The following is a 55,469-nucleotide window of genomic DNA, read 5'->3' as shown; positions in this document are numbered from 1 at the left end:
CTCGACAAAGTGTCCGATGTGAGCTGCCCGTCGGGCAAGAAGGCCAAGACCGGCGAGACCTTCACCTGCCAGGTGAAGGTCGACGACAAGAACATGCGCGTGACGGTCACGGTGACCGACGACGACGGCACCTACGAGGTCTCCGAGCCGTCGGAATAGTCAGGCGCCCGGAATAGTCAGGCGCCCGGGGTAGTCCTCAACCGGGGGTAGTCACCAGCCGAGGGCGGTGCGCAGCCGCCCGACGGTGGCGTCGAGGCCGAGTTCGGCGACGAGGGCGTCCAGGCCGGCCGCGTCGTCGGGAGCCGCTGGCAGCGCGTCGCTGCCGCGGCTGAACTCGATCGGCGCGTCGGTGCGCACGGCCACCACGGTCCGGGCGGCCTGGAGGTAGTCGGCGGCCTGCTCCAGCGCGGCGCCGATGCGCGGCGCGATCGGCGACTTCTCTTGCCGCGCAACGGCTTCTACCTCGTCGAGGGTGCCGTAGGTGGTGATCAGCTTGGCCGCGGTCTTGTCGCCGATGCCCTTGACGCCGGGCAGCCCGTCGGACGGGTCGCCGCGCATCATGGACATCTCGGCGTAGGCCAGCCCCGCCCGTTCGACGGGCAGCGCGTACTTTGCGGCGACCTCGGCCGGGCCCATCAGTTCGGCCTTCGCCAGCCCGCGGCCCACGTACAGGACGCGCACGTCGACGGGTGCGTCGTCGACCAGCTGCAGCAGGTCGCGGTCCCCGGTCACCACCAGGACGTCGTCCACGGCCTCATCGAAGGCGAGGGTGCCGATCACGTCGTCGGCTTCGCAGTCGTCGGCGGCCGCGGTCTCCAGGCCGAGGCAGCGCAGGAGCTCGAGAATCATGTCGACCTGCGGGGTCAAGGTCTCCGGAACCTCTTCGGCGAGACCGTCGCCGCCCTCGGCGACGCGGTGCTGCTTGTAGGAGGGGATCAGCGCCGTCCGGAAGGCGGGGCGCCAGTTGCGGTCCAGGCACACCACCAGGCGGGTGGGTTCGTGCGTGGTGACCAGCGCGGCGATGGTGTCGCCGAAGCCGCGGACGGCGTTCACCGGGCGCCCGTCCGGCGCGGTCATCTTCTCCGGCAGCGCGAAGAAGGAGCGGAACCAGAGACTGGCGCCGTCGAGCAGCATCACCTTTCCCATGCGCTCACTGTTCCACATCGGGGGCGTCGTCGGTCGCTAGGCTGGCGGGCATGGCTGCCCATTCCGCGTCCTCGGCCCGCTTCGATTCCTCCGTCTACGCCGCGCGCCTGGCGCGCGCGGCGCAGCTCACCGGAGAGGCGGGGCTCGACGCGCTCGTCGTGGGCACGGGTCCGGACCTGCGCTACCTGACGGGCGTGCAGGCGGACACCTTCGAGCGGCTCACCGCGCTGGTGATTCCGGCGAGCGGCGCGGCCTCGCTGGTGACGGCGCGGCTGGAGTTGGCCTCCCTGCGGGATTCCGCGGTGTCCGAGCTCGGCCTCGCGGTCCGGGACTGGGTGGACGGGGAGGACCCGTACGCGCTGGCGCTGGACGGGCTGGGGCCGGAGGCGCGCCTGGCGGTGTCGGATGCGCTGCCCGCCCTGCACCTGATCCCGTTGGCCGAGCGCGTCAGCCCGCCGGTGCGGTTGGCCACGGCCGTGCTGCGTGAGCTGCGAATGATCAAGGACGACGCCGAGCTGGCACAGTTGCGGACCGCCGGCGCCGCGATCGACCGCGTGCACGCCCGGATGGGCGAGTGGCTGCGGCCCGGCCGCACCGAGGCCGCAGTGGCCGCCGACATCACCGCCGCGATCCTCGCCGAGGGGCACACCGAGGCGGCGTTCGTCATCGTCGGGTCCGGGCCCAACGGCGCCGACCCGCACCACGAGCAGTCCAATCGCCTGATCCTGGCCGAGGACATCGTGGTGATCGACATCGGCGGACCGGTCGGCGTCGGCTACAACTCCGACTGCACGCGCACCTACTGCTTCGGTGCACCGGCGCCGGACATCGCCGATGCCTACGCCGCGTTGGAGCGGGCGCAGGCCGCGTCGGTGGTGGCGGCCGTTCCGGGGGCCACGGCCGAGAGCGTCGACGCCGCCGGCCGGTCGGTGTTGGCGCAGGCCGGTCTGGCCGACTACTTCATCCATCGCACCGGGCACGGGATCGGCCTGTCGGTGCACGAGGAGCCGTACATCGTGGCCGGCAACACCGAGGTGTTGCGGCCGGGCATGGTGTTCTCGGTGGAGCCGGGCGTGTACCTGCCGGGCCGCTGGGGTGCGCGCATCGAGGACATCGTGATCCTCACCGAGAACGGTCCCGAGCCGGTCAACAAGCAGCCGCACGGGCTGACCGTCCTCTGACCGGCGCGGCCCGGGTTCAGTCGAACATGTCCGCCGAGCCCATCGCGCGGGCGATGTCCACTTCGATCACCACGCGCTGCGGGTTGGGCGACGGTTCGCGGTAGCGGGCGCCGTAGCGGCGTTCGGCGTCGCGGATCTGCTCCGGTTCGCGGCGGATCCGGGCCGGGCCCTCCAGGGTGAGCCAACGCGGTCCGACCACGTGGGTCAGCGCGGCGTGGCCGCCGCGTTCGATGTTGCGGACCTTCTGGCTGCCGTCGAACGTGATGACCCGGGCCTTGCCCTCCTCCTCGTCGAAGGTGAAGCCGACCGCGACTACGTGCGGGGAGCCGTCCGGGCGGAGGGTCGCGAGGGACGCCAGGTGGTATTCGGTGAGCAGTTCGCGGGCCTGTGGGCTGAGATCGTCGACGGAGCGCGCCATACGCCGACTGTAGTGCCCCGTGACACTGGCGGCCTGCGGGGGCGAGCCATGCATCGGTGGGATACTGCACCGATGGGAACGATCGTGGTCTTCGGCGGACGCAGTGAGATCGGAGTGGCCACCGCGGTGCGGCTGGCCGCGGGCAAGCGGGTGGTGCTGGCCGCTCGTCGGCCCGACGACCTGGCCGCCGAGACGGCCGCGCTGACCGCGGCCGGCGCCGCCGAGGTGGTGACAGTCGGGTTCGACGCCGACGACGTCGCCGCGCACGGCGACCTGGTGGCCTCGCTGTTCGCCGACTACGGGCCGATCGAGACGGCGGTGGTGGCGTTCGGCATCCTCGGCGACGCCGCCCGCGCGGAAACCGATGTGGCGCACGCCCTGCAGATCGCGCACACCGACTACTACGCGCAGATCAGTGTGATCACGGTGCTGGCCAACGCTTTTCGGGCGCAGGGCAGCGGCACCATCATCGTCTTCTCGTCGGTCGCCGGGGTGCGGGTGCGGCGGGCCAATTACGTGTACGGCTCCACCAAGGCCGGCTTGGACGGCTTCGCGAGCGGCCTGGCCGACGCCCTGCACGGCTCCGGTGTGCACCTGCTGCTGACACGCCCCGGTTTCGTGATCGGCAACATGACCCGCGAACTGATGGCCGCCGGTACCACGCCCGCACCGATGTCGGTGACCGCCGACCAGGTGGCCGACGCCGTGGTCACGGCGTACCGCAAGGGGCGCGGGGAAGTGTGGATCCCGGGTCGGCTGCGGCCGGTCTTCTTCGGCATGCGGCTGCTGCCGCGCGCGATCTGGCGGCGGCTCCCGCGCTGAGCCTGCTGCGTGGAGGCTAGTTCCGGTGCTGGATCCAGGGTGAGTTGGCGTCGAAGCTGAAGCCCTGCGGGGCGAGGACGCGCACCACGGTCTCGGCGACGCCCTCGGTGAGGTCGGCGATGAGCAGTTCGCGGTCGATGGTGATGATGAGCGGTGCGCCGATCGCGGCGGCGAACTCGGCCTGCCGCGCGGTGAGCCGGCCGTCCGCGGTCACGGCACCGAGCAGCACCCGGCCGTCGTCCTGGTCGAACCAGCCCACCCGCGGCGCCGGGCGCGTCTGCGACGGCGGTGCGGTTCGGTCCCCGTCGGCGTCGTCGGTTGCGGGGGCGTCGCTGCGAGCAGCGTCGAGCAGGGCCGCGGCCAATTCCGCCAGATCGACGACCCGCCCGGTCCGCTGTCCGCCGACGACCAGTTCGGCGGTCGTTTCGCCGTCCCGTACGCCCGCGATGTCGGGGGCGTGGGCCAGCACGTCACCGCGGCCGTCGTCGAGCCCGAACCAGAAGTCGTCGGGTAGGTCCAGCGTCCAGGCCGCCGAGCGCAGGCTCGCGCCGAGCCGGTCGGCGATCGCCCACAGCTCGTCGGTGCCGCCGATCCGTCCGGACAGCGGCGAGACCATCACCTGCCGGATGTCGGCGCCGACGGAATGCTCGGCCAGTCCGTTCTCGGCGAGCCGGTCGGAGAGGACAGCACGATGCTCGGCCGCGACCCCGCGCAGCTGCAGGCCGGCCCGTCCAGTGTGCACGAGGTGGCCGTCGCCCCACTCGGCGGCCGCGCCGGCGAGCGCGGCGAGTTGATCGGCGCTGATGCGCCCACCCGGCAGACTCACGTGCACGAGATGATCACCCGATCGACTCATGCCTTCAGCCTAGGCGCGCACCGTGCGCGACCGAACTCGCCGCGTTCGCCCGCGGCCCTCACTATGGAATTCTCAAACAACACATCGCGCCGGGAACCGCTCCCGACACTGCATTCAGATACGTTCTAGATCTCGGTGGATACGAGAGTTGTTGGCGGACAGCACCTGTGGTGCTGCTGGGACTTCAGATCGTGAAACAGGCGTCGCAAGTGCAGGGGTCAGGCCGCACCCGGCAATAACGTCAGCGTGCGTCGCGCATTCGAAGGGATCGGCTCCCGGAAACGTTTCGGGTGCTCCGGGTCGGCCGGTGGCACGAACCAGGGATGGCGGTCGTGCCCGATGAACACTTCCCATCCGCCGTGGTGGATCAGGGAGTGATGTCGACGGCAGAGGAGCACACCGTTGTCGAGGCAGGTCTGCCCGCCGTGCTCCCAGTGGTCGACGTGGTGGCCGTCGCACCACGACGGCGGCGCACCGCAGCCGGGGAACGCGCACCCGCGGTCGCGCAGCACGAGCGCCTTCCGTATCCCCGGAGTGAACAGTCGCTTCTCGCGCCCCACGTTCAAGGGCACGCCATTGTCGTCGAGCAGGGCGATCGCCACCGATGCCTCGCACATGATCAGCTCGGCAGTCCGCGCGGAGATCGGTCCGCCGAATCCCAACCACGGCACCGGGGTATCAGCAACGGCGAACGGAATCGAAATCGTCTGCCCCGCAACCGAACCGAGCACCTGTCCGTTCATCACCACCGCGGCAGGCACCGACAGCGTGACGTGCGGCAGCACGCCGCCGGATTCCGGGCGTTCGGAGTGCGCCAGGTAGGTGCGCACCACCTGGGTCATCGCGTCGGCTCGTCGTCGCTTAGCGGTGCGCTTGTCGTTCGAGCCGTCCGGCTCCGGCACCGGTCGCGTCAGCGGATCGAGTGCCGCGAACAGTTCCTCGGCCGCCACGGTATCCAGATCGATCGTGACGGCGACGCGCCCGTCGTCGGTGCGATCCATCGTCATCTCGTTCAAGTCATCGCGCTCGGCAACAGGTACCTGACCTTCGGCGACCTCGACCGGTGCCAACTTGATCGCCCACGCGCGGGCCTTCTCCTTCACTCGCGCGGGAGTGGTCTGGACCATCAGCGAGTGCACCACCCGTGCACGGTCCTCGTCGGAGAGATCGACGACGCGGCCTTCCACGTGGCCCATGCCGGTGACAACGGCGTCACCCTTCTCCGCTGACACCGCACCGTCGCGGATCCCGCGCGTCACCGCGCGCAGGCCTTCATCGGCGATCGCCCATCCGATCCGGACCGCACGGTGCGCGACCGCCGGGGCCGCGCCGAGTTCGGTCACGATCGCCGCGGCTGACCGCACGTGCTTGCGGGCCGGCAGTCCGCTGCGCTCGATGGCGGCGCAGGCGGCGGCGAGGGAGTAGTCGACCACGTTGCGCAGTCGTAGCAGCGCGGCGGTGACTGCGAGGAGTTCGCGGTCGTCGTCCACCGACCGCGCCCGGGCTAAGAAGCGCGCGAGATTGTCGACGGTGTCGTCGTTGTCGGTGACCTCGTCGTTGTCGGTGACATCGTCGACTATGAAGTCGGCGAGTTCGGTCAAGCCTGCTGCGTCCACGCGGGACACCTCCGGTCAGGAGAACGGGTACAGCGGTCGAACCGGTCGAGCTGTCCGACGGTCGGTCAGAGCAGCCACTCGATTCGCTGGACGGGCAGAGGTATCCGCATCGTCTAAATCCAAGTTACACCTCATATTAAGATAGCACAACAGTTCGTCGAAACTTTTTTCGAACAATTTCTGTAGGCCTCCTACCAGCGAAAAAGGCCCCACCCGAACTCCGTGGCGGAGTGGGTGGGGCCTGTTCTGCAGGATCAGCCGGGACTAGCGCGGCGACGCCGGGGGGAGAGGCGGGACGTCTACGTAGATGGTGCCGTCGGGGTTGCGGATGGTCGTGTCGACCACGACGCCTTCCGCGCGGCCCTCGTCGACCACCACGCCGTCCACATAGCCGCCTCCGCCGAAACCGCGGGCGCCCGGCGCGGCGCCCTGGGGCGTCATGCCGATGAGCGTCACGCGCTCGGCGAACAGGTTGGCGCGGCGCGTGGCGGCGGCGGTGACCACCGGACGCAGGCGGCGTCGTACCGGTCCGGCGAGCAGGATCAGCCCGAGCAGCGTGGAGACCACGCCGGGAACGATCGTCAGGACGGCGGCGCCGGCGAACAGCGCCGAATCGGTCAGTGCACCGCCGGGGGTGGTCTGCTCGGCGCGCGAGGTGCGCGCGGCGGTGAAGATCTCGCGGAAGCGTCGTCCGAGCACGGCGACGCCGATCGCCGAGGCGGCGACCGTGATGATGATGGCCCAGTCCCAGCCGAGGAAGTGCACCATCGCCCAGAAGGCGGCGATCTCGACCGCCAGGTACCCGAGGAAAATCCAGGGCTTCATGTTCCGACCTTCCCGCGCCGAAGGGCGCGTGTCATGGCTTCTTACCCCCTCAACGTACGAGAGCCCGATTTTGCTCCCGAAACGGGAGAGAAATGTTTCTCACCGGCGGGTGAGGCGGCCCACCTCGCCGGTTCTGCGACAATGGCCGGGTGACTACGCAGCTCCTGCTCGGCGGCATCGTCTATTCCTCTCCCGCGGTTCCCGACGCGACCGCGCTGGCCATCACCGACGGCATCGTCGTGTGGGTGGGCAGCGACGACGTCGGCCGCGCCCTGCACCCGGATGCGGAGGTGGTGGATCTGCAGGGTCGGTTCGTGAGCCCCGGCTTCGTCGACTCGCATGTGCACCTCACCGACACCGGACTGGCGCTCGGTGGACTCGACCTCTCGGGGGTGCGCAGTCGCACCGAATGCCTGCGCGAACTGGCCACCTACCTGGCCGCGCACGCCGACGACGAGTCGGTCGACGGCGTGATCTGGGGGATGGGCTGGGACGCCTCGGCCTGGGTCGACGCCGGGCCGGGCGAGGACGAAGCGCCCAGCACCGACGACCTCGATGCCGTGGTGGGACCGCGCGCGGTGTACCTGGCGCGCATCGACGAGCACTCGGCCGCCGCCTCCTCCGCCTTGCGCGAGCTGATGCCCGGGCTGGCCGACGAGAACGGCTACGACCCGCAGGCGCCGCTGGTCGCCGAGGCGCACCACCGGGTGCGCGGTGTGGCGCGCAGCCTCATCACCCCGGCGGCGCGGCGCGCGGCGCAGCTGCGGGCCCTCGATCATGCGGCCGCGCACGGCATCGTCGCGGTGCACGAGAACGGCGGCCCGGACATCAGCGGGATCGACGACTTCCGCTCGCTCGCCGACCTGGACCATCCCGTCCTGGTGCGTCGGTACTGGGGCCAGGCGGTGACCACCGCCGACGAGGCGCGCGCGGTGATCGCCGAGACCGGCGCCCACGCCATCGGCGGCGACCTGTTCATCGACGGTGCGCTCGGCTCGCACACCGCACTGCTGGCCGAGCCGTACACCGACGACCCGGACACCAGCGGGGTGTCGTACTTGGAGCTCGACGAGGTCCGCGCCCATCTGCGCGCCACCACCGAGGCGGGCATTCAGGCCGGATTCCACGTGATCGGCGACCGCGCCGCCCAGATGGTGGCGACGGCCATGGCCGAGATCGCCGACGAACTCGGCACCCCGGCACTGGCCGACTGCGTCCACCGGCTGGAGCACGCCGAGATGGTGACCGCGGAGCAGGCCGAACTGTTCGGCCGCTGCGGCGCGGTAGCCAGCATGCAGCCGCTCTTCGATGCCGCCTGGGGCGGTCCCGGTCAGCTGTACGACCAGCGATTGGGGGACCGCGCCCCCGCCCTGAACAACTTCGCCGCGCTCGCGAAAGCCGGTATGACGCTGGCCTTCTCCAGCGATGCGCCGGTCTGCCCGATCGATCCGTGGTCCACCGTGCGCGCCGCCGCGCACCCGCACAACCCGGCCAACGCCATCTCCCCGCGCGCCGCTTTCGCGGCCGCCACGCGCGGCGGCTGGCGGGCCGGCGGCGTGAACGACGGAGTCACCGGAACCCTGGTGCCGGGTGCGCCCGCGCACTATGCGGTGTGGGAGATCGACGAGCTGGTGGTGGCCGCCGCGAACGCGGGTGTGCAGCGCTGGTCCACCGATCCGCGCTCGCGGGTGCCCGCGCTGCCCGACGTGGCCCCCGGCACCCGGCTGCCACAGTGCGTGATGACCGCCGTCGCCGGCGAAGTGATCTACTCCCGAGACGAGCGTTGACCCGGGAAACCCTGCTGCGGCTGGTCGCCGCGGCGGTCGGCGGCGGACTGCTCTATCTGGCGTTCCCGCCGTCCGGGCTGTGGCTGCTGACGCCGGTGGCACTGGGGCTGCTGTACGCGTGCCTGGCGGTGCGTCGCCCGCGCGCGGCGATCGGCGCCCTCGTCGGCGGTGTGTTCGGGCTGGCCTTCTTCGTCCCGCTGCTGCCGTGGGTCGGCGAGTTCGTCGGCGCGCTGCCCTGGTTGGCGCTGTCGGTGGTGATGGCGCTGTACCTCGCCCTGTTCGGCGCGATGGCGACCGTCACCATGCGGCTGCCCGCCGCGCCGCTCTGGTTCGCCGCCTGCTGGGTGGCCGTCGAATGGTTGCGGTCGTCCTTCCCGTTCGGCGGATTCCCTTGGGGTGCAGCGGCATTCAGCCAGACCGACGGCTTCTTCCTGCCGGTGGCCCGTTGGTTCGGTGTGCCCGGACTCTCCTTCGGCCTCGCCCTGGTCGGTGCCGGGGTGGCCGCGCTGGTCATCGCGTTCGCCGACCGCGGACGGCACACGGTGACCGCGGGACTGGCCGCCGCCTGCCTGCTGGCCCCGCTCGCGGTCGCCGGCCTCGCGGTGGCGACGGCACCGTCGCCCGAAGGCGGCGAGACCGTGCGCGTGGTGGCCGTCCAGGGCAATGTGCCGCGCCTGGGGCTGGACTTCAACGCGCAGCGTCGCGCGGTGCTCGACAACCACTACCGGGAGACCCTGCGTCTGGCCGAGGACGTGGCGGCCGGGCGGCGCGCGAAGCCCGACCTGATCCTGTGGCCGGAGAACGCCTCGGACATCTCCCCGCTGGACAACCCGGACGCCGCGCGCCTGATTCAGAGCGCCGTCAGCGTGACCGGCGTGCCGATCGTGTTCGGCACCCTGCTGTTCGGTCCGGGCGGTCGGCCCACCAATACGGTGCTGGTCTGGGAGACCGAGAACGGGCTGGCCGAGCCGGAGCCGTCGGCCCGCTACGACAAACACATCATCCAGCCGTTCGGCGAGTACCTGCCGTGGCGAGACTTCTTCGCGATGTTCTCGTCGTATGCCGACCGCGCGGGAGATTTCCGTCCCGGCACCGGCAGTGCGGCGGTACCGGTGCACACGGGCGGAAGCACCGTGATGCTCGGCGTCTCCACCTGCTGGGAGGTGGCTTTCGACCGCTCTCCGCGGCAGGCCGTGAACGATGGCGCCCAGCTGCTGTTCGTACCCACCAACAATGCGACCTTCGGCGACACCGACATGACCTACCAGCAGCTGGCCATGTCGCAGGTGCGTGCCGTGGAGACCGGTCGGTCGGTGGCCGTGGCGGCCACCAGCGGCGTCAGCGCCCTGATCGCACCGAACGGCGAGGTGCTGACACACAGCGAGATCTTCACCCCGGCGTTGCTCGAAGCCGACCTGCCGCTACGCTCCGGACAGACCCTGGCCGTGTGGCTGGGACCCGGGCTGCAATGGCTGGTGGTGCTGTGCGCGGTGTGCGGGTTTTTGTACGCGCTGGTCCGAGCGACTAGGTTCGATGCGTTCGGCCGGAGGTCGGCTGAGCAGGTGAACGATGCAGTAGTAGAAGACGAGGGGACACCATGACGGGCAGTCAGCACGGACGCGACGAGGTCGTCGGGCCGCAGGGCGCCGGCGGTCTGGTGGTGATCCCCACCTTCAACGAGCGGGACAACCTGCCGCGCATCGTCGAGCGACTCCTGAACGCGCTCAGCGACATCCACGTCCTGGTGGTCGACGACTCCAGCCCGGACGGTACCGGCCAGATCGCCGAGGGCCTGGCCGCGGCCGACGAGGCCGGCCGCATCCACGTGATGCACCGCACCGTGAAGGACGGCCTGGGCAAGGCGTACCTGGCCGGTTTCGCGTGGGGCCTGGAGCGGGACTACCCGGTCATCATCGAGATGGATGCCGACGGCAGCCACGCACCCGAGCAGCTGCACCGCCTGTTGGCCGGCATCAACGAGGGCGCCGACCTGGTGATCGGCTCCCGCTATGTGCCCGGCGGCGAACTGGTGAACTGGCCCAAGCGTCGCGAGGTGCTCTCCAAGGGCGCCAACACCTACGCCCGCATGGCGCTGGGATCGTCGATCAAGGACATCACGGCCGGCTACCGCGCCTACCGCGCGCCCGTGCTGCGGGCCATCGGACTCGACGAGGTCGATTCGGCGGGTTACTGCTTCCAGATCGACCTGGCCTGGCGCACCCTCCGGCACGGCTTCACCGTGCGCGAGGTGCCGATCACCTTCACCGAACGCGAGATCGGCGAGTCCAAGATGGACGGCGGCGTGATCCTCGAGTCGTTCCTGAACGTGGCCCGCTGGGGCTGGCAGGGCCGCACCGCGCGCTTCCGCTCCTGAACCGACACAACGGAACTGCTACAAGGCGAATGCCCCCACTGCGAACAGTGGGGGCATTCGTGGTCTGCGGGGGAGGGCTAGACGACGCCTCCGCCGCGGCGGCGGCTGCGCAGCAGGTCCAGACGCTCGGTGAGCAGAACGTCGAGTTCCTCTTCGGAGCGACGCTCCAGCAGCATGTCCCAGTGGGTGCGCGGCGGCTTGCCCTTCTTCTCCTCCGGCTCGGCGCCTTCGAGGATGGTGCCCTCCATACCGTTCTTGCACGGCCACTTCGACGGCACCTCGGCGTCGTCGGCGAACGGAATGTCGAAGATCTCGCCGTTGTCGGTGCGGTACTGCACGATCCGGCGGGGTGCGAGGTCGTGGTCGCGGTCGGTCTCGTAGCTCACCGCGCCGAGACGGCTCCCGCGGAGTACTCGATCAGCCATGTAGCTCTGCTCCTCACAAATAAACGGTCAACGGAACCATCTTACGCGGCGCGCACGCATCCGGCACCCGGGTGGCGTCCCGCATCGACCGAGCGCGCACGGTAGCCTGTTCGACGTGTCCGAATCCGCTACCCATCCCGCGCGCAACGCGTGCACCTGGTGTGGCCGCGAGATCGTGGAGTCCGAACGCGGCCGGCGGCGCAAGTACTGCAAGCGGTCGTGTCGGCAGCGCGCCTACGAGCAGCGCTCGTTGACCGAGGGTACGTCGATCTCCTCCGACTCGCTGATCCTGTCCCCGGACGAATTGACGTCGCTGGGCGACCGGCTCTTCGCGCTGCGGTGCGCGGTGGAGGATCTCGACACGGCGATCGCCGAGGGCGAGGACCGGAACGAACTGCTCGAGCTGTCGCGGAACCTGGTGGTGCAGGCGAAGGAAGCCGAGCGTCTGCGATGATCCTGCGGGTCTTCGGCCTGTCGCTGCTGATCACCGTCGCCGCGCTCGTGGCCGCTTTCCTCTACGGCGGGTGGAACGGGCTGTTCATCTGCGTGATCCTCGGCATCCTCGAGATCTCGCTGTCCTTCGACAACGCGGTGATGAACGCGACCATCCTGGAACGGATGAGCGCCTTCTGGCAGAAGATGTTCCTCACCGTCGGCATCCTCATCGCCGTCTTCGGCATGCGGATCCTGTTCCCGCTGGTCATCGTGTGGGCCACCGCTGGTCTCAATCCGGGGCAGGCGCTGGACCTGGCGTTGAATCCGCCGAACCCGGAGACCCCGGATAATCCGAGCTACGAGACGATCATGCTGGAGGCGCACCCGCAGATCGCGGCGCTCGGCGGCATGTTCCTGCTCCTGATCTTCCTGGACTATGCGTTCGACTCGGACCGGCGGTTCTGGGGACGCATGGTCGAGCCCGGCTTGGCCCGGCTGGGACGCATCAACAACGCCTCGGTGATCGTGGCGCTCGCCGTGCTGCTGGCGGGATCGATGGCGGTGGACGGCGACGAACGCGCGACGGTGCTCACCGCCGGGCTGGTCGGCATGATCGGCTATCTGGCAATCTCCGGGCTGACCGCGCTGTTCGACACCAGCGAGGTGGGCCGTGAGGCGGCCGCCGCTGCCGAACTCGCCGGCGACGGTCGGGGTCGTCCGGAACCGGTGCTACTGGTCGGCAAGGCGGCGTTCATGCTGTTCCTGTACCTGGAGATGCTGGATGCCTCGTTCTCGTTCGACGGCGTGGTCGGTGCCTTCGCCATCACGTCCGATCCGATTCTGATCGCGCTCGGCCTCGGCTTCATCGGTGCGATGTTCGTCCGCTCCATGACCGTGTACCTGGTGCGGGCGGGCACGCTGGCGCAGTACCGCTACCTGGAGAACGGGGCCCACTGGGCGATCGGCGCGCTTGCCGCGATTCTGCTCGTGAGCCTGGCCGTCGAGGTCAGCGAAGTGGTGTCCGGACTGGTCGGCATCGGGTTCATCGGTGCGGCGCTCTTCTCCAGCGTGCGCGCCAATCGGGCTGAGCGGCACGCCGCCCACTAGACTCGGCGAGGTGAACGCGTTGCCGGAGCCGTACGACGAGGACGCGCAGCAGCTGTCGCCGCTGCAGCGCGCCGGCGGGCTGTTGGAATGGACCGATGCGAGTGCGCCGCTGGTGCGCGCGGCGCAGTTCGCGCGGCGGCTGGCGCCGCCGGAGCGGGTCGCCGGGGGAGCATCGACGACCTTGGACCGGCTCGCACGCGCCATCGGCGACGTGAACGCCGAGCGGCCGAGCGCGGTGCGCGAACTCGGTCTGGGTGCGGTGCAGGTGTGGCAGGCCATGAGTCGGCGGCACCGGCCGGACTCCACCGCGCCGATTCCGGTGACGATCCTGTTCACCGACCTCGTCGACTTCTCCCGGTGGGCGCTGCGCGTGGGCGACGACCAGGTGCTCGAACTCCTGCGCGCCGTGAACGACGTGTCCGAACGGGTGATCCTCGACCGCGGCGGCCAGGTGGTGAAGACGCTCGGCGACGGCATGATGGCGGTCTTCGCCGACGGGCGGCAGGCGATCGAAGCCGCGCACGAGGCGACCGTCGCGGTCAGCGCCCTCGTGGTCGACGACTATCGGCCCGCTCTGCGCGCCGGCGTGCACACGGGCGCTCCGCGCGCCGTGGGGGACGACTTCCTGGGCGTGGACGTGAACATCGCCGCCCGCGTCTGCGCCGCGGCGGGGCCGGGCGAGGTCTTCGCCAGCGAGCCGACCCTGGAGCTGGCCGGCACCGACGGCTACTCGATTCGCCGCCGCCGCTTCCGCGCCAAGGGCGTGCCGAAAGAGCTCAAGGTCTTCCGGGTGGTGCCCCGCTACGACGCCGACGAGTTCGCAGGCCGATGACCTCGGGCTTCGACGACGACGACCTCGAGGCCTACTACGCGATGATCGAGGGGCGCACCGCCGCCCGCAATCGGCCGCGGCGTCGTCGCGAGAAACCGGTGGTCTACGTGGAGCCGACCTGTCCGACTCCGGAGAAGATCGCCTATCCGACCCTGGCCGCGGTGACCGGAGCGATACTCGCGATCTCGTCCGCACCGCGCGCTTCGCCGTCCCTGCGCTGTTACGAATGCTCCTGCGGCGCCTGGCATCTCACGCGCTCGCAACGCTGGTAAGACGACGACGACCCCCGACCGAATGCGGTCGGGGGTCGTCGTGGTTCAGTGCGGTTCAGCCGCGGCGCTGGCTGCCGCCGAGTACGGCGACCGGCGTGTGGGCGACCTGCAGGTGCAATCGTTGGGCCGAACTCAGATTCCAGCGTGCGTTCAGGCGGCGCATCTGGCCGCGGACTCTGGAAGTCAGATCGGGACTGGTGCGGTACGGCATGTGTCCTCCTCCTTGGATCGGTTAACGTACATCCATTTGTAACCGACCGTACAGCTCAAGTCAAGTTTCGTTGCCCGCGTGTTCACCTTTCGTTCACTTTGAGAAGCGGCCCGACCAGGAGAAATATGGCTCAGCTCACCAGTTTGGCGAGTTGCTGGATCTCCTCGACGGATCCGGGTGTCACCAGCATGGTGGACACGCCTGCGGCTTCCCAGACCTTGATCTGCTCGCGCACGTGGGCCTCGTCGCCGATGATCGCGGAGTCGTCGACCACGGCATCCGGGATGATCTGCGCGGCCTCGTCCTTGCGGCCGGCGCGGAACAGCGCGGTCACCTCGTCGACCACCTCGGCGTGGCCCATGCGGCGGTACACCTCGGCGTGGAAGTTGGTGTCCTCGCTGCCCATGCCGCCCATGTACAGGGCCAGGAAGGGCTTGATCGCGGCGTACGCGGAGGCGGGATCGTCGGTGAGGACGATCTGCGCGGTGGCACAGATCTCGAAGGTCTCGCGGGTCCGTCGTGCGCCGGGACGTGCGAAGCCTTCGTCGAGCCATTCGTTGTAGGTGTCGGCCAGGCGCGGGGTGTAGAACAGCGGCAGCCAGCCGTCGGCGATCTCGGCGGCCAGGGCGATGTTCTTGGGGCCTTCGGCGCCGAGGAAGATCGGCAGGTCGGCGCGCAGCGGGTGCACGATCGGCTTGAGCGGCTTGCCCAGGCCGGTGGCGTTCGCGCCGGTGTAGGGCAGCGGGTAGTGCGGGCCGTCGTTGGTGACCGGTTCCTGACGAGCCCACACCTTGCGCATGATGTCGACGTATTCGCGGGTCCGAGCCAGCGGCTTGGCGAACGGCTGGCCGTACCAGCCCTCCACCACCTGGGGCCCGGACACGCCGAGTCCGACGATGTGCCGACCGCCGGACAGGTGATCGAGGGTGAGGGCGGCCATCGCGCACGCGGTGGGGGTGCGCGCGGACATCTGGATCACCGAGGTGCCCAAGCGCACCCGGTCGGTGCGGCTGCCCCACCATGAGAGCGGCACGTAGGCATCCGAGCCCCAGGCTTCGGCGGTGAACACCGTGTCGAAGCCGAACGTCTCCGCGGCGTCGACCAGTTCGGCGTGATGGTGGGCGGGCTGTGCGCCCCAATATCCAAGCTGCAGACCGAGTTTCATGATCTCAATCTACAAGTGCGTCGATGCGAACGGGCCCGGCTTCCAGGGCGGAAGCCGGGCCCGTGTCGCGGACGCCTCAGGCGCGGATCAGCGACGCAGCTCGAAGCGGTCGTTGTCCATCACCTGGGCCCAGGCGGCGGCGAAGTCCTCGACGAACTTGCCTGCCGAATCGTCCTGCGCGTAGACCTCGGCGTAGGCGCGCAGCTGAGGTTGACGCGAACACCAGGTCCACGCGGCTCGCGGTCCACTTCTGCTCACCCGAGTCCCGGTCGACCCCGACATAGCTGCCGTCGGCGGCCGGCGACCACTTGGTGTCCATGTCCAGGATGTTCACGAAGAAGTCCTGGGACAGGGTGTCGGCGCGCTCGGTGAGGACGCCGTGGCTGCTGCCGCCGTGGTTGGCACCCAGCACGCGCAGGCCGCCGATGAGGACGGTCATCTGCGGGGCGGTCAGGCCCAGCAGCTGCGCGCGATCCACCAGCAGGTACTCGCCGGGCACCGTGGCGTCGTCGGCGAGGTAGTTGCGGAAACCGTCCCAGCGGGGCTCCATGGCCTCGAATGACTGCACGTCCGTCTGCTCCTGGGTGGCGTCGGTGCGACCCGGGGTGAACGGCACGGTGATCTCGTGGCCCGCGTTGGCCGCGGCCTGCTCGATGGCGACGCCGCCGGCGAGCACCACGATGTCGGCGAACGAGACGTGCTTGTCGCCGCGACGCAGGTGGCCCACGACGCCCTCGGTGGAGGCGTTGTAGTCGTCGGCGATGCCGGCCAGGACCTCCAGCGTGTGTGCCAGCTCATCGGGCTCGTTGACGGCCCACCCGCGCTGCGGCTCCAGGCGCACGCGACCGCCGTTGGCGCCGCCGCGCTTGTCGCTGTTGCGGTACGACGCCGCCGAGGCCCACGCGGCCTTGACCAGCTGCGAGAGGCTGAGGCCGGAGGCCAGGATCTTCTTCTTGAGACCCTTGATGTCGCCCTCGTCGATCAGGGTGAAGTCCACCTCGGGCACCGGGTCCTGCCAGATGAGGGTCTCCGACGGCACCAGGGAGCCGCGGTAGCGGGACACCGGTCCCATGTCGCGGTGGGTCAGCTTGAACCACGCGCGAGCGTAGGCGTCCTCGAACTCCTTCGGGTTCTCCAGGAAGCGACGCGAGATCTTCTCGTAGATCGGATCGAAGCGCAGCGACAGGTCGGTGGTGAGCATCATCGGCTGGTGCCGCTTCTCCGGGTCGCCCGCGTCCGGGACGCTGGTGGCGCCGGCGTTGTCCTTCGGGTGCCACTGCTGTGCACCGGCCGGGCTCTTGCCGAGCTCCCACTCGTACCCGAACAGGGTCCAGAAGAAGTTGTTGTCCCAGGTGGTCGGCGTGCTGTTCCACGCGCCTTCCAGACCGGAGCTGACAGCGTCGACGCCGACGCCGGTGCGGGTCGGGTTCTGCCAACCCAGGCCGACCTGCTCGAGGGGAGCGGCCTCGGGCTCGGGCCCGAGGATGTCGGCCGGGCCGTTGCCGTGGGTCTTGCCGAAGGTGTGGCCGCCGGCGATCAGCGCGACGGTCTCCTCGTCGTTCATGGCCATGCGAGCGAAGGTCTCGCGGATGTCGATGGCGGCCTTGAGCGGATCCGGATCGGCGTTGGGGCCTTCGGGGTTCACGTAGATCAGGCCCATCTGGACTGCGGCCAGGGGGTTGTCGAGGTCGCGGTCACCGGTGTAGCGGTTGTCGCCGAGCCACTCGGTCTCCGGGCCCCAGTAGATCTCTTCGGGCTCCCACTTCTCGGTGCGGCCGCCGGCGAAGCCGAAGACCTTCATGCCCATCTCTTCCATGGCGTAGGTGCCGGCGAAGATGATCAGGTCGCCCCACGAGAGCTTGGCGCCGTACTTCTGCTTGAGCGGCCACAGCAGACGACGGGCCTTGTCCAGGCCGGCGTTGTCCGGCCAGCTGTTCAGGGGAGCGAAGCGCTGCATGCCATGGCCGCTGCCGCCGCGGCCGTCGCGGATGCGATAGGTGCCGGCCGCGTGCCAGGCCATCCGCACGAAGAACGGGCCGTAGTTGCCGTAGTCGGCGGGCCACCACGACTTGGAGTCGTGCATCACGGTCTTCAGGTCGGCCTTGAGCTCGTCGAGGTCGATGGTGTCGAAGGCGCGGCCGTAATCGAAGTCGCTGGGGTAGGGGTCGCCCTCGGCGGGGTTCTCGGCGAGCAGCTTCAGGTTCAGCTGGTTGGGCCACCAGTCGCGGTTGCCGCCGCCCTCGGCGGGCTCCTTCATCGAGGCGTGCATCGGGCAGCCCGATGCCGTGCTGTCGTCGACTTCCTTCAATGGCTGTTCGTCGGACACTGCGGTTCCTTTCGGTAGGCCGAGATCTTCGGTCTGAAATCAAGGTTTCTGGGTGAGATGGCGGATGGGGGTCGGGTGATCAGGCGGTGCGGGCGGCGCAGTCGGGGCAGCGGCCCCAATAGACCACCTCGGCCTCGTCGATCGTGAAGCCGTGGGTCTGCGCCGCCTCGAGGCAGGGGGCCGCGCCCACGGCGCAGTCGACGTCGCGCACGTCGCCGCACTCACGGCACACCACATGGTGGTGGTTGTCGCCGATGCGGGTCTCGTAGCGGGCGGCGTGCCCGGCCGGCTGGATCCGGCGGACCAACCCGACGTCGGTCAGTGCGTGCAGGACGTCGTAGACCGCCTGCCGGGAGACGTCGCTCAGCTCGTCGCGCACCGAGGTCAGCAGGGTCTCGGTCACGGCGTGCGGATGGGCGTCGACGGCGGACAGGACGGCCAGGCGCGGGCGGGTCAGTCGCAGACCGGCGCCACGAATCGCTGCGGTGAGCGCCTCGGGAGTGTGGCGGGTTGTCGACATGCCTCCATCCTGCCCTAGTTATTTGGACTAAGTCCAGTATTCACCGAATCGGGGTCGGAAGTCCCTGCTCGTTCGCGCCGAGAAGGAAGCGCCGGGGCACGTCGACGAGCATGCTGGTCAGGGTCTCCTCCGGTACGCCGTGCGCCCGGAGTTCGGGCAGCACCCGCTCGTAGATCTGACGGTAGTTCCAGTTCGGCGCGAGCTCGGCCATCTTCGCCGGATCGAACCAGTCGCTGTAGCAGAAGGCGCTCTGCGAGAGGATGAGCTGATCGGCGAAGCCGGCTTCGATCAGGGCGAGCAGGGTGGCCATGCGGGTGGCGTGCGGGAGGAGCAGGTCGACGCCGAACCGGTCCAGGCCCAACAGCGACCCCGCCTCGGCCAGGTGTCGCAGGTGTTCGACGTCTCCGGTGTCGCCGGAGTGGGCGAGCATCACCCGGCGCAGGTCGACGCCCTCCTCGCTGAGGATGCGCTGGGCGATCAGCCCGGATCGGGTGTGCGGATTGGTGTGCACGATGACCGGCGCCCCGGTGGCTACGCTGGCCTGGCCGACGGCGCGGACGATCCGCTCGACGCCGGGCGTGAGACCTTCGGCTTCGATGACGCACGCGAGCGCGGCGGCCTTGATCCCGGTGCGCCCGATCCCGTCGGTGAGGTCGCGGACGAAGGCCTCCACGAGCGGTTCAGGCGCATCGAAACCGAGCCCGGGACCCGTGTAATGGAACTGCAGGGGCAGGTCGCTGTAGGTGAACAGACCGGTGGCCGCGAGCACGTTGAGCTCGGTCTGTTCGGCGACGCGGCGCACCCGTTCGACGTGCCGCCCCATTCCGGGCACCGAGACGTCGAGCAGGGTGTCGACGCCGAGCGCCTTCACCTCGGAGAGTCGTTGCACCGCGTGCGCGACCTGTGCTTCTTCGTCCCAGTCGGGCAGGAAGTTGATGCGGTAGTCCTCGTTGAGGACGAAGACGTGTTCGTGCGCCAGAACCGTGCCGAGTGCCGAGGCATCGATCGGCCCGGTCACGGTGTTGATCGTCTGCATCGCGCCCTTTGCTGGTTTCCGGTGAGGAAATCGCCCCGCCCCCGTGGAGAGCAACTGTAGGGCGCGGCTGGGCCCGGCGGACCCGAATGGCGACGCCGGTTCTCGGTGCCGCGCGGTACCCGGTGCGGCGAATGTCGGTGTCGTACAGTTTCCACATGCTACGAACTGGTCAGACTTTCGCTGGACTCCGCGTCGTCGGCACGCTCGGTGTCGGTGAGGCGGGGGAGAGCTACCTGGTAAAGGCGCCGAACGCGACGGCGGAGGACATTCTTCTGCTGCTGCCCGAGTCGCGCACCTCCGACTCGGCCTATCGCCAGGAGTTTCTCGCCGCGGCCGCGCAGGCCGCGACGCTCGATCACCCGGCGGTGGTCGCGGTGCGCGGCTACGGCGAGGAGCAGGGGCGGTTGTGGATCGCGCGGGAGTATCTGCCCTCGCCGACCGCGGAGACGCTGGTCCGGCAGTCCGGGCCGTTCTCGTCCGCCGAGACCGTCGCCGCGATCGCCGCGCTGGGCGGCGCGCTCGACCAGGCCCGCCAGCGCGGGCAGGCGCGCGCCGACATCGCGCCGGCCGACCTGATCGTGGTCGAGTCGCCCGAGGGACGCCGGTACAAACTGAGCGGTTTCGGGATGCCTGCGACCAAGGAGTCCGAGGATCGGGCCGATCAGGCCGCCCTCGGTGGTCTGGCGACCTTCCTGCTGACCGGCGGCGCGTCGATCGGGCAGCGGGTCACCACCATGCGGCCGGAGCTTCCGGAAGCGGTCGACGAGGTGCTCGGCCGCGTTCGGGAACCCGCCGGCGATCGGTACGGTTCCACCGGCGAGTTCGCCGCGGCGCTGGCGACCGCACTGCTCGGTGACGAAGGCACCGCGATCGTGGATGCCGTCAACGGGCCCACGACCGTCGTGCCGAGTCCGCCCGCCGAGCCCACCGCGACCATTCCGACCGGTCCGGCCGCTCCCACCCAGCCCTATCACTCGGGACCGCAGTACGGGGTCCCGCCGCAGCAGGTCAACCAGTGGGGACAGCAGCCGCTCGTCGCCCCACCGCCCGGCGGACAGTACGGTGCACCCGGCTATGCGTTCGCCGGCGGGCAGCCGCCGGCCTACCCCGGCGGACCCGACTACCCGGGCGGCTATCAGGTCGGACCGCAGCAGCCGGACGACGGTGCCCGCAAGCGCAAGCTGGCGATGGTCATCGGCATCGGTGTCGTCGCGTTCGTGTTGGTGATCGGCCTGGTGCTGGCGCTGACCCTCAGCGGCGGGGATGAGGACGAACAGAACACCGCGTCGAGCAGCAGCGCGACGACCGCCTCCACGGCCACCACGTCGAGGACGACGACCACCCCCACGCAGGCCAACCCGATGGTGGTCAACGGGGTTCCGACCAAGTGCGTGGCGGGTGCACCGACGATCCGCGGCACGACGGCGTATCTGGACGGGGGGCCGATGCGGATCGACGCCGTGGACCTGCCCCCGGGCTGGAGTCCGGACACCGGCGGTCAGATGCCGTTCCTGGTCGACTCCGACGGCCTCGTCGTCTCCCGTCCGGCCGGCGAGAACTGGCAGGCACAGCTGCTGGTGGGCACGCTGCCCGCCGGCTTCACCGGCGACCTGGACGCCATCGCCCGCAAATTCATCGAGTGCCTGCCCGACATGCCCGGCTACGCCAACACCAATGCGAAGCCGGCGGTGATCGAGAGTCAGCGGGAGACCACCCCGAACAACAGCGACATGAAGCTGCTGTACTTCACCGGCAAGGTGCCGGTGACTCGCGGATCCATCACCTCGGACGACTTCGTGCTGCTGGTGGCCGACACACAGCCGCGCAGCATCGCACTCGGCTACTCGGCCGACAACGACCCGCTGAGCCAGGGTGAAGTGACGAAGGCGGTCCAGGAGGCCCTGGTCAAGACCCGTTAGCGGGTGAGCGGTCGGCGCCAGGTGAGCAGCACGTGCATCACCGTCGCCGCGGTCACCACGATCCCGGAGTAGACGAACAGCCAGCCGATCACTGAGAACACCACCCCCAGGGTGCCGAACCGGTTCTCGGCGGTGTCCAGGATGTCGCCGAATCCGATCGTGGTGGCCAGGAAGTACAACGCCACTGCGGCGCCGGTCGCGAGGCCGGTGGCCAGGACCGCCCGGCCGTCGATGCGGCCGGCGGTCAGCAGCCGGATGATCGTCGCCCAGACGAGCGTCCACAGGACGAAGCTGAAGACGGTCTGCACCACGAGCTGGCCCCCGAACGGCCAGTTCCGGATACCGAACACCTCGGCGGTGATACCGGCGACCAGGGTGCCGATGATCAGCGGCCAGCGCCACCAGCCGGCGAAGCCGAGTTTGGGTAGGGCCCAGACCTCGGCGTACATCCGGTCGAGGGCGCGGGTGAACGACGTGGCGCCGATCAGGACCATCAGCCCACCGATGATGCCGAAGGTGGCGCTGTTCGCCTCGTCGGTGGACGGTGCGGTCAGCTCGAGTTCGAGCCACTGCGTACTGATCCGCCGCATGGCGCGGTCCACCGGGCCGTCGGATGAGAGCGTCGTGATGAGGATCAGCACCGGCAGCAGGGAAGTGAAGGCCTGCCCGGCCAGCGTCATCGCTCGGTCGGACACGCCGACCCGGCCCAGGGCGACCAGGATCTCGACGACGACGGTGCCGCGGAGGCGCTCGCCGGCGGCGGACACGCGCTGGCGCAATGGGGATTGGGTCACGCGCTTAAAGTATCCGGCCGCGATGCGGAACAATGGCGGGCATGCCCGAACAGATGGTGCCTGCCGACAGCCACGATGTGATTCGAGTGCGCGGCGCGCGGGTCAACAATCTGAAAGACGTCGACGTCGACCTCCCGAAGCGTCGCCTCACCGTGTTCACCGGCCTCTCCGGATCCGGCAAGAGTTCGCTGGTCTTCGGCACCGTCGCGGCGGAGAGCCAGCGCCTGATCAACGAGACCTACAGCGCGTTCGTCCAGGGCTTCATGCCGACGCTCGCGCGCCCCGAGGTGGACGTGCTCGACGGCATCACCACCGCCATCCTGGTGGACCAGGAGCGGATCGGCGGCAACCCGCGCTCCACGGTCGGCACCATCACCGACGCGCACGCGATGCTGCGAATCCTGTTCAGCCGCTTGGCGACTCCGCACATCGGCGGTCCCAACGCCTACTCCTTCAACGTGCCCTCGGTGACCGGCAGCGGCGCCATCAAGGTGGGGAACAAGAAGGCGGAGAAGGCCACCTTCACTCGGACCGGCGGCATGTGCCCGCGCTGCGAGGGCATGGGCACGGTGGCCGACATGGATCTGACGGCGCTGTACGACGAGACCAAGTCGTTGAACGAGGGCGCGCTGACCATCCCCGGGTACAGCACCGACGGCTGGTACGGCCGGATATTCGCCGGCGCGGGCTTCTTCGACCCGGACAAGCCGATCAAGGACTTCACTGCCACCGAACTCGACGACCTACTCCGCAAGGAGCCCACCAAGATCAAGGTCGACGGCATCAACCTCACCTATGAGGGCCTCATCCCGCGCATCCAGAAGTCGATGCTCAGCAAGGACATCGATTCGGTGCAGCCGCACATCCGGGCGTTCGTCGAACGCGCGGTGACGCAGAGCGTCTGCCCGGAGTGTGACGGCACCCGCCTGGCCGAACCGGCGCGCACGTCCACCATCGACGGCGTCAGCATCGCCGACCTCGCGCGCATGCCGATCGTCGATCTGGCGCAGTGGGTCCGCGGCCTCGACGAGCCGAGCGTGGCGCCGCTGCTGGAGACGTTGCGCGGCACCCTCGACTCGTTCGTCGAGATCGGCCTGGGCTACCTGGCGCTGGAACGGCCCACCGGCACGCTCTCCGGCGGAGAAGGTCAGCGCGTCAAGATGATTCGGCATCTGGGGTCGGCGCTGACCGACGTGACCTATGTGTTCGACGAGCCCACGGTGGGTCTGCACCCGCACGACATCTCGCGGATGAACGATCTGCTGCTCCGTCTGCGGGACAAGGGCAACACGGTCCTGGTGGTGGAGCACAAGCCCGAGGTGATCGCGATCGCCGACCACGTGGTGGACTTGGGGCCGGGCGCAGGCTCCGGCGGCGGCGAGGTCTGCTACGAGGGCGATGTGGCCGGTTTGGAGAAGGCCGACACCATCACCGGCCGCCACCTGCACGACCGGGCCGCCGTCAAGGACACGGTGCGCACGCCCACCGGGCACCTGGAGGTGCGTGGGGCGTCGACCAACAATCTGCGTGAGGTGAACGTCGACATCCCGCTCGGCGTGCTGGTCGCGGTGACCGGTGTGGCCGGATCCGGTAAGAGTTCGCTGATCCACGGTTCGGTGTCCGGCGGCGAGGGCGTGATCGCCATCGATCAGACCGCGATCCGCGGTTCGCGGCGCAGCAATCCGGCCACCTACACCGGTCTCCTCGACCCGATCCGCAAGGTCTTCGCCAAGGCTAACGGTGTGAAGCCGGCCCTGTTCAGCGCGAACTCGGAGGGGGCCTGTCCGGTGTGCAAGGGCGCCGGGGTGATCTACACGGATCTGGTGACGATGGCGGGCGTGGCCTCACCGTGCGACGAGTGCGACGGCAAGCGCTTCCGCCCGGACGTGTTGGAGTACCGCCTCGGCGACCTGAACATCGCCGAGGTGCTCGCGCTGCCGGTGGCGCAGGCCCGCGACTACTTCTCGGAAGGACCGGCGCGCACGCCCGCGGCGGCGAAGATCCTCGACCGCATGGCCGACGTGGGCCTGGGCTATCTGACCCTGGGTCAGCCGCTGACCACGCTGTCCGGCGGCGAACGGCAGCGCTTGAAGCTGGCCACCGCGATGGCCGACAAGGCCGACGTCTACGTGCTCGACGAGCCCACCACCGGACTGCACCTGGCCGACGTCGATCAGCTGCTGGGCATGCTCGACCGGCTCGTCGACGCGGGTAAGTCGGTGATCGTGATCGAGCATCACCAGGCGCTGATGGCGCACGCCGACTGGCTCATCGACCTCGGCCCCGGGGCCGGCGTCGAGGGCGGCGAGGTGGTGTTCACCGGCACCCCGGCCGAGCTGGTGGCCGAGCCGACCACGGTCACCGGCGAGCACCTCGCGGCGTACGTCGGCTGAGCCGACTCGCCGCTACGTTCGCTAGACCGGCTGCGGCTCCGGCGTCGGTGCGGGGGCCTTGTTCTTGCGGCCGCGGGCCTGCGAGACGAAGTGCCCGAAGACGATGAGGCTGAGGAAGGCCGCCAGCGTGCACCAGATCGACGAGTAGTCGGCGGCCTTGATGATGGCGGCGATGGACATGGCGATGAGGTTGCCGACACCGAGCGCGATGACCCAGCGGGCCGAGCTCATCATCGGCGCGAAGCACGTCGCGAAGACGTACGGCACGGCGAGCAGGGCCGCACTGAACGGGACTCCGAGCAGGTAGTCGAGGTTGCTGTCGATCACCTTGACCTCGATGGTCGGCTGCACCGCGAGATAGGCCATGTAGACCGCGAGGATGCCGCCGACCACCATCGGCGCCCACAGCCAGCGGCGTCGTCGCGGATCGGTCTCCATCAACCACACCGACCACGGTATGAAGATCGGCAGAATCGCCCAGGCGAACATCACCCACATGTGCACGCCCGGTCCGGACAGGGCGGCGTCGGTGGACCCGTCGAGTTCCAGCCAGGTCCAGCCTTCCAGCGCCTGGTGGCCACTCCGGCCGCACCGATCACGCCGGCGCCGACGAAGCTGGCAGTCGCACTGAAGCACATGGGCCTATCGTGACACGGAGCCTTCGCCGCCGAGGACAGCCGGTCCGATTTGCACCGTTAGCCCGGCGCCGCTGAGCGTCCCGGTGGCCTCGAAGGTGCGCTCGTAGCCGGTGGCGGCGATGCGCCAGCCGTCGGCGGTGCGCCGATAGGTGTCGGTGTAGAACGCGGCCCCGATGATCAGGACGTCGTACTCGGGGATCATCACCTTGTCCTGCAGGTACCAGGAGCCGGTGGCCTCGTCGCCGTCGATCTCGATGATCGGATGGTCCACGCGGTGCTCGGTGGCCATGGTCGACACCATGGCGCCGCTCAGATACTCGATCAGTGCGTCGCGTCCGGTGAAGTTCAGGGCCTTGCCGCCGACCTTGGAGCCGTAGCCGGCCTCGACGTCGTCGGTGACGGTGTCGGCGAAGGCCGCCCAGTCGCGGGTGTCGACGGCGCGCAGGTAGCGGTACTTGAGTTCTTCGATGGCGCGGAGGTCGTCGTGATGGGTCATCGGGGCGCTCATTCCTGGGTCAGGTCGGGGATGGGGAGGCGGAAGTTGGGCGCGGCGAGGCCGCCGTCGACGTCCACGATGGTGCCGGTGACGTAGGCGGCGGCCGGGCTGGCGAGGTAGACGGCGGCGGCCGCGATGTCTTCGGGCCGGCCCAGGCGGCGCAGCGGGGTGGCGGCCTCGATGGGCACGCGCAGGTCATCGTTGGCGGCGACGATCTCCAGCGCCGAGGTCGCGATCGCGCCGGGCGCGATGCCGTTGACGCGGATCCGCGGGCTCAGGTCCTGCGCGGCCAGCTCCGTGTAGTGCGTCAGCGCGGCCTTGACGGTGCCGTAGGTGAGGTAACCGCGGTCGGCGAGGCGGCCGATCGACGACGTGATGTTGATGATCGACGCGCTGTCGCTGCGGAGAAGATGGGGGACGGCGGCCAACAGCAGGCCGTGCGCGGTGCCGACGTTGAACGAGAACGAGCCGATCAGTTCGCGGACGCTGGTGTTCAGGAACGGTTTCGGCATGGCGCCGCCGACGTTGTTCACCACGATGTCGAGGCGACCGAACTCGGTGATGGCGGCCTCGACGAGCTGCCCGGGGTCGTCGGTGGCGAGGTTCAACGGAACCGCGACGGCGCGGCGGCCCACGGCCTCGACGGCGGCGCGCACGGTCTCCAGGTCCTCGGCGGTGCGGGCGGAGATCACCACGTCGGCACCGGCCTCCGCGAGACCCTGGGCGATGGCGGCACCGAGGCCGCGACCGGCGCCCGTCACGATGGCGACTCGGTCGTCGAGCCGGAAGAGTTCAGTCATTCTCGCAGCCTAACCCGCGCCTCTCGATCGCCGCAGCGGCCCGCCGCCGAGAGGGGCGACGGGCCGCTGCGCGCGGTGTCTGATCACCGTCCGGTCAGCTTCTCCTTGACGGTGTCGACACCCTCCTTGAGCTTGTCGGCGGCCTCGGAGACCTTCTCCTTGGCGGTGGCTTCGCCCTGGTCGGCGCGCCCCTCATGGCGCAACTGGTCGTCGTCGGTGGCGGCGCCGGCGGCCTCCTTGGCCCGGCCCTTCAGTTCCTCGGCCTTGTTCTGTGCGTGGTCGGAGTGGTTCATCGGTCCTCCTTCGTCGTCGTGTGCTTCGTTCGACACGGGGTTACCCGGAAGCCGCGGACTCAAACACCCGGTATGTCCGCGGCTAGACTGCGGGGCGTGGCTGCGCTCGAACGGCACCAGGTGGCGTGCTATCTCGGGGCCCTCGCGACGGCGATGCTGGTGGGCGTCGTGCTGCCCGGACAGTCGGTGCACCTGGGCGGCGCCATCACCCCGCTGTTGGCGGCACTGTTGTTCGTCACGTTTCTGCAGGTCCCGGTGGCACAGCTGGTGCGGCGGCCACCCGCGGGACGGTTCCTCCCGACGATTCTGCTGCTCAACTTCGTCGTCGTACCGGTGCTGGTGGCCGCGCTGTTCCCGCTGCTGCCGGACGAGCGCGCCGTCGAGCTCGGTGTGCTCCTGGTGCTGCTCTGCCCTGCGTGGACTACGTGATCGTCTTCGCCGGACTGGTCGGCGGCGACGCCGCCCGTCTGTTGGCCGCCACCCCGGTGCTGCTCGTGCTGCAGATGCTCGCCCTGCCGCTCGCTGTACCTATGGCTGTTCCTCGGCGCGGACCTGGCGTCGGTGGTGGACCCGTGGCCGTTCCTGCAAGCTTTCGGCGCGTTGATCGTGGCACCGCTGGCGTTGGCGTGGGCTGCCCAGTGGTGGTCCGGGAGAGCCGCGGCGGGCCGCCGGGTGGTCGGCGCGGCGACGGCCGCGATGGTGCCGCTGATGGCGGCGGTGCTGTTCGTGGTGGTCGCCTCGCAGGTCCCGCACCTCGACGGTCGCGCGGGCCGGTGGTGGTCGGTGGCGGCGGTCTACGTCTTGTTCATCGCGGTGATGGCCGTGGTCGGCGGACTGGCGAGCCGCCGGGCGGGACTGGACACGGGGGAGCGGCGCGCGGCGATCTTCGCCGGCGTCACCCGCAACTCGCTGGTGGTGCTGCCGCTGGCGTTGGCCCTGCCGGACGCGTTCGCGGCGACCGCGGCGGCGGTGGTGCTGCTGCAGACGCTGGTGGAGTTGGTCGCGATGGTGACGATGGTGCGTCTGGTCCCGCGCTGGGTGCGGTAGCCCTCAGGTGACGTGCTCGGCGACGGTGGTGGTCGCGCCGATCGTGGCCGGTGTCTCGGTCATGGTGCGCATCAGCGCGCGTGCGTGTCGGTCCCCGCGGTCGGCGGTCCACGCCCGGCCGCCGGGTAAGAGCGCGATGCCTGACCGAGCGAGATTGCCGGGCAGTGCCAGCGCCGGATACCAGGGCGGCGTGCGGGTGGGCAGGCCCAGAGTGGCCATCGCCTTCGGCCCGAGGAAAGCCGTGCTGACGGACAGGTGCTGCGAACGCGCCACCCGGCGACGCAGCGGAGCGAAATGGCGATACTGCCACTGCAGCGGGTCGTCGGCCATCGGGCGAGCCAGCCGCATGCTGGTCTCGTCGGGCGTGGCCAGGGCCGCGGAAGTGTGCAGGAGGATGGCGACGGCGCTGCGGAAGCTCGTGGGCAGCAGATCGTCCCGAACTCCCATGAGGTGGCCGACGTACCGGGTCAGGGCAGCGATCGCCTGATACTCGCTCGGCCGGTGCACGATGCCGATGCCGAGGCCGCCGAGGTTCGGTGCCACCAGCGACCCGACGAGCGTCGCCGCCATGTCGGTCTGATTGATCGGCAGGCCCCATTCCTGGTCGTCCCAGTCGGGGAGCGCGGACACGTGCCTGCGGACCATCGAGTGGATGAACCGGACGCGGATCGTCGACCGGTAACCGGCGCCGAACTTCGCGAGGCCGCCGGGGCTGATCACGTCCATGGCCCACTGCGAGGTCTCGGCGAAGCGAGCATTCGAGCCCTTCTCCAGCGCGCCGGTGCGCAGCAGGGTCTGGTTGAAGCCGGCGAACTGATAGCCGCCGAGGAGGGCGACGTCGCGCGCGATGGTCAGACCGTCCGCGCCCGCGGCGCGCATGGCGGCCGCGGCGACCTCGAGCTGGCCGCCGTCGACCCAGTCCGGAACGGTTTCGAGTTCGTCGAACAGCGTCTTCAGGGGTGCCGGTGGGGCGTCGACGCTGTCGATGCCGTGGCGCAACGCCTGGTCGAACTGCCGTCGGATCGGTGCCGATTCCCGGGTGCGCATCCAAGTGACGAAGTCGTCCATCAGCGGGTCGCCGACCATCAGCAGTTCACCCAGCTCGGCGAACCGGGCGCGGTCCGGTCCGCGGACCCCGAGGAGTGCGCCGAACGCGGCGATCCCGGCCGGAACCGGTCGCGGGGACCGCGGGTGGCGGCGGGGAACGGGCTGGGACAGGACGGGCTGGGACATGTGTCAATGCTCCTGATCGGCCTTCTGGAAACACCTGTGCGCTAAATGTAGCGCGCCGGTGGGTTGCGCCGCGACCCTTGACTTTCCAATCGGGAAAGAGGAGCGTTGAGTTTCCACCCAGGAAAGTAGGGAGTTGTCATGAACGCCACCGATATCCATCACGCGCATACGTCCCTCGAGGCCGTCGGTCGCGCGCGGCACCAGATCCGCGAGGAAGCCGGACTGCCGCGGTGGTACTGGTGGTTCCTCGCGGCGAGCTGGGTGTTGCTCGGCGTGATCGGCGGGCTGGCCCCGGACTGGGCGGCGATCGTCGCCACCGTGCTCTTCGGCGCGGGCAACGCCGCGCTCGCCAGTCGCCTCTACGACGGCACTCGTCCGGGCACCGGTGTGCGTCTGCGTCGATCGCAGGTCGGTCGCGCGCTGCCGTGGCTGATCATCGCGATCCTGGTCGCGATGGTGGCGCTGACCGTCGGTGCGGCACTGTGGCTCGCGGCCGACGGCGCTGCGCACCCGGCGATCATCGCCGGCGTCCTCGTCGCGGCGATCGTCGGCTTCGGCGGTCCGGAGCTGCTCCGGGTCCTGCGCCGCGCGGTGCATGTATGAGCGGGGTGTTCGACGAGCTGATCCACCCGAGTACGCGGTTGTCGCTGGTGGCGACGCTCGCCGGGGCGGAATGGGCGGACTTCGCCTTCCTTCGGGACCGGCTCGCCCTGTCCGATTCGGCGCTCTCCAAGCAGCTCGCGACGCTGGAGAAGCCGGCTACGTCGCGACCGAACGGCGGCTCACCGGCCGACGACACACGGTCCGCGCCCGCCTCACCGACACCGGGCGGACGGCGTTCGAGCAGCACGTGCTCGCACTGCAGGAGATCGTCGCCGGAGCCGCGGCGCGTCAGTGAGTCGCGACCACCGGAAGAGTCAGCTCGGCGTCGTCGGCTCCGGTGAGGCGGACGCGCACCTCCGAATATTCGAGGCCCACGTCCGACTGCCAGTCGACCGGCACCGATGTCGCGCCGGGGTCGGGGACGGTGCCGTCGTCCGCGTTCACGTTCAAGAACAGCAGGTGTTCGTCGAAACCCTCGCGATCCGGGGCCACCGTCACGCCGACGGGCGCGCCGTCGAACGCCAGGGTGCCGGTCACCGCCAGTCGAAGGACACCGTCGGGGCCGGGGAGTCGCATCAACCGTGCTTGCCAATCGTCGCCGAACCTCATCGGATCTCCCTTCCTCAGTCCAAGGGTAGATCCCCGTGGGGTGGAGAATCCGGCGATCGGGCGGCCCGGGCTGTCCGCCACTGACGCGGTGTGCAGTCGAAGCGTCCGCGGAACCAGCGGGAGAAATTGGACGGACTGGAGAAGCCGAGCATCATGGCGACGTCGGTGAACGAATAGCGTTGTGCCGCAACGAGATGCTCGGCCAACGCTGCCCGAGTGTCGTCGACGACGGACGAATAGCTGGCGCCCTCGGCGGCGAGGCGGCGGTGCACCGTGCGCCGGTCGACGCCCAGACTCGAGGCCACCTGGTCCACCGTGCAGCGACCGGTCGGCAGCAGCATCTCCACCAACTCGCGGGTCCGCACCGTCGTCGACGGCGCCGCGCCCGGCTCCAATTCGCTCAGAATGCGGCGACTGTACTCGCGCAACTGCGGATCGGACTGGCTCACCGGGCGATCGAGGTCGGCTTCGGCGACGGTGAGACCGTTGAAGTCGCGGTGGTAGCGGGCCAGGCCACCGAAGATTCGACGCGCGGTGGTGTCGTCCTCCGGCGGCGGGTGCGCGAAGGACACCGACAGCGGTCGCCACGAGTCGCCGGCGAGCTCCCTGATCAGGGAGAACAGCACGCCGACGGCCAGGTCGGTGGACTGCCGATCGGCGATCGGGTGGCCCACGTCGAGTTCGACGCGGATGTCGGCGACCCCGTCGTGCACGGTCACCAGGGTGCGGAGGGATTCGTTGTACATCCGTTCGTGACGCGCCAGGAGGGTCAGGGCGCTGCGGACATCGGGTTCCTCGCGCAGGACCAGGCTGAGGGGGCCGAGATGGGACAGTCGACGCAGCTCGGCGAGCCGTAGGCCCAGGTCAGGTTTGTGTGCCTGGGCTGCGGTGAGCTCGAGCAGTTCGATGATCGCCTCGGCGGGCACCCAGCGGTCCTGCACGGCCAAACCGCCCGGGTCGAGCCCCACCGAGCGCATCAGGTGGTTCGGATCCAGGCGCAGCGAGCGCGTCAACTGCACGAAATTCGCGAGCGAGCCGTACCTGGCCAGGGGCTTCATCGCCATGACTGTGATCCCAGTCGGCCGGGGATAGCAATGAGTCGCAGATCACTGTCTGTCCCAACCTGAATAGTTTGACGTCCCACGAGGAATAGTTTAGCCCTCTTTCGGCCCTTACTGTCGTTCACATCACATCGACAGCAGCGTTGTAGCGGCTGACATGAAAGGGAACTCATGACTCAGGCAATTCGCTTCCACTCCGTCGGCGGCCCCGACGTTCTCAGCCTGGAAGAGATCGTGGTGGGCGAGCCGGGCCCTGGTGAGGCTCGGGTGCGTCACCACGCGATCGGCGTCAATTTCGCTGACACCTACTACCGCACCGGCCTGTACCCGGTGCCGCTGCCGAACGGCATGGGCGTCGAGGCGGCCGGCGTGGTGGAGGCGGTGGGCCCCGGCGTGACCGAGGTGGCCCCCGGCGATCGAGTCACCTACACCTACACCGGAAGCCCGCTAGGCGCCTACAGCACCGATTTCGTGCTGCCGGCCCGCCACCTGATCGCGCTGCCGGACGAGATCTCCTTCGAGACCGCCGCCGCCTGCACCATGCGCGGCCTCACCGCCGGCTACCTGATGCGTCGGATCCACGACTACAAGCCGGGCGACACCATCCTGCTGCACGCAGCCGCCGGCGGCGTCGGCCTGATCGTCGCCCAGTGGGCCAAGCTGCTGGGCCTGCGGGTCATCGGCACCGTCTCCACCGAGGAGAAGGCCGCCCTGGCCAAGGCCAACGGCGTCGACGAGATCATCTACTACAAGCGCGAGAACGTCGCCGAGCGCGTGCGCGAGCTGACCGACGGCGTCGGCGTTCCGGTGGTGCTGGACAGCATCGGCAAGGCCACCGTCGACGCGTCGCTCGACAGCCTCGCCAAGCGCGGCCTGCTGGTCTGCTTCGGCACGTCGTCGGGCCCGATCCCGCCGATCGACCCCATGCAACTGGCCATCAAGGGGTCTCTGTTCGTCACCCGCCCCGGTCTGGCCGACTACATCGCCGATCCCGCCGAGCGGGCCGAGCTGGCCGGCGAACTCTTCGGCCACATCGCCGCCGGCCGCATCGTGATCAACGTCAACCAGCGCTACCCGCTCGCCGAAGCGGCCCGCGCCCACGCCGATCTGGAGTCCGGTGCCCTCACCGGATCCACGATCCTCACCGTCTAGTCCCCACCCGAGAGGAGGAGAAGAAGCCATGACCATGACCGCCGACCGCCCCGTCACCACCGAGGCCGCCGCTACCAAGACGATCCGAGCCGAACGACTCACCGCGCACCTCGGTGCGGAACTGTTCGACGTCGACCTCGCCCAGGTCGCCCACGACGACGCGCTGTTCGCCCAACTGCGTGAGCTGCTTCTCGTGCACAAGGTCCTGTTCGTCCGCGATCAGCCGATCAGCCGCGCCGATCACGTCGCGCTCGCCGAACGCTTCGGTGCGCTCGAGGATCACCCGGTCGCCGGCAGCGATCCGGAACATCCCGGCCTGGTGCGGATCTACAAGGATCTCGACAGCCCTGCCGAGCACTACGAGAACGCCTTCCACTGCGACGCCACCTGGCGCGAGGCCCCGCCCATGGGTTCGGTCCTGCGGTGCGTCGAAGGCCCCGAGGTGGGCGGCGACACCATCTGGGTCGACATGGTCGCGGCCTACGCAGCCCTGCCCGCGGACGTGAAGAAACGCATCGAAGGCCTGCGGGCCCGCCACTCGATCGAAGCCAGCTTCGGTGCGGCCATGCCTGCCGACAAGCGCGCGCAGCTGCACGCGACCTACCCGGATGCCGAACATCCGGTGGTGCGGACGCACCCGGAGTCCGGCGAGAAGGTCCTCTTCGTCAATTCCTTCGCCACCCACCTCACCAATTTCCACACGCCGACCAATGTCCGGTTCGGCTACGACTACGCACCCGGTGCGGCGGACCTGCTGCACTACCTGATCCGTCAGGCCTCGGTGCCCGAGTTCCAGGTCCGCTGGCGGTGGACCCCCAACAGCTTCGCGATCTGGGACAACCGCAACACCCAGCACTACGCGGTCCAGGACTACTGGCCCGCCGTCCGTCGGATGGAACGCGCCGGCATCGTCGGCGACCGCCCGTTCTGACCCTCACCCACCCACCGTCACCACAGCCCTCAACCCGTATTTCACCCCAAGGAGAACACCATGCATTTCCACGACGACGCCCTGCTGCCTGAGGTCCAGGAGAAGCAGGTCATCACGGTGGCCCCGTACGGTCCCGAGTGGGAGGTCGACGACTTCCCCGAAGATCTGCCCCTGACCATCGAGCAGCACGTCCAGCAGGCCGTCGACTGCTACGAGGCCGGCGCCACGGTGCTGCACATTCACGTCCGTGAGCTCGACGGTTCCGGCAGCAAGCGGATGTCGAAGTTCAACGAGCTGCTGGCGGGCCTCCGCGAGGCCGTGCCGGACATGATTCTGCAGGTCGGCGGTTCGATCTCGTTCGCGCCGGAAGGCGAAGGCGCCGAGGCCAAGTGGCTGTCCGACGACACCCGCCACCTGCTGGCCGAGCTCGATCCGAAGCCGGACCAGGTGACGATCGCGATCAACACCAGCCAGATGAACATCATGGAGCTGATGACCGCCGATGACATCGCCGGCACCTCGATGGAGCGTCCGGAACTGTCGGACACCTACCGTGAGATGACTGTCCCGGCCGGCCCGGAGTGGGTCGAGGAGCACCTGCGTCGCCTGCGCGCCAACGGCATTCAGCCGCACTTCCAGCTGTCGTCGATCCCGCAGTTGGAGACCGTCGAGCGCCTGATCCGTCGCGGCAAGTACATGGGCCCGATGAACGTCACGTGGGTCGGTATCGGCGGCGGCTTCGACGGCCCCAACCCGTACAACATCATGCAGTTCATCAACCGTGTGCCGGACGGCGCCGTGCTGGCGCTCGAGTCGATCATGCGCTCGGTGCTCCCGGTCAACACCCTGGCGATCGCCATGGGTCTGCACACCCGCTGCGGCAACGAGGACACCCTCTGGGGCCGCAAGGGCGAGAAGATCAAGTCGGTGGACCAGGTCAAGCAGCTCGTGCGGATCAGTCACGAGCTCGGCCGCGAGGTGGCCACGGGCAAGGAAGCGCGCGACATCTACCGGATCGGCGAGACCTACGACTCGGTCGACGAGACGCTCGCCAAGCTGGGCTACGCGCCCAACCGTCAGCCCGGTCAGCTCGGTTTCACCCACCACGCGTAAGGCGATTGAGTCACCATGGCAACTATGACTCCTCGCGTAAGCGTTGAGGTTCCCATGGCGTCGGAGGCGCCGACGACTGGCAAGCCCAGTCGCCGGCGGCTCTACGCCTGGGTGGTCCTCGCCCTTGCGTTCTCTCTGCTGCTGTCGGACTACATGTCCCGACAGGTGCTCGCCGCGGTGTTCGTGCCGCTCGGGCAGGAACTGAGCCTGGACAAGGGCCAGCTCGGATCACTCATCTCGGTCGTGGCCCTCATGGTCGGTCTGCTGACCCTGCCGATCTCGATCCTCGCCGATCGTTGGGGCCGCGTGCGCAGCCTCGTCGTGATGGCAGTCCTCTGGTCGCTCGCCACGCTGGCCTGCGCCTTCGCCCAGACCTACGAGCAGCTCCTGGTCGCTCGGTTCTTCGTGGGCGTCGGCGAAGCCGCCTACGGCAGCGTCGGTATCGCCCTGGTGCTCAGTCTGTTCGCCCCCCGCGTGCATGGAGCACTCTCGGCGGCCTTCATGGCCGGCGGTTCGTTCGGCACCATGTTCGGTACGGCGCTGGGCGGGGTCATCGCAGTACAGTTCGGGTGGCGCTGGTCCATCGCGTCGATGGCGGTGCTGGGTCTGCTCTTGGTGGCGGCCTTCCGGCTGATCGTCACCGAGGCGCGGGTGCGCCGACACGAAGTGCCCGCCGAGGACGTGGTGGTCGAGGAGGTCGCGGCCGAGGAAACCCCGGTCGCCGACTCCGGTCCCAAGTTGGACCGTGCGCCGTTCTCCAGCCTGTTCACCAATCCAGCGGTGCTGTGCGCCTACTTCGGCAGCGGCATGCAGATGTTCATGGCCGCGGTGATGTTGACCTGGTTGCCGACCTTCTTCAAGGAGGCCTACAACCTGCCGGTCGACAAGGCCGGCGGCATGGCGGCCATCTTCGTCATGCTGGTGGGTTCGGGCATGGTGGTCTGCGGCTTCTTCGCCGACCGGATCAGCCTGTCCGATCCGACGCGCAAGTGGACGGCCGGCGTGGCGTTCTGTTCCATCGCCTTCGTCTCCCTGATGTTCGCGTTCCGGATGCCCACCGGGACCACGCAGCTGGTGCTGCTCGGGATCGGCGCGTTCTTCTCGGCCGGCTGCTCGGGCACCTCGGCCGCGATGGTCGCGTCGCTGACGCACCGCTCGATTCAGGCCTCCGCGATGGGCACGCTGACCCTGGCGAACAACCTGCTGGGTCTGGCGGCGGCGCCGCTGCTGATCGGCATTCTGGCCGACAGCATGGGCCTGATGGGGGCGCTGAAGATCGCGCCTCTGGTCTACATTCCGGCGGCGGCGGCGATGATCGTCGGACGTCGACTTCATCCGGCGGGGCTGGCCCGACTGCGTGCGATCTCCAGCGGGGTGGCCCGATGAGCGCAGTGAACCCCACCGTGGTCGTGGTCCCCGGACTGCGCGGCGCAGCACCTGACCACTGGCAGGAACTCTACCTCGCGGAGCACCCGGAGGCGGTCCGCGTACCGTTCCCGGCCGAAGCCGACTGGCACGATCTGAACGAGCGAATCCGTTTGCTGCAGAACACGATCGACGACGTCGACGGCCCGGCAGTACTGCTGGCGCATAGCGCCGGAGTGCTGGTGACCGTGGCGTGGGCCCGACAGGCGCCCGCGGTCTCGCTCGACCGGGTGGCCGGCGCGGTGCTGGCGACGCCGCCGGACTTCGACGTCGACTGGCCGGAGCCGCACCCGCGGCCTGCGGAATTGGCAGCCGCAGGGTGGTCGCCGATCTCGCGACGCACGCTGCCCTTCGGGTCGGTGGTGGCGGCCAGCCGCAACGATCCGCTCGCCCGCTTCCGCACCACCGCAGGCTTGGCCGAGGTGTGGGGGAGCAGGCTGGTGGATCTCGGCGACGCCGGACACCTGAACCCGGCGGCCGGCTTCGGTCCCTGGGCTCTGGCCGAGGAACTGGTCGCCGAGATGGCCGCCCGACTGGTGGTCGGCTCGGTCTAGACGAACACGAGGGGAAGACACCTCCGCGGACTTGTCTGCGGAGGTGTCTTCGTGTTCCGGGCGGCGGGTCGCCGGCGTCGTCGGCGAAACGGAGGAACGCGTCGTGCTCGGTCCACGCTGCCTCTTCGTCGGGAGACCCGCTGGGCTTGGTCGGCGCGGCGCTGCTCGTTGTCGGCGGTGCGCTGGGCCCGGCACTGTGCGTGCTCGGCCGCGGTCCGGGTCTGCGGGCGTAGCGTAGGAGCTTCCTCGAAGAATTACACGGTGACCGCTCCCACTGATGCGCAACGACACGCTGCTCGTCCTGTCCCATGCTGATCCACGATCGACCACACCGGCGGGCCTAGGCTGAGAACCATGGGTGACTTCAACGCGCTTGTGGCGCGCGGTAACGACGACGGCGGCATCGACCTGGCGAGCGAGGCCGTGGACATCGGCGCCCTGCCCGAGGGTGAGGTGACGATCGCGGTCGACTATTCGAGCGTCAACTTCAAGGACGCCTTGGCGGTGACCCCGAGGGGCGGGGTGGCGCGGGAGTACCCGCTGATCCCGGGCATCGATCTCACCGGAACAGTGCGTGCGAGTTCGTCGCCCGAGTTCGCGGTAGGTGACCAGGTGGTCGCGCACGGTCGCGATATCGGCACCGGGCGCCATGGCGGCTATGCCGAGCTCGCCGTGGTGCCCGCAGACCTCGTGGTGAAGCTCGCCGGGCTCACCACCGCCGAGGTCGGCACCATCGGTACGGCCGGCTACACCGCGGCGATGAGCGTGGAACGCATTGTGGCGCACGGCATCACGCCCGCCGACGGGCCGATCTTGGTGACCGGCGCCAGCGGCGGCGTGGGCAGCGTCAGCGTCGATCTGCTGGCGGCGGCGGGCTACGAAGTGGTCGCGTCCACCGGCAAGGAGTCGGCACACGACCTACTGCGGGAGCTGGGTGCCGCTCAGGTGATCGGCCGCGTTCCCGAAGCGGGGGAGAAGGTGCGGGCCCTCGGCAAGACGCAGTGGGCTGCCGCCGTCGATTGCGTCGGCGGCACCACCCTCGCCTACGTGGCGAGCACGCTGCGGTACGAGGGCATCGTCGCCGCGTCCGGGCTGGCCGGCAGCGCCGATCTGCCGACTACCGTCCATCCCTTCATCCTGCGCGGGGTGACGTTGGCGGGCATCGATTCGGTGCAGCAGCCGAGCGCGCGGCGCCGTGCATTGTGGGCGCGACTCGGCACCGACATTAAGCCGCGACACCTCGACGCGATCACCACCCAGATCGACGTCGCGAGCCTGCCCGGCACCCTGACCGACATTCTGTCGGGATCGGTGACCGGGCGGACTCGCGTACGGGTGGCCGGCGGCTTCTGACGCCGATGGTCAGCCGGCGCGCACGGCAGCTTCCACACGGGCGCCCAAGTCGGCGTCGACATTGCGCCAGTACTCGAAGGCGCGCGCGAGCACCGGTTCACTGACTCCTGCGAGTAGGTGCCCGGCGATGTTGGAGACCAAGCGCTCACGTTCGTCGTCGCCGAGCACGTCACGGACCAGCGTGCCCGCCTGACCCCAGTCATCGTCGTCCGCCCGCAGCGAGTACGCCTCGCGGACCAGGGCGCCGTCGGTCTCCCACTGCGGTTCGGGCTGACCGGCGTAGTCCGCGGCGGGACCACCCTTGGAGTTCGGAGCGTAGACCGGATCAGCGGTCAGGTCGATGCGCATCGCACCGTCCTTGGAATAGCTGTGCACCGGGTTCCGAGGGCGGTTCACCGGGATCTGCTGGTAATTCGCGCCGATCCGAGCACGGTGCGCGTCGGGATAGGAGAAGACGCGGCCGAGCAGCATCTTGTCGGGGCTGAATCCGATGCCGGGCACCACGTTGCTCGGCGCGAACGCAGCCTGCTCGATCTGCGAATGATGGTCGGTGGGATTGGTGTGCAGGGTCATTCTGCCCACCTCCACCAGCGGGTAGTCCGCGTGCGGCCACACCTTGGTCAGGTCGAACGGGTTGAACCGGTACGTCTTGGCGTCTTCGTAGGGCATCAGCTGCACGTGCAGGGTCCAACTCGGGTGATGCCCAGCTGCGATCGACTCGAACAGGTCGCGCGTGTAGTGGTCGCCGTCGGTCATGGCATACCGGTCGGCTTCCTCGGCGGTCAGATTCTCGACGCCCTGATCGGTCTTGAAGTGGTACTTGACCCAGTGTTTGACACCCTCGGCGTTGACCCACAGGTAGGTGTGCGAGCTGTAGCCGTTCATGTGCCGCCAGGTCGACGGCGTACCGCGATCGCCCATGAGCCAGGTGACCTGGTGCGCGCTCTCCGGCGTCAGCGTCCAGAAGTCCCACTGCATGTCGTGATCGCGCAGATTGTTGTCGGCACGACGCTTCTGGGAGCGGATGAAGTGTTGGAATTTCAGCGGGTCGCGGAGAAAGAATACCGGCGTGTTGTTGCCGACCATGTCGTACACGCCCTCGTCGGTGTAGAACTTCAACGCGAATCCGCGCGGATCTCGCCACGTGTCCGGGCTGCCGCGCTCGCCGGCGACCGAGGAGAAGCGGGCCACCATCTCGGTCTTCACGCCCGGTTGGAAGAGCGCCGCACAGGTATAGGCAGAAACGTCCCGGAGGGTTTCGAAGGTGCCGAATGCGCCGCTGCCCTTGGCGTGCGGCTGACGCTCGGGAATTCGTTCACGATTGAATTGCGCCATCTGCTCGATCAAATAGTGATCGTGAAGAACGATGGGCCCATCGGGTCCCACGCTGAGCGAATTCTGATCGCTCCCGGCGGGTGCACCCGAGTCAGTGGTGGTGATTGGACGATCGGTCATCATTATCGCCTCCCAGCCTCGACTCAAGTTGACTCGACTTCTGTGCGAGCTATTGGGATCTAGAGCCGAACAAGGCCTGATGCCATTGTGCGTTGCCTTTGTGGAATGTCAACCAGAACGCCACCGACTCAGTCGAAGGTCAAGCGAACCTTGGTGGCGGTCCGCTCGTCCATCGCGAGATAGCTTTCAGCCGCTCGCTCAATGGGCAGCGTGAGATCGAAGACGACCCCGGGATCGATCTGATCGCTCATGATCAACTCGATCAGCTGGGGGAGGAAGCGGCGCACCGGGGCGGGGCCGCCGTGCAGGTGCACCGTCGCTCCGAAGAGTTTGCCGCCGTCGAGGGTGACGCCGTGCGAGACGCCGACGAAGCCGACGTGGCCACCGGGGCGGGTGGAGTCGATCGCCTGCTGCATGGCCTCGTCGGTGCCGACCGCTTCGATCACCGAATGGGCGCCGTAGCCGCCGGTCATCTCCTTGATCCGGGCCACGCCGTCGGCGCCGCGTTCTTCGACGATGTCGGTGGCGCCGAACCGGCGGGCCAGCGCTTGGCGGTCGGCGTGCCGGGACATGGCGATGATGCGGTCGGCGCCGAGTTCCTTGGCGGCCAGTACGCCCAGCACACCGACCGCGCCGTCGCCGACCACGGCCACCGTCTTGCCGGGTCCGGCCTCGGCGGCGACGGCTGCGAACCAGCCGGTGCCCAGGACGTCGGAGGCCGCGAGCAGACTCGCGTTCTGTGCCGCGGTGCGTTCGGCGGGAATCTTCACCAGGGTGCCCGCGGCCCACGGGATCAGCGCCTTTTCGGCCTGCGTCCCGATGCCGCCCATCATCACCTGGTGGCGGCAGCGCGACTGGTAACCGGCCTGGCAGATCTCGCAGGTGTTGTCCGAGGCGACGAAGGAGCCGACCACGTGGTCGCCCTCCGCGAGATCGGTCACGGCGTCGCCGATCTGCTCGACGACGCCGAGGTACTCGTGCCCCATGCGTGCGGGCTCGGTGATCCTGTTGAAGCCGCGATACGGCCACAGATCCGACCCGCAGATGCATGTGTCGGTGACCCGAATGATCGCGTCCGTCGGGCGGGTGAGCGTGGGTTCGGCAACGTCGTCGATCCGCACGTCGCCGGGTCCGTACATCATCACTGCGCGCATGGTTTCGACCCTACTGACTCGGATCGCTCCTCGCCGGGCTGCGGCGAGCCTAGGGTTGCGAGGTGGACACAGGTCGCGCGGCACTGCGAGGGAGACGGCGATGAGTTCGGTGTTTCGGGCGCTCTGGAATCTGCCCGACCCCTTGGACGACGGTGAGCAGAGTTGGGACCGGGAGGCTCGCGACGGTGAGACCGTGACGCAGCGTCTCGACCGCAATTGGTCGATCCTGATACAGGAACTGCGTGTGCTCCAGACCGGTGTTCAGGTGTTGGCCGGCTTCCTCCTGATCGTGCCGTTCCAGTCACGATTCGACGTACTCGACGGGCCCGAAGTGGTGATCTACCTCGTGACGGTCGGGTTCGCGGTGGCGGCCGTCGCCTTTCTGCTCGCGCCGATCGCCATGCACCGGGTGCTGTTCCGGCAGCACGAGATGCGCACCATCATCGCCACCACCCATCGCGAGGCTGTGGTCGGCCTGATCTGCCTGGCCGTCGCCCTCGCCGGTGCCGCGGCGATCGTCGTGCTCGCGACGACGAACTCGGGGTGGGGGGCCGGACTCGCCGCAGGCGTGCTCGGCCTACTCCTGGTGTGGTTGTGGATCTGGCTGCCGCTGCGGACGCTCGTGCGGATTCGCTCGAGCGACCCCGGCGCCGGGCCGAGTTAGCGCGACTGGCCGGCGTACTCAGAGTTCGGCCGCATATCGATAGCGCTGGCCACCCGGTTGGTCATGTTGTAGAACGCTGCGGTGGAAGAGATGTCCCAGATGTCGCGGTCGCTGAACCCGACGTCACGCAGTCGCTGCCGGTCGGTCTCCTCCATCTTCGCCGGGGTCTCGGTGAGCTTCTCGGAGAACTCCAGCATGACCCGCTGGCGGTCGTCGAGATCGGCGGCGCGAAAGTTCATCACGAGCTGCTCGCCCAGTGCAGGGTTGCCGGACAGTGCGCGCACCGCGGCACCGTGCGCGGTGAGGCAGTAGTAGCACTTGTTGATCGACGACACGACCACCGCGATCATCTCGCGCTCGAGCTTGGAGAGGCCGGAGTCGCCGAGCATCAGATCGTTGTACATGCCGGTGAACGCGGCGAGCTTGGTCTCGTCGAAGGTGTACGCCTGCAACACATTCGGCACCATGCCGAGCTTCTCCTGGCAGACGTCGAAATAGCGCTGGGTGGCCTCGCTCAGCTCCTGGGCGGGCAGGTCCAGGGCGGTGATCTTCTCCGACACGACGTTCCTCTCCTCGTGGCCGTCGAGGTGGGGGTAGGGGGCGACGGCCCTCTCGCAGCGTAGACGTCCGAGCGCTTGCTCGGTGCTGGTTCAGGTGAGCGCGCCGAGAACCAGGTGCAGCGCGAAGGTGGTGGCCAGGGTGCGCACCATGGTGCGGTCGCCGGGGAAGGTCCGCGTGACGGTGCGGGTCGGCTCACCGTCGATCGCCAAGCCGAAACAGACCGTCCCGACCGGCTTGCCCGGGACCGCGCCGCCGGGTCCGGCGATACCGGTGGTGGAGACGGCCACCGTCGCCCCGGTGCGTGCGCGAGCGCCCTCGGCCATTGCCGACGCGACCGGCTCGCTGACCGCGCCGAGTTCGCCGATCAGCGCGGCCGGCACTCCGAGCACACCGGACTTGACCTCGTTGGCGTAGGAGACGATGCCGCCGAGGACGTACGACGACGATCCCGGCCGGTCGGTGAGGCGTGCGGCAACCAGCCCGCCGGTGCAACTCTCCGCGGTCGCGATGGTGTGCCCGGCGAGCGCGACGGCGAGCAGTTCGTCGAGGGGCGCGCCGTCCGCGGAGAAGATCTGTGCCGAATGCTCTTGGTGGAGAAGGGTTTTCAGCGCGTCGTAGATCGGCTCCTCGGCGGTCGCGAAGCGGGTGTCGATCTCCACCTCGCCCAGCCGCATGCACGTGGTGACTTCCAGGTCGCGGAAGCCGGGCAGGTCGGATTCGGCGCGACGCAGAGTCTGCGCGAGGTCGGCCTCGGACAGGCCGTAGGCGCGGATCTTGCGGTGCTCCACCTCGTCGCCGCGTGCGAGGACGGCGGCGATCGCCGGGACGTCGACGGCGGCGGGCCACATCGCCTGCAGTTCGCGGGGCGGGCCGGGCAGGATCAGGATCGTCGGCCGGTACTGATCGGCGGGGATCGCGACACCCGGCGCGGTGCCGGTCGGCGGAATCGGGCTGGCACCGATCGGGACCAGGGCCTGCTTGGCGATGGCCGCGGTAAGGGCCGGGGCGAGCTCGTGGTCGTCGGCGAACCGCCGCCAGTTCCGGATGATCGTGGTGATGTCGGCTTCCAGGGCGCGGTCGAGGACCAGGTCGCGGCCGCAGAACTCGGCGACGGTGGGCACCGTCAGGTCGTCGGCGGTGGGGCCGAGGCCACCGGTGGTCACGATCAGGTCGACGCCTTCCTCGGTGAGGAAGCGCAACTGCGCGGCCATGTCCTCCGGGCGGTCGCCGCAGATCGTCACGTGCGCCACGTCGAGGCCGTACTCGAGCAGGCGCTCGGCCACCCACGGACCGTTCTGGTCGGAGATCTGGCCGTGCAGGACTTCGGTTCCGGTGACGAGGATGGCGGCGCGAACACTCACGTCGCCCAGCCTAGTGTCCCGCCGGGGCCCTTCAACCGACCTTCGGGGTCGCCCGTTCGACGATGGCGCGGATGTCCAATCCCGCAGGGAGAGTGCCGAAGACGTCGCCGTGGTCGCCGGCCAGGCGGCTCACCGCGAAGGCGTCGGCGACGGCCGGGTGGCCGTAGCGCACCAGGAGTGAACCCTGCAGGACGCGGGCCATGGTGCCGATGAGTCGTCGAGCACCGTATTGCAGGCCGGCGCCGTCGGACAGGTCCATGGCGCCGAACTGCTTCTCCAGATCCGCGACGGCCTCGTCCAGGCGAGCGTCGGTGCCGGCGGCCTGCTTCACCTCGTCGAGGAACACGCCCAGCGTCTCCGGCTGGCGGCCGATGGCGCGCAGCGTGTCGAGGGCGGCGACGTTGCCCGAACCCTCCCAGATCGACATGAGCGGGGCCTCACGGTACAGCCGCGGCATGCGGGAGTCCTCGATGTAGCCGTTGCCGCCGAGACATTCGAGGGCCTCGGCCGCGTGGACCGGACCGCGCTTGCACACGTGGTATTTGGTCACGGCCAGGCTGAGGCGGCGCAGCAGTGCGGCGCGCTCGTCACCGGCGGTGGCGGCGTCGGTCAGGTCGGCCAGCCACAGACCTGCCATGGTGGCGGCCTCGGCCTCCACCGCGAGGTCGGCGAGCACGTTGCCCATCAGCGGCTGCTCGTTGAGGGTGGCGCCGAAGGCACGACGATGCGCGGCGTGATGGGCGGCCTGGGCGACGCCGGTGCGCATGCCGGTCGCGCTGCCGAGGACGCAGTCCAGCCGGGTGAGGTTCACCATCTCCACGATGGTCTTGACGCCTTGGCCCTCCTCGCCGACTGCCCAGCCGACGGTGCCGTCGTACTCCACCTCGCTGCTGGCGTTGGAGTGGTTGCCGAGCTTGTTCTTCAGGCGCTGCAGCGCGAAGCTGTTGCGCGTGCCGTCGGGCAGAACGCGAGGCACGAAGAAGCAGGTCACGCCCGCCGGCGTCTGTGCGAGGGTGAGGAACAGGTCCGACATCGGGGCCGAGGTGAACCACTTGTGGCCGGTGATCGCGTAGCTGCCGTCGGGCTGGGCCACGGCGGTGGTGGTGTTGGCGCGGACGTCCGAGCCGCCCTGCTTCTCGGTCATCGACATGCCGGCGATGAGGCCGCGCTTGGTCAGCGGAGCGCGCAGGCCCGGGTCGTAGGCCGATGTGGTGAGCAGCGGTTCGTAGGCGGCGGCCAGCTCCGGATTCGCGCGCAGCGCCGGGATGGCCGCGTAGGTCATCGAGATCGGGCAGCCGTGGCCGGCGTCGACCTGCGACCACACGCTGCTTGGCGGCGCGCAGTAGGTGGGCGTGGGGGCGGGGATCGGCCCACGGTGCGGCGTGCATGCCGTGCCGCACCGCGGCGTCCATCAGCTGGTGATACGCCGGGGTGTAGCGCACCTCGTCGATCCGATGGCCGTACCGGTCGTGGGTGGTGAGCACCGGCGGGTGCTCTTCGGCGAGGTCGCCGAGCTCGATCATCGCGGCGCTGCCGGCCAGCGTGCCGATGGCGTGCACCTCGGCGATGTCGTCGGCGGTCATCGTCGAGCGCGCGAGGGCCTCGGTGATGACCGGTGCGTCGGCGAGGTCGACGTCGACCAGTTCGGGAACCTGGTTGGTGACTTCGTGGGTGCTCATGCCACCGACTATTACATAACAACATCGTGCGAACAAGGACTGTAATGCTTCGGGCGTGTAGTGTTCGACGACGATGGAAACTCCGCTCGTACCTCCGGTGCCGGCCCGCTCTGCGGTGCTGAGCCTGCTGCTCGGTGCGGATCCGCCGAGCCTGAGCGGGCGCGAGATCGTCGGTGCGATGGGCCTGTTCGGCGTCTCCGAATCGACGACGAGGGTGGCGCTGACCAGGATGGTCGCCGGCGGGGACCTCACGCGCAGCGACGCGGTCTACACGCTGTCCGAGCGGCTCCGGGAACGACAGCGCGCCGTCGAGCCGCCCGAGCAGCGACCCTGGAACGGCGACTGGGAGATGGCGGTGGTGACCGCCGGGAGTCGTACACCGTCCGAACGGGTCGCGCTGCGGGCCGAGATGCGCCGTCAACGGATGGGCGAACTCCGCGAGGGCGTGTGGCTGCGGCCGGCCAACGTGCAGCGCGCATGGTCGGCCTCGGTGCGCCAGGACGTCACGTTCTTCTCGTCGCAGCCCACCGAGGATCCCGGCGCGTTGGCCGGCGAGCTCTGGGATCTGCCCGCATGGTCCGATCGCGCACGCCAGTACCTCGACGCGCTCGCTGCCGTCGAGGATGAGCCGACGCGCTACCGGACGATGGTCGCGGCGGTGCACCATCTGCAGACCGATCCGCTGCTACCGGCGGAACTCCTGCCGCCGCAGTGGCCAGGGGCGGCGTTGGCCGCGGTCTATGCGGACTATCGTGCCTGGTTGAGGACGTTGCCGGAGGGGTTCTTCACACCGACGGGTCGGTGATTCCTGCCTGTGGAAAACGTCCTGGTCCAGGTGCGAGTGCGGCGTTACCGTCACCGCATGAGAAATCACGGGGGACCCGGACACCACTGGAATCAAGCGGAGGCCGCGAGCATTCGCGACGAACTCGCCGACAGCTATCGGCGACTGCGCTCGACAACGGACGGCCGCACCGACGCCGGATCCGCGCGGATTCGCGGGGTACTCGACTCGACGTTGCGGTCCGTCGAGGCAGTCGCGCCGATGTGGCTCACGGAGAACTGCACGGACCTGCTGCGTGGCGAAGTGCCCGTGCCGACTGACGGCGATGACCTGCCGGCGCTCGGTCACCGCGGCCTGGTGCTGCTGGAGAAGTCGCTCTCGCTGACCATCCTCGGCACCGCCGGCCCGCAGGGGCTTGCGCCCATCGACGGCCTGCTGTGGTGGCCCGCCTCGGTCGTCGGCGAGGAACTGATCGACGACGACGAAGCACCGCAGATGCTGATGGTCCACGTGCTGTCCGAGGAGACGACGGCGCTGACGTCACCGTGGCCGCCGTCGATCTGGGCTGACGCCCGGCTCACCGACCTGGGCATGTTCGCGTTGCCGCTGGGCGTCGAGTTCGCGCCGCCGACGGAGGCGGCCGACGATCTGGCCCCGGCCATCGAACTGCTCCTCGGCCTCGGTGCAGCACTGCGCGACGGGCGGCTGATCTTCGAGGCGATCGGCGGCGAGACCCGGTCGGGTCCGGCGCCGCGCACCGTCGCCGTGGTGGTGCCGACCTGACGGCCGACCGATGACTCAGTCGGTCACCCAGTCGACCACTTCGGTCAACGGCGCGCGATCGGTGCGATAGCCGTTGATCGGATGGTCGACGTCGGGGTAGCCGAAGGCGATGCCGCACACGATGGTGCGGTCCTCGCCGAGGCCGAGCTCCCGGCGGAGCACGGTGGGATAGAGGGCGAGTGCGGCCTGCGCGACCGTGCCGACGCCGTGCGCGGCGGCCGCGGTGAGGAAGTTGGCGACGTAGCCGCCGCAGTCCACCGCGCCGTACGCCCCGAGTGCTTCGTCGGAGTGGATGATCGCCACGTGCGGCGCCCCGAAGAACCGGAAGTTCTCCAGCATCTGCGCCTGGCGGCGTCCGTGGTCGTCGCGGGCGATGTCCATCGCGTCGTACAGCTGAAAGCCGCTGGCCCGACGGCGGTCGCGGTGTTCGTTGCGGTACTCGCGCGGGAACGCGATGTCGGCGGCGTCGGCCACCCCGGTCGAGGCCGCGGTGTACACCGCGTTCCGCAGCCGCTCGGTGCCGGCGCCGCTGGTCACGGCCACCTTCCACGACTGGCTGTTGCACCACGACGCGGTCCGCTGCGCGGTGGTCAGAATCTCGGTGATGGTCTCGGCGGGCACTTGGTCGTCGCGGTAGGCGCGGCAGCTGTAGCGAGTGGCGAGCAGGTCGTCGAAGGCCGGCGCGGCGGGCGAGGTGTCGATGGTGGTCACGTCGTCGATCATCTCAGGCGTCGAGTCCCTGGTTGGCGACGGCGATCAGGGCCCGAACCTGATCGGCCTCGATGCCGACGCCGGGAAAGGACGTGAGGCGGCCGATCGGGAAGGAACCGAGCAGCTGGGTCACCATCGGGTCATCGAGGAAGCCGCCGGCCGCGTCGTCCGACGAATCGGACTGCATCGCCGCCAACTGCTCGGCGACGATCGGACCGGCCACCGGGTGCGCCATCACCTCGCCGAGCGAGGACTCCATGGTCAGCGGCAGGCGAAGCTCATCGCCGGTCACCTCGACGGTGGTCGACTGCGCGATGTTGCGGCTCGAGGAACCGACGTCGATCCGGTAGGTGCCGCCCTCGACGGCGAACCGGTCGGCACGCACATCCCAGTAGGCGAGGTCGTCGCGATGGATCATGAGTGGGATCTCGCACGTCATCCCCGCCGGAATCTCCACGGACACAAAGGCTTTCAGCTCTCGGGGCGCGCGGTCGACGATCGACTCGTCGAGCCCGACGTAGGCCTGCACCACCTCGCGCCCGGTCCGGTCGCCGACGTTGGTCACCCGCACCGTGACGATCACCTGGCCGGTCTCGTCGGTCTCGGCAGTCACCGGTTCGTAGGAGAACTCGGTGTACGAGAGGCCGTGGCCGAACGGGTAGGCGACATCGAGTTCGCGCTGGTCGTACCAGCGGTAGCCGACGTAGATGCCTTCGCCGTACCGGACGTGGCCGAGGGCGCCCGGGAAGTTTCCGAACGCCGGGGTGTCCTCCAGTCGCAGCGGGATGGTCTCGGTGAGGCGACCGGACGGGTTCACCGCGCCGGTCAGCACGTCGACGGTGGCGCTGCCGCCGGCCTGACCGAGCAGCCAGGCCTCGACGATGGCCGGCACACTCTCGGCGAAGGGGAGCGTCACCACGGCGCCGTTGGACAGCACCACCACCGTATTCGGGTTCACCGCGAGCACGGCGTCGACCAGATCCAGCTGTGCCGCAGGAAGATTCAGGTGTTCGCGGTCGAATCCTTCGGACTCCTCGGCAGCCGGCAGGCCGACGAACAGAACCGCCACGTCCTGCTGACCGGCGAGTGCCACGGCTTCCTCGAACAGGGCCGCGTCGGCGCCGTCGAAGGTGAAGCCGGGAGCGAACCGAACGCGGTCGCCGAGCTGCGCCACGAACTCGTCGAGCGCGCTGTCGACCTTGGTCGGATTGATGTGCGACGACCCGCCGCCCTGGAATCGCGGGGTGCGGGCGAACTCGCCGATCAGCGCCACCGAGGAGTCCGGGGCGAGGGGGAGCAGCGCGTCGTCGTTCTTCAACAGCACGATGCTGCGCCCCGCAACTTCGCGGGCGAGTGCGTGATGGGCGTCGACGTCGAGCGGCCCGGCGACCGGGGGCCGTTGCTGAGCCTTCGCGACGAGCTCGAGATTGCGCTCGGCCGCGGTGTCGAGCACGGCCGGATCCAGGGTGCCGTCGCAGATGGCGGCCACGATCTCCGCGTCGGTGACGCCGCCGCTGGACGGCATCTCCAGATCGAGGCCGGCGACCAGCGCGGCGACGCGCTCGTTGACCGCGCCCCAGTCGGAGACAACCAGGCCTTGAAATCCCAGGCGGTGCGCAAGGTGTCGGTCAGCAGCCACGGATTCTCCGAGGCGTAGACGCCGTTGATCTTGTTGTAGGAGCACATCACCGTCCACGGCTGCGACTGCCGGACGACGTGGGCGAAGCCGCGCAGATAGATCTCGTGAAGCGGCCGCGGATCGACGTCGGCGGACACCCGCATCCGGTCGGACTCCTGATTGTTCACCGCGAAGTGCTTGAGCGACGACCCGACGCCGCGCGACTGGATGCCGTCGACGAGGGCGCCGCCCATCCAGCCGGCGACGAGCGGATCCTCGGAGAAGTACTCGAAGTTTCGGCCGCACAGCGGGGATCGCTTGATGTTGATGCCCGGCCCCAGGACCACGGCGACGTCTTCGATCGCGGCTTCGGTCCCGATGGCCCGCCCCATGCGCTGCGCGAGTTCGGGATCGAAACTGGACCCGAGGCCGACGGCGGGCGGGAAGCAGGTAGCGGGGACGCTGTCGTTGATGCCGAGGTGATCTCCCGCCCCGGCCTGCTTTCGCAGACCGTGCGGGCCGTCGGTCAGCATCATCGACGGAACGCCCACGCGCTCAACGGCTTTGGTGTTCCAGAAGTCGGCGCCACTGGTGAGTGACGCCTTCTCCTCGACGGTGAGTTCGGCGAGCAGATCTCGAGTGGAGTCGGCCATGGTGGATTCCTTCGCGTCAGGGGGAAGAAGTCAGGGGAGAAGTGGCAGCACGGAGGCGTAGGCCTCGGGTTCGTCGCGGACCGGGAGGTCGTAGACCCGCGAGATATGCGTCGGTGCTTCGTTCTTCGGCCATCCCGGATCTCCGTCGACGATGAACTCGGCGGCGGCGCCGTGCACTCGGTCGGCGAGTTCCTGCGGGGGATGCGGGCCGGTGAGCGGGTCCAGCGACGGGCCGTCGAGCACGTCGAAGAAGAAGGGCACGTCGATGCAGTGTCCGGCGAAGCCGAATTCACCTGACGGCCAAGCGAATCGGAAGGTCCACGTCGGCGCCGACCCGCGCGCGGGGACGATCGTGGGGATCGAGGTGCGGAAGATCTTGTCGGAGAACAGCCGTCCGGCGAGGCGTCCCTTGCCTTTGGCGACGACGTCCCGGTTCGCCTCGAGGTACGGGCTTCGTGACGCGGTCGGGACGCCGAGGAGTCGCAGGATCAGCCCGGTGGGGACCAAGCGAAGAACGTTCGCGGCGGCCGGGCTCGTGGTCAGCATGGCGAATTCGTCGTCGGCCGTCCCCAGCACCAGTGGTTTGTCGGCGCCGATGCCGAGCCGGAACGACTCCGCGCTCGGACGCTGGATCAGTTCGCCGTCGATCACCGGGCCCACGGCCATGCCTCCGGCGAGCGTCTTGCGGATCATGGCGAGATTCATCGACGTCGACTTCTTCTGCAGGTCGAGGACCTGCTGCTCGGTCAGCGACCGCCAGCCCGTGAGCGTCGGAGCGACCTTGCCGCGCTCGGCCATGGATCGACCGAATTCCTGGGCTTCGGCCATCGTGCCCTCGGCGACGAAGCCGGACATCGAGTACACGCCGTGGAACAGGTGCTGGGCCGATTCCATCCCGAGGAGTGTCATCACCGCGCCGCCGCCGGCGGACTGGCCTGCGATGGTCACCCGATTCGGGTCGCCGCCGAACGCGGCGACATTGCGTTGCACCCATTCGAGGGCCAGCAGCCAGTCTCGGACACCGCGGTTCGACGGAGCGCCGTCGATCCAGCCGAAGCCGTCGAACCCGAGGCGGTAGGAGATCGTCACGGTCACGATGCCGTCGCGGTTGAAGTTGCGGCCGTCGTACCAGGGGCTGGCGGGGGAGCCGGCGAAGAAGCCGCCGCCGTGGATCCACACCATCACCGGCAGTCCCGCACCGTCCGCGGGGGTCGGGTCGGGTGTGAAGACGTTGACGTTCAGCGTCGAGTCGCCGGGGATCGACGGCTCCGGAATCAGCACCACGCCGTCCACCGCACGTTGCGCGGTGGCGCCGTACTCGGTGGCTTCCAGCACGCCGTCCCACGGTGCCTTCGGCACCGGTGCGGCGAACCGCAGGTCACCGACCGGCGGTTCAGCGAACGGGATGCCGACGAAGGCAGCGGACTTCGCGTTGCCACGACCGCCGGTCGTCGGCCGCCAACTGCCGCGAACGACGCCGGTGTCGATCCGTACCTCCGGGTGCTCTGCGAGCGAATCGTTGTGTGGCTCAGCGGATCCCATAGCCCGGACTTTACTCAGGTCGGACCGTCCGTATTGCCCGGGTTCGATAGCTCGGTCCGACATTTCGTAGCCTCGCAGACTCAGTGACGGGGGTAACAATTGCACGTGCACGGGCGTACTCTGGATTGCCCGAAGCGAGAGGTGCCAGTCATGTCAAAGCGCGTCAATCGGACTATCGCGAGGATCGTCGCAGTCGCTGTGACAGTCAGTTCCGCCGCACTGCTCGGCGTGGCCGGTGAGGCCAATGCCGAAGTGAAATCGGGAAACTATGTCTCCACGACGTGGTCGTCCGGAATCATTCTCCTGCAGCGCAACGCACAGGTCCGCGGGGGCGATCTGGTGCTGATCGGCAGGTACAAGATTCATCCCACGCGCACCGGCGGCTACGTCGACGTGATGCCCGGCCACCGCATCATCCTGAACCGCGACGGCCACGGCGGCTACAGGGGCCCGGCGTACTTCAACGGCGCGGTGATCGGCTCGATCACGTTGACGCCTCGTCGGTGAGCACCCCGGGAACCACCTGAGAACCATTGCGGCGGTGGCGATATGGCCGTACGGATGGATCCAATAGCAAATTGTCTACTCGTAGGTAGGGTGTTCGCTGAAATTCACCCGAGCGCCACCGCCTATTATTGACCCCCATGAGCATCACTTCAGGCGCCGCAGGTGTCGCCGATCGCATCCGGAACGCGACGTTGGCACAGCGGGTCACATCCGCTGCCGAGGCCGTGAAGCACATCGGACCCGGCGACACCGTGGCCATCAGTGGCTTTGCCAGCGGCGGCACGCCCAAGGTGACGATTCCGGCGCTGGCCGAGCGGATCCGCGAGGTGCGAGCGGGTGGCACGGACTTCACCATCAACCTCCTCACCGGGGCGTCGGTGTCGAGCGATACCGAGCGTCTGCTGTCGGAGGTGGAGGGCATCGCCCTGCGCATGCCATACCAGTCCGAGCCCACCGCGCGGCGCCGGATCAACAACGGACAGATGGACTACGTCGACATCCATCTGTCGCACGTTGCGCAGCAGGTGTGGCAGGGGTACTACGGCCACGTCGATATCGCCGTCGTCGAGGTCGCCGGGATCACCGAGGACGGGGAACTGATTCCGTCCGCCTCGATCGGCAACAACAAGACGTGGCTCGACGTGGCCGACAAGATCATCCTCGAGGTGAACTCGTGGGTGCCTGCGGAGCTGGAGGGTATCCACGACGTCTACTACGGCACCGCGCTGCCGCCGCACCGCAAGCCGATCCAGATCACTCGCGCCGACGACCGGATCGGTCAGCCCACCTTCCGGGTGGATCCGGAGAAGGTCGTCGCCGTCGTCGAGACCCATGCGCGGGATGAGGCCAGTGCGCTGACCGAGCCGGATGCGGTCAGCAAGGCCATCGCCGGGCACGTCCTGGACTTCTTCGACTACGAGGTGCGTGCCGGCCGCATGCCGGCCGACACGCTGCTGCCGATGCAGGCCGGTATCGGCAACGTCGCCAACGCGGTGCTCGGCGGTCTCGACCGCGGCGGATACAAGAACCTGACCTGCTACTCCGAGGTCCTGCAGGACAGCATGCTGGCGCTGATCAAGGACGGCACCGTCGCGCACGCATCGTCGACGTCGTTGGCGCTGAGTGAGGCCGGTCTCGAGGAGTTCGTCGCGAACATCGACGTCTATCGCAACCACATCACGCTGCGGCCGCAGGAGATCAGCAACCACCCGGAGGTGGTGCGTCGCCTCGGCGTGATCGCGATGAACGGCATGCTCGAAGCCGACATCTACGGCAACGTGAACTCCACGCACGTGATGGGCACCAAGATCATGAACGGCATCGGCGGGTCCGGCGACTTCACTCGCAACGGATACGTGTCGATGTTCCTGAGCCCGTCCACCGCGCGCAACGGTGCCATCTCCGCGATCGTGCCGATGGTGCCGCACATCGATCACACCGAGCACGACACCCAGGTGATCGTCACCGAGTTCGGCCTGGCCGATCTGCGCGGCCTGTCGCCACGGCGCCGCGCCCGCGTGATCATCGACAAGTGTGCGCACCCGGACTACCGGCCGATGCTCAATGACTACCTCGAGCGCGCCGAGGCAATGCCCGACGCCGGGCAGACCCCGCACCTTCTCGGCGAGGCTTTCAGCTTCCACCAGCGCTTCGGGGAGACCGGCTCGATGCGCGGCTGACGCACTGTCACACCGGATCTGTCGCCTGGGCGAGAAGTCCCAGGAGGACAGCGCGGATCGCGTTCTCCAGCGACCGTTCGAAGCCGTCCGGCAGGAACGTGAGGCCGGGGTCGGCCGCATACGCCTCCTGCACGGCCGCGGGCGGATGCGCGTTGATCCAGATGGTGCCGACCAGCATCACGATGAGCTTGACGGCGTCGACCGTCGCCGGTTCGTCGAGTTCCGGCAGCGCCCGTCGTAGAGCGGCGGCGAACTCACCGGAGGTTTCGTACCCGGCGCGCTTGTAGTCGGCAGCAGTGGCCGCGCTGATATTGCGTTCGAGGGCACCGGCCTGGGCGTCGAGCAGTTCGCACATCGTCGGCTGCTTCGCGAACTCGGCGCTCAGTGCTGCGGCGACGGCGGCGGCCCTGTCGGTTGCGGAGTGCTGCGGGACGACGTCGGACGACAAGCGCGCGCTCGCCAGTGGGAAGAAGTCCTTCACCTGGGAGACGAGCAACTCCAGCAGCACGGCTTCCCGCGACTCGAAATAGCGCATCACGTTCGACTTCGCCAGGCCGACGCGACGGCGACGCCGACCGGACGCAGCCTCAACATCGGCTGGTTCCTCGTCGAACTGGCCAGTGTCCTTGCCAAGTTCGAGGACACCCACGATATCGTCCTGGCGACCCAGGACGGCGCCGTGCCGTCGCTGGAAATCAACGGTCTGGCGCTCGGCATGCACGGTGGCGAGAGCCTGGGCGCCGACACCGCGAGCACCATGATGCAGTGGGCCCTCCCCGGTGCGACCCCCGCCGCTGTGCGGGCGAAGAATCCGGAACTCGTTGCACGACGCGACGCCGAAAAGCACCGTGACGCCGCCGACGACCTCTCGCTGGCCGAATTCGACTTCATGTTCGCACCCGGCGGCCACGCCCCGATGGTCGACTTCCACGACAATCCCGTGCTGGGCGAACTGCTGAACAGCCTGCGCGAGAACGCGATTCCCATCAGCCTGATCTGCCACGCACCGGTGGCGATGACGTCGGCCCGCTATCGTCTCGACGCCGACGGCGTGCCCATCGTGAACGACGATCACGCGTTCAAGGGTGCGCGGGTCACGACCGTTCCGAAGTACGGCGAGGTCCCGATGTTCAAGGTCGGATACCCGAAGATTCGGGGGAGAAGACGCGCCCGCGGTACTACGTGGACGAGGCGCTCAAGGACGCCGGCTACGACGTGTCGTTGACGCTGAATCCCTCCGCGATCCGGGTGATCTGGGACGAGGAGCATCTGCTCTTGACCGGCAACGGGCCCCAGTCGGTCGACGCTCAGGCCGACAAGCTCTTCCAGATCGTGGCGGCGCGATCCGGCGCCCCGGCGTAGTAGTGCTTGCGACGAGGGAGCGCGCGGCGCCGCTACCTCACGCGGGACAGGCTCGCCGTACCGATCCCTCGGCCCGAACCGAATCGGTAGGCCAGCTTGTCGCCGTCCATTCTGAGCTCCAGGTCCACTTCCTCGACGCACTGACCGTTGACGGTGATGGTTTCGTGGATCTTCAGAACATCGCCGGCCATCTGCGCGCCGTGTAGCGTCCCGCTGCACCGGAGTTCGGGGTATTCGACGGTGCCGACCACGGTGCGACCATCGTGACGCAGGGTGAGGACCGTGGAATAGTCGCGGCTGCTACTTGGCTGGTCGACGGGACCCGTCCACGTGCCGAGCATGGGCTCGACCAGCGCGCGATCGATCTCGGCGCCGACCCTGTCCGTCGAATCGGTGGGGGTGACCTGAAAGGTGACGTCGTCCGTCATCGAAGCGGTCCGAACGATGCCTTCGAGTTGGGTCCACAGCGCGCCTCCGCCGTCGACGACGATCCCGATCACCTCGGCTGCGGATCCGCCGACCACCGAGCCGACACAACTGGCTGCTGACTGCATCACTGCGGCGGCGATGGTTCCTGTGGAACTCTGCAGGAGGTCGGTCGCGCAGCTCGCCTTGGTCATGTTCTTGGCGATCTGGTCGGGACCGAAGATGTCGACGGCCAGAGCTCCTGTGCGAATCTGCGATAGCACGGGATTCACGACGGCTTTCACTTCGGTGGCCACGAAGCTGTCGGTGGTGAGGATTGTCGTCGCCTCGGGGAGGAGCAGCGCCGCACCCCGAGTCAGGGCGGGGTCCGCGTTGCCCCAGGCGCTGGCGGTGACTGCGCTCGACAACTTGAATGTTGTCGGCAGCATGGGCCTCCATTGTGGATCGGTGGCGACGGTCCACGTCAGACCGGAATTGGATTGAAGGGAGAGCTCAGCGTCGGACCCGTTCGTCTCGATGCAGGGATACAGCACGTTCCCGGCGACTTTTGAGACCCGCGCACTTCCCGCGGCGTTCACGCCATCGCCGCGATAACAGCTGGGTGGTTCAGAGGAGATGTTGAGGGCCGTGCCGATGGCGTCGCCCGCATACGCGCCGTACCGGTTGACGTCGAAGACGACTGGCCAGAATGTGCTCAAGTGCGTGGTCTCCGTCGCCAGCCGCTGTCCGGGAATGCGGGGCAGTAATTCGACCTCGCCGTCG

The 55,469-nt window shown here is 68.9% G+C and carries 56 protein-coding genes and 3 pseudogenes (2 of these 59 cut by a window edge); 29 read left to right on the top strand and 30 right to left on the bottom strand.

The features are described from left to right. A protein-coding gene (locus MUG78_RS14955) for a DUF4333 domain-containing protein (protein ID WP_246996108.1) crosses the window boundary here: on the top strand, positions 1-159 show its final stretch. Its footprint begins 330 nt before the window's first position; the window shows 159 of its 489 coding nt (coding positions 331-489); its start codon lies off the left edge, out of view; the stop codon is at positions 157-159. 51 nt (positions 160-210) lie between these two features. Here the strand turns inward: MUG78_RS14955 and MUG78_RS14950 are convergent, their stop codons facing one another. Continuing rightward, positions 211-1,146 (bottom strand): 5'-3' exonuclease, encoded by a 936-nt coding sequence (locus MUG78_RS14950; RefSeq protein ID WP_246996105.1) that lies wholly within the window; start codon positions 1,144-1,146, stop codon positions 211-213. 50 nt (positions 1,147-1,196) lie between these two features. On the opposite strand from MUG78_RS14950, the gene MUG78_RS14945 reads away from it, so the two are divergent. After that, positions 1,197-2,327, top strand: a complete 1,131-nt coding sequence (locus MUG78_RS14945) for a M24 family metallopeptidase (protein ID WP_246996102.1) — start codon at positions 1,197-1,199, stop codon at positions 2,325-2,327. Positions 2,328-2,343: 16 nt separating this feature from the next. Here MUG78_RS14945 and MUG78_RS14940 read toward each other — a convergent pair whose 3' ends face one another. After that, on the bottom strand, positions 2,344-2,745 hold the full coding sequence (locus MUG78_RS14940; protein WP_246996100.1) for a pyridoxamine 5'-phosphate oxidase family protein: 402 nt from the start codon (positions 2,743-2,745) through the stop codon (positions 2,344-2,346). 72 nt (positions 2,746-2,817) lie between these two features. Between MUG78_RS14940 and dprE2 the strand changes: the two genes are divergently transcribed. Continuing rightward, complete coding sequence (dprE2, locus tag MUG78_RS14935; protein WP_246996098.1) at positions 2,818-3,567, top strand: decaprenylphospho-beta-D-erythro-pentofuranosid-2-ulose 2-reductase; 750 nt, start codon at positions 2,818-2,820, stop codon at positions 3,565-3,567. A 16-nt stretch (positions 3,568-3,583) separates the two neighbouring features. On the opposite strand, the gene MUG78_RS14930 is transcribed toward dprE2, so the two are convergent. The 3 genes from MUG78_RS14930 to MUG78_RS14920 all read right to left on the bottom strand — a co-directional run bounded on the left by MUG78_RS14930 (position 3,584) and on the right by MUG78_RS14920 (position 6,864). Then, complete coding sequence (locus MUG78_RS14930; RefSeq protein WP_246996095.1) at positions 3,584-4,423, bottom strand: ferredoxin-like domain-containing protein; 840 nt, start codon at positions 4,421-4,423, stop codon at positions 3,584-3,586. Between the two features lie 218 nt (positions 4,424-4,641). Further along, positions 4,642-6,039, bottom strand: a complete 1,398-nt coding sequence (locus MUG78_RS14925; protein WP_246996093.1) for an HNH endonuclease signature motif containing protein — start codon at positions 6,037-6,039, stop codon at positions 4,642-4,644. 264 nt (positions 6,040-6,303) lie between these two features. After that, positions 6,304-6,864, bottom strand: a complete 561-nt coding sequence (locus MUG78_RS14920; protein WP_246996090.1) for an FxsA family protein — start codon at positions 6,862-6,864, stop codon at positions 6,304-6,306. Positions 6,865-7,013: 149 nt separating this feature from the next. Here MUG78_RS14920 and MUG78_RS14915 point away from each other — a divergent pair, with 149 nt between their 5' ends. From MUG78_RS14915 to MUG78_RS14905, 3 genes are read left to right on the top strand one after another with little or no spacing between them, the layout of a single operon-like run. After that, entirely contained in the window at positions 7,014-8,651 is a 1,638-nt protein-coding gene (locus MUG78_RS14915; protein WP_246996088.1) for an amidohydrolase, read from the top strand. Further along, on the top strand, positions 8,648-10,252 hold the full coding sequence (gene lnt, locus MUG78_RS14910; RefSeq protein ID WP_246996086.1) for an apolipoprotein N-acyltransferase: 1,605 nt from the start codon (positions 8,648-8,650) through the stop codon (positions 10,250-10,252). The genes MUG78_RS14915 and lnt overlap by 4 nt, the downstream gene beginning before the upstream one ends. Further along, entirely contained in the window at positions 10,249-11,025 is a 777-nt protein-coding gene (locus tag MUG78_RS14905; RefSeq protein WP_246996084.1) for a polyprenol monophosphomannose synthase, read from the top strand. The genes lnt and MUG78_RS14905 overlap by 4 nt, the downstream gene beginning before the upstream one ends. A 77-nt stretch (positions 11,026-11,102) precedes the next feature. Here the strand turns inward: MUG78_RS14905 and MUG78_RS14900 are convergent, their stop codons facing one another. Continuing rightward, positions 11,103-11,450, bottom strand: coding sequence for an RNA polymerase-binding protein RbpA (locus MUG78_RS14900; protein WP_246996082.1), 348 nt, complete (start codon positions 11,448-11,450; stop codon positions 11,103-11,105). 115 nt (positions 11,451-11,565) lie between these two features. Between MUG78_RS14900 and MUG78_RS14895 the strand changes: the two genes are divergently transcribed. The 4 genes from MUG78_RS14895 to MUG78_RS14880 are packed head-to-tail and all read left to right on the top strand — an operon-like array spanning position 11,566 to position 14,096. Next, positions 11,566-11,904, top strand: coding sequence for a hypothetical protein (locus tag MUG78_RS14895; RefSeq protein ID WP_246996080.1), 339 nt, complete (start codon positions 11,566-11,568; stop codon positions 11,902-11,904). Continuing rightward, entirely contained in the window at positions 11,901-12,992 is a 1,092-nt protein-coding gene (locus tag MUG78_RS14890) for a DUF475 domain-containing protein (RefSeq protein ID WP_246996077.1), read from the top strand. The genes MUG78_RS14895 and MUG78_RS14890 overlap by 4 nt, the downstream gene beginning before the upstream one ends. A 10-nt stretch (positions 12,993-13,002) precedes the next feature. Beyond that, positions 13,003-13,824, top strand: a complete 822-nt coding sequence (locus MUG78_RS14885; protein WP_246996075.1) for an adenylate/guanylate cyclase domain-containing protein — start codon at positions 13,003-13,005, stop codon at positions 13,822-13,824. Continuing rightward, positions 13,821-14,096, top strand: coding sequence for a hypothetical protein (locus MUG78_RS14880; RefSeq protein WP_246996073.1), 276 nt, complete (start codon positions 13,821-13,823; stop codon positions 14,094-14,096). The genes MUG78_RS14885 and MUG78_RS14880 overlap by 4 nt, the downstream gene beginning before the upstream one ends. Before the next feature lie 55 nt (positions 14,097-14,151). On the opposite strand, the gene MUG78_RS14875 is transcribed toward MUG78_RS14880, so the two are convergent. The 5 genes and pseudogenes from MUG78_RS14875 to MUG78_RS14855 all read right to left on the bottom strand — a co-directional run bounded on the left by MUG78_RS14875 (position 14,152) and on the right by MUG78_RS14855 (position 19,354). After that, the gene (locus MUG78_RS14875; RefSeq protein ID WP_246996071.1) at positions 14,152-14,307 is read right to left on the bottom strand and encodes a hypothetical protein; all 156 of its coding nucleotides are present in this window, start codon (positions 14,305-14,307) and stop codon (positions 14,152-14,154) included. Between the two features lie 130 nt (positions 14,308-14,437). Further along, on the bottom strand, positions 14,438-15,472 hold the full coding sequence (locus MUG78_RS14870; RefSeq protein WP_246996069.1) for an LLM class F420-dependent oxidoreductase: 1,035 nt from the start codon (positions 15,470-15,472) through the stop codon (positions 14,438-14,440). Positions 15,473-15,559: 87 nt separating this feature from the next. Beyond that, positions 15,560-17,798 (bottom strand): annotated as a pseudogene (gene katG, locus MUG78_RS14865) (catalase/peroxidase HPI). A gap of 79 nt (positions 17,799-17,877) precedes the next feature. Further along, complete coding sequence (locus tag MUG78_RS14860; RefSeq protein ID WP_246996067.1) at positions 17,878-18,318, bottom strand: Fur family transcriptional regulator; 441 nt, start codon at positions 18,316-18,318, stop codon at positions 17,878-17,880. A gap of 40 nt (positions 18,319-18,358) precedes the next feature. Further along, a complete protein-coding gene (locus tag MUG78_RS14855; RefSeq protein WP_246996065.1) occupies positions 18,359-19,354 on the bottom strand; it encodes a phosphotriesterase family protein in 996 nt (331 codons plus the stop codon). Between the two features lie 155 nt (positions 19,355-19,509). On the opposite strand from MUG78_RS14855, the gene MUG78_RS14850 reads away from it, so the two are divergent. Beyond that, positions 19,510-21,273, top strand: coding sequence for a serine/threonine-protein kinase (locus tag MUG78_RS14850; RefSeq protein WP_246996063.1), 1,764 nt, complete (start codon positions 19,510-19,512; stop codon positions 21,271-21,273). Here MUG78_RS14850 and MUG78_RS14845 read toward each other — a convergent pair. After that, complete coding sequence (locus MUG78_RS14845; RefSeq protein ID WP_246996061.1) at positions 21,270-22,067, bottom strand: hypothetical protein; 798 nt, start codon at positions 22,065-22,067, stop codon at positions 21,270-21,272. The genes MUG78_RS14850 and MUG78_RS14845 overlap by 4 nt on opposite strands. 41 nt (positions 22,068-22,108) lie before the next feature. Here MUG78_RS14845 and MUG78_RS14840 point away from each other — a divergent pair, with 41 nt between their 5' ends. After that, a complete protein-coding gene (locus MUG78_RS14840; RefSeq protein ID WP_246996059.1) occupies positions 22,109-24,460 on the top strand; it encodes an ATP-binding cassette domain-containing protein in 2,352 nt (783 codons plus the stop codon). Positions 24,461-24,481: 21 nt separating this feature from the next. Here MUG78_RS14840 and MUG78_RS14835 read toward each other — a convergent pair whose 3' ends face one another. From MUG78_RS14835 to MUG78_RS14820, 4 genes are all read right to left on the bottom strand, one after another. Beyond that, entirely contained in the window at positions 24,482-25,096 is a 615-nt protein-coding gene (locus tag MUG78_RS14835) for a DUF6629 family protein (protein ID WP_246996057.1), read from the bottom strand. Positions 25,097-25,102: 6 nt separating this feature from the next. Further along, positions 25,103-25,594 (bottom strand): nuclear transport factor 2 family protein, encoded by a 492-nt coding sequence (locus MUG78_RS14830; protein ID WP_246996055.1) that lies wholly within the window; start codon positions 25,592-25,594, stop codon positions 25,103-25,105. Positions 25,595-25,602: 8 nt separating this feature from the next. Continuing rightward, a complete protein-coding gene (locus MUG78_RS14825; protein ID WP_246996053.1) occupies positions 25,603-26,394 on the bottom strand; it encodes an SDR family oxidoreductase in 792 nt (263 codons plus the stop codon). An 83-nt stretch (positions 26,395-26,477) separates the two neighbouring features. Then, on the bottom strand, positions 26,478-26,687 hold the full coding sequence (locus tag MUG78_RS14820; RefSeq protein WP_246996051.1) for a CsbD family protein: 210 nt from the start codon (positions 26,685-26,687) through the stop codon (positions 26,478-26,480). Positions 26,688-26,783: 96 nt separating this feature from the next. On the opposite strand from MUG78_RS14820, the gene MUG78_RS18350 reads away from it, so the two are divergent. Together MUG78_RS18350 and MUG78_RS18345 are read left to right on the top strand one after the other, a co-directional pair. After that, positions 26,784-27,116 (top strand): hypothetical protein, encoded by a 333-nt coding sequence (locus MUG78_RS18350; protein WP_308221371.1) that lies wholly within the window; start codon positions 26,784-26,786, stop codon positions 27,114-27,116. 135 nt (positions 27,117-27,251) lie between these two features. Beyond that, a complete protein-coding gene (locus MUG78_RS18345) occupies positions 27,252-27,734 on the top strand; it encodes a hypothetical protein (protein WP_308221370.1) in 483 nt (160 codons plus the stop codon). A gap of 3 nt (positions 27,735-27,737) precedes the next feature. Here MUG78_RS18345 and MUG78_RS14810 read toward each other — a convergent pair whose 3' ends face one another. Next, positions 27,738-28,967, bottom strand: coding sequence for an oxygenase MpaB family protein (locus tag MUG78_RS14810; RefSeq protein ID WP_246996049.1), 1,230 nt, complete (start codon positions 28,965-28,967; stop codon positions 27,738-27,740). 138 nt (positions 28,968-29,105) lie between these two features. Between MUG78_RS14810 and MUG78_RS14805 the strand changes: the two genes are divergently transcribed. Beyond that, positions 29,106-29,570, top strand: coding sequence for a hypothetical protein (locus MUG78_RS14805; RefSeq protein WP_246996047.1), 465 nt, complete (start codon positions 29,106-29,108; stop codon positions 29,568-29,570). Then, positions 29,567-29,865, top strand: a pseudogene (locus tag MUG78_RS14800) (transcriptional regulator). Before MUG78_RS14805 ends, MUG78_RS14800 begins: the two are co-directional and overlap by 4 nt. Here the strand turns inward: MUG78_RS14800 and MUG78_RS14795 are convergent. After that, positions 29,859-30,179 (bottom strand): hypothetical protein, encoded by a 321-nt coding sequence (locus MUG78_RS14795; RefSeq protein WP_246996042.1) that lies wholly within the window; start codon positions 30,177-30,179, stop codon positions 29,859-29,861. The pseudogene MUG78_RS14800 and the gene MUG78_RS14795 sit on opposite strands and share 7 nt — an antisense overlap. Positions 30,180-30,193: 14 nt before the next feature. Next, entirely contained in the window at positions 30,194-31,237 is a 1,044-nt protein-coding gene (locus MUG78_RS14790; protein WP_246997084.1) for an AraC family transcriptional regulator, read from the bottom strand. A gap of 174 nt (positions 31,238-31,411) precedes the next feature. Here MUG78_RS14790 and MUG78_RS14785 point away from each other — a divergent pair, with 174 nt between their 5' ends. The 6 genes from MUG78_RS14785 to MUG78_RS14760 all read left to right on the top strand — a co-directional run bounded on the left by MUG78_RS14785 (position 31,412) and on the right by MUG78_RS14760 (position 37,768). Then, entirely contained in the window at positions 31,412-32,392 is a 981-nt protein-coding gene (locus MUG78_RS14785) for a quinone oxidoreductase family protein (protein WP_246996040.1), read from the top strand. Between the two features lie 28 nt (positions 32,393-32,420). Continuing rightward, on the top strand, positions 32,421-33,323 hold the full coding sequence (locus tag MUG78_RS14780; RefSeq protein ID WP_246996038.1) for a TauD/TfdA dioxygenase family protein: 903 nt from the start codon (positions 32,421-32,423) through the stop codon (positions 33,321-33,323). A 60-nt stretch (positions 33,324-33,383) separates the two neighbouring features. Next, positions 33,384-34,436, top strand: a complete 1,053-nt coding sequence (locus tag MUG78_RS14775; protein ID WP_246996036.1) for a beta-keto acid cleavage family enzyme — start codon at positions 33,384-33,386, stop codon at positions 34,434-34,436. A gap of 15 nt (positions 34,437-34,451) precedes the next feature. Further along, on the top strand, positions 34,452-35,822 hold the full coding sequence (locus MUG78_RS14770; protein WP_372493252.1) for an MFS transporter: 1,371 nt from the start codon (positions 34,452-34,454) through the stop codon (positions 35,820-35,822). After that, a complete protein-coding gene (locus tag MUG78_RS14765) occupies positions 35,819-36,415 on the top strand; it encodes an RBBP9/YdeN family alpha/beta hydrolase (RefSeq protein ID WP_246996034.1) in 597 nt (198 codons plus the stop codon). The genes MUG78_RS14770 and MUG78_RS14765 overlap by 4 nt, the downstream gene beginning before the upstream one ends. Before the next feature lie 354 nt (positions 36,416-36,769). After that, positions 36,770-37,768 (top strand): acrylyl-CoA reductase family protein, encoded by a 999-nt coding sequence (locus MUG78_RS14760; RefSeq protein ID WP_246996032.1) that lies wholly within the window; start codon positions 36,770-36,772, stop codon positions 37,766-37,768. Positions 37,769-37,777: 9 nt separating this feature from the next. Here the strand turns inward: MUG78_RS14760 and MUG78_RS14755 are convergent, their stop codons facing one another. Further along, a complete protein-coding gene (locus MUG78_RS14755) occupies positions 37,778-39,226 on the bottom strand; it encodes a catalase (RefSeq protein WP_372493251.1) in 1,449 nt (482 codons plus the stop codon). A 125-nt stretch (positions 39,227-39,351) separates the two neighbouring features. Then, positions 39,352-40,377 carry a zinc-binding dehydrogenase gene (locus MUG78_RS14750; RefSeq protein ID WP_246996028.1) on the bottom strand — a complete coding sequence of 342 codons (1,026 nt, stop codon included), beginning with the start codon at positions 40,375-40,377 and terminating at the stop codon, positions 39,352-39,354. A gap of 100 nt (positions 40,378-40,477) precedes the next feature. On the opposite strand from MUG78_RS14750, the gene MUG78_RS14745 reads away from it, so the two are divergent. Continuing rightward, positions 40,478-41,041, top strand: coding sequence for a DUF6328 family protein (locus tag MUG78_RS14745; protein ID WP_246996026.1), 564 nt, complete (start codon positions 40,478-40,480; stop codon positions 41,039-41,041). Here the strand turns inward: MUG78_RS14745 and MUG78_RS14740 are convergent. From MUG78_RS14740 to MUG78_RS14730, 3 genes and pseudogenes are all read right to left on the bottom strand, one after another. Next, positions 41,038-41,601 carry a peroxidase-related enzyme gene (locus MUG78_RS14740; RefSeq protein ID WP_246996025.1) on the bottom strand — a complete coding sequence of 188 codons (564 nt, stop codon included), beginning with the start codon at positions 41,599-41,601 and terminating at the stop codon, positions 41,038-41,040. The genes MUG78_RS14745 and MUG78_RS14740 overlap by 4 nt on opposite strands. 90 nt (positions 41,602-41,691) lie before the next feature. Beyond that, positions 41,692-42,963: a competence/damage-inducible protein A gene (locus MUG78_RS14735; protein ID WP_246996024.1), complete on the bottom strand. Its 1,272-nt coding sequence runs from the start codon at positions 42,961-42,963 to the stop codon at positions 41,692-41,694. Positions 42,964-42,994: 31 nt separating this feature from the next. Beyond that, positions 42,995-44,642, bottom strand: a pseudogene (locus MUG78_RS14730) (acyl-CoA dehydrogenase family protein). A gap of 73 nt (positions 44,643-44,715) precedes the next feature. Here MUG78_RS14730 and MUG78_RS14725 point away from each other — a divergent pair. Beyond that, positions 44,716-45,447 (top strand): PaaX family transcriptional regulator C-terminal domain-containing protein, encoded by a 732-nt coding sequence (locus tag MUG78_RS14725; RefSeq protein ID WP_246996023.1) that lies wholly within the window; start codon positions 44,716-44,718, stop codon positions 45,445-45,447. 57 nt (positions 45,448-45,504) lie between these two features. Further along, on the top strand, positions 45,505-46,209 hold the full coding sequence (locus tag MUG78_RS14720; RefSeq protein ID WP_246996022.1) for a hypothetical protein: 705 nt from the start codon (positions 45,505-45,507) through the stop codon (positions 46,207-46,209). 15 nt (positions 46,210-46,224) lie between these two features. On the opposite strand, the gene MUG78_RS14715 is transcribed toward MUG78_RS14720, so the two are convergent. From MUG78_RS14715 to MUG78_RS14705, 4 genes are read right to left on the bottom strand one after another with little or no spacing between them, the layout of a single operon-like run. Next, positions 46,225-46,932, bottom strand: coding sequence for a nitroreductase (locus tag MUG78_RS14715; protein ID WP_246996021.1), 708 nt, complete (start codon positions 46,930-46,932; stop codon positions 46,225-46,227). A 1-nt stretch (position 46,933) separates the two neighbouring features. After that, entirely contained in the window at positions 46,934-48,193 is a 1,260-nt protein-coding gene (locus MUG78_RS18335; RefSeq protein WP_308221397.1) for a glycoside hydrolase family 3 C-terminal domain-containing protein, read from the bottom strand. Positions 48,194-48,234: 41 nt separating this feature from the next. After that, a complete protein-coding gene (locus MUG78_RS18330; RefSeq protein WP_308221368.1) occupies positions 48,235-49,191 on the bottom strand; it encodes a glycoside hydrolase family 3 protein in 957 nt (318 codons plus the stop codon). A gap of 30 nt (positions 49,192-49,221) precedes the next feature. Further along, positions 49,222-50,733: a carboxylesterase/lipase family protein gene (locus tag MUG78_RS14705; RefSeq protein WP_246996020.1), complete on the bottom strand. Its 1,512-nt coding sequence runs from the start codon at positions 50,731-50,733 to the stop codon at positions 49,222-49,224. Positions 50,734-50,931: 198 nt separating this feature from the next. Here MUG78_RS14705 and MUG78_RS14700 point away from each other — a divergent pair, with 198 nt between their 5' ends. Continuing rightward, the gene (locus tag MUG78_RS14700) at positions 50,932-51,240 is read left to right on the top strand and encodes a hypothetical protein (RefSeq protein WP_308221367.1); all 309 of its coding nucleotides are present in this window, start codon (positions 50,932-50,934) and stop codon (positions 51,238-51,240) included. 137 nt (positions 51,241-51,377) lie between these two features. Next, the gene (gene scpC, locus MUG78_RS14695) at positions 51,378-52,919 is read left to right on the top strand and encodes a succinyl-CoA:acetate CoA-transferase ScpC (protein ID WP_246996015.1); all 1,542 of its coding nucleotides are present in this window, start codon (positions 51,378-51,380) and stop codon (positions 52,917-52,919) included. Between the two features lie 7 nt (positions 52,920-52,926). Here scpC and MUG78_RS14690 read toward each other — a convergent pair whose 3' ends face one another. Next, positions 52,927-53,568, bottom strand: a complete 642-nt coding sequence (locus MUG78_RS14690) for a TetR/AcrR family transcriptional regulator (protein WP_246996013.1) — start codon at positions 53,566-53,568, stop codon at positions 52,927-52,929. Between the two features lie 30 nt (positions 53,569-53,598). Between MUG78_RS14690 and MUG78_RS14685 the strand changes: the two genes are divergently transcribed. Together MUG78_RS14685 and MUG78_RS14680 are read left to right on the top strand one after the other, a co-directional pair. Then, on the top strand, positions 53,599-54,144 hold the full coding sequence (locus tag MUG78_RS14685; RefSeq protein WP_246996011.1) for a DJ-1/PfpI family protein: 546 nt from the start codon (positions 53,599-53,601) through the stop codon (positions 54,142-54,144). Then, the gene (locus MUG78_RS14680; protein ID WP_246996009.1) at positions 54,141-54,281 is read left to right on the top strand and encodes a hypothetical protein; all 141 of its coding nucleotides are present in this window, start codon (positions 54,141-54,143) and stop codon (positions 54,279-54,281) included. Before MUG78_RS14685 ends, MUG78_RS14680 begins: the two co-directional genes overlap by 4 nt. Before the next feature lie 32 nt (positions 54,282-54,313). Here MUG78_RS14680 and MUG78_RS14675 read toward each other — a convergent pair whose 3' ends face one another. Beyond that, positions 54,314-55,469, bottom strand: the 3' portion of a protein-coding gene (locus tag MUG78_RS14675) for a hypothetical protein (RefSeq protein WP_246996007.1). The gene runs 38 nt beyond the window's last position; only the last 1,156 of its 1,194 coding nucleotides appear in the window; its start codon lies off the right edge, out of view; it ends in the stop codon at positions 54,314-54,316.

This window comes from Gordonia alkaliphila (assembly GCF_023017165.1).
In the GTDB taxonomy this organism is placed as follows: Bacteria; Actinomycetota; Actinomycetes; order Mycobacteriales; family Mycobacteriaceae; genus Gordonia; species Gordonia alkaliphila.
The sequence above is the reverse complement of the archived record's forward strand: the minus strand, read 5'-3'. Positions and strand labels throughout refer to the sequence as shown.

What these genes read in the sequence shown, in the direction of transcription:
- MUG78_RS14950 (WP_246996105.1), bottom strand. Translation starts at nt 1,146, where the DNA reads ATGGGAAAGGTGATGCTGCTCGACGGCGCCAGTCTCTGGTTCCGCTCC.
- MUG78_RS14945 (WP_246996102.1), top strand. Translation starts at nt 1,197, where the DNA reads ATGGCTGCCCATTCCGCGTCCTCGGCCCGCTTCGATTCCTCCGTCTAC.
- MUG78_RS14940 (WP_246996100.1), bottom strand. Translation starts at nt 2,745, where the DNA reads ATGGCGCGCTCCGTCGACGATCTCAGCCCACAGGCCCGCGAACTGCTC.
- dprE2 (WP_246996098.1), top strand. Translation starts at nt 2,818, where the DNA reads ATGGGAACGATCGTGGTCTTCGGCGGACGCAGTGAGATCGGAGTGGCC.
- MUG78_RS14930 (WP_246996095.1), bottom strand. Translation starts at nt 4,423, where the DNA reads ATGAGTCGATCGGGTGATCATCTCGTGCACGTGAGTCTGCCGGGTGGG.
- MUG78_RS14920 (WP_246996090.1), bottom strand. Translation starts at nt 6,864, where the DNA reads ATGAAGCCCTGGATTTTCCTCGGGTACCTGGCGGTCGAGATCGCCGCC.
- MUG78_RS14905 (WP_246996084.1), top strand. Translation starts at nt 10,249, where the DNA reads ATGACGGGCAGTCAGCACGGACGCGACGAGGTCGTCGGGCCGCAGGGC.
- MUG78_RS14900 (WP_246996082.1), bottom strand. Translation starts at nt 11,450, where the DNA reads ATGGCTGATCGAGTACTCCGCGGGAGCCGTCTCGGCGCGGTGAGCTAC.
- MUG78_RS14890 (WP_246996077.1), top strand. Translation starts at nt 11,901, where the DNA reads ATGATCCTGCGGGTCTTCGGCCTGTCGCTGCTGATCACCGTCGCCGCG.
- MUG78_RS14880 (WP_246996073.1), top strand. Translation starts at nt 13,821, where the DNA reads ATGACCTCGGGCTTCGACGACGACGACCTCGAGGCCTACTACGCGATG.
- MUG78_RS14875 (WP_246996071.1), bottom strand. Translation starts at nt 14,307, where the DNA reads ATGCCGTACCGCACCAGTCCCGATCTGACTTCCAGAGTCCGCGGCCAG.
- MUG78_RS14870 (WP_246996069.1), bottom strand. Translation starts at nt 15,472, where the DNA reads ATGAAACTCGGTCTGCAGCTTGGATATTGGGGCGCACAGCCCGCCCAC.
- MUG78_RS14860 (WP_246996067.1), bottom strand. Translation starts at nt 18,318, where the DNA reads ATGTCGACAACCCGCCACACTCCCGAGGCGCTCACCGCAGCGATTCGT.
- MUG78_RS14855 (WP_246996065.1), bottom strand. Translation starts at nt 19,354, where the DNA reads ATGCAGACGATCAACACCGTGACCGGGCCGATCGATGCCTCGGCACTC.
- MUG78_RS14850 (WP_246996063.1), top strand. Translation starts at nt 19,510, where the DNA reads ATGCTACGAACTGGTCAGACTTTCGCTGGACTCCGCGTCGTCGGCACG.
- MUG78_RS14840 (WP_246996059.1), top strand. Translation starts at nt 22,109, where the DNA reads ATGCCCGAACAGATGGTGCCTGCCGACAGCCACGATGTGATTCGAGTG.
- MUG78_RS14830 (WP_246996055.1), bottom strand. Translation starts at nt 25,594, where the DNA reads ATGACCCATCACGACGACCTCCGCGCCATCGAAGAACTCAAGTACCGC.
- MUG78_RS14825 (WP_246996053.1), bottom strand. Translation starts at nt 26,394, where the DNA reads ATGACTGAACTCTTCCGGCTCGACGACCGAGTCGCCATCGTGACGGGC.
- MUG78_RS14820 (WP_246996051.1), bottom strand. Translation starts at nt 26,687, where the DNA reads ATGAACCACTCCGACCACGCACAGAACAAGGCCGAGGAACTGAAGGGC.
- MUG78_RS14810 (WP_246996049.1), bottom strand. Translation starts at nt 28,967, where the DNA reads ATGTCCCAGCCCGTCCTGTCCCAGCCCGTTCCCCGCCGCCACCCGCGG.
- MUG78_RS14805 (WP_246996047.1), top strand. Translation starts at nt 29,106, where the DNA reads ATGAACGCCACCGATATCCATCACGCGCATACGTCCCTCGAGGCCGTC.
- MUG78_RS14795 (WP_246996042.1), bottom strand. Translation starts at nt 30,179, where the DNA reads ATGAGGTTCGGCGACGATTGGCAAGCACGGTTGATGCGACTCCCCGGC.
- MUG78_RS14790 (WP_246997084.1), bottom strand. Translation starts at nt 31,237, where the DNA reads ATGAAGCCCCTGGCCAGGTACGGCTCGCTCGCGAATTTCGTGCAGTTG.
- MUG78_RS14785 (WP_246996040.1), top strand. Translation starts at nt 31,412, where the DNA reads ATGACTCAGGCAATTCGCTTCCACTCCGTCGGCGGCCCCGACGTTCTC.
- MUG78_RS14780 (WP_246996038.1), top strand. Translation starts at nt 32,421, where the DNA reads ATGACCATGACCGCCGACCGCCCCGTCACCACCGAGGCCGCCGCTACC.
- MUG78_RS14775 (WP_246996036.1), top strand. Translation starts at nt 33,384, where the DNA reads ATGCATTTCCACGACGACGCCCTGCTGCCTGAGGTCCAGGAGAAGCAG.
- MUG78_RS14770 (WP_372493252.1), top strand. Translation starts at nt 34,452, where the DNA reads ATGGCAACTATGACTCCTCGCGTAAGCGTTGAGGTTCCCATGGCGTCG.
- MUG78_RS14765 (WP_246996034.1), top strand. Translation starts at nt 35,819, where the DNA reads ATGAGCGCAGTGAACCCCACCGTGGTCGTGGTCCCCGGACTGCGCGGC.
- MUG78_RS14760 (WP_246996032.1), top strand. Translation starts at nt 36,770, where the DNA reads ATGGGTGACTTCAACGCGCTTGTGGCGCGCGGTAACGACGACGGCGGC.
- MUG78_RS14755 (WP_372493251.1), bottom strand. Translation starts at nt 39,226, where the DNA reads ATGATGACCGATCGTCCAATCACCACCACTGACTCGGGTGCACCCGCC.
- MUG78_RS14750 (WP_246996028.1), bottom strand. Translation starts at nt 40,377, where the DNA reads ATGCGCGCAGTGATGATGTACGGACCCGGCGACGTGCGGATCGACGAC.
- MUG78_RS14745 (WP_246996026.1), top strand. Translation starts at nt 40,478, where the DNA reads ATGAGTTCGGTGTTTCGGGCGCTCTGGAATCTGCCCGACCCCTTGGAC.
- MUG78_RS14725 (WP_246996023.1), top strand. Translation starts at nt 44,716, where the DNA reads ATGGAAACTCCGCTCGTACCTCCGGTGCCGGCCCGCTCTGCGGTGCTG.
- MUG78_RS14720 (WP_246996022.1), top strand. Translation starts at nt 45,505, where the DNA reads ATGAGAAATCACGGGGGACCCGGACACCACTGGAATCAAGCGGAGGCC.
- MUG78_RS14715 (WP_246996021.1), bottom strand. Translation starts at nt 46,932, where the DNA reads ATGATCGACGACGTGACCACCATCGACACCTCGCCCGCCGCGCCGGCC.
- MUG78_RS18330 (WP_308221368.1), bottom strand. Translation starts at nt 49,191, where the DNA reads ATGGCCGACTCCACTCGAGATCTGCTCGCCGAACTCACCGTCGAGGAG.
- MUG78_RS14705 (WP_246996020.1), bottom strand. Translation starts at nt 50,733, where the DNA reads ATGGGATCCGCTGAGCCACACAACGATTCGCTCGCAGAGCACCCGGAG.
- scpC (WP_246996015.1), top strand. Translation starts at nt 51,378, where the DNA reads ATGAGCATCACTTCAGGCGCCGCAGGTGTCGCCGATCGCATCCGGAAC.